Annotated in this window: 65 protein-coding genes and 3 pseudogenes; 27 read left to right on the top strand and 41 right to left on the bottom strand. The window is 73.0% G+C overall.

What is annotated here, in order from left to right:
• Positions 1-229 precede the first annotated feature (229 nt).
• The 3 genes from ABEA81_RS28070 to ABEA81_RS28080 are packed head-to-tail and all read right to left on the bottom strand — an operon-like array spanning position 230 to position 2,857.
• A complete protein-coding gene (locus ABEA81_RS28070; RefSeq protein WP_345608851.1) occupies positions 230-622 on the bottom strand; it encodes a hypothetical protein in 393 nt (130 codons plus the stop codon).
• 10 nt (positions 623-632) lie between these two features.
• Positions 633-1,685 (bottom strand): SDR family oxidoreductase, encoded by a 1,053-nt coding sequence (locus ABEA81_RS28075; RefSeq protein ID WP_345608853.1) that lies wholly within the window; start codon positions 1,683-1,685, stop codon positions 633-635.
• 11 nt (positions 1,686-1,696) lie between these two features.
• Positions 1,697-2,857 (bottom strand): MFS transporter, encoded by a 1,161-nt coding sequence (locus ABEA81_RS28080; protein WP_345608855.1) that lies wholly within the window; start codon positions 2,855-2,857, stop codon positions 1,697-1,699.
• Positions 2,858-2,968: 111 nt separating this feature from the next.
• Here ABEA81_RS28080 and ABEA81_RS28085 point away from each other — a divergent pair, with 111 nt between their 5' ends.
• Complete coding sequence (locus tag ABEA81_RS28085; protein WP_345608858.1) at positions 2,969-3,442, top strand: MarR family winged helix-turn-helix transcriptional regulator; 474 nt, start codon at positions 2,969-2,971, stop codon at positions 3,440-3,442.
• Positions 3,443-3,451: 9 nt separating this feature from the next.
• The gene (locus tag ABEA81_RS28090; RefSeq protein ID WP_345608860.1) at positions 3,452-3,817 is read left to right on the top strand and encodes a VOC family protein; all 366 of its coding nucleotides are present in this window, start codon (positions 3,452-3,454) and stop codon (positions 3,815-3,817) included.
• Here ABEA81_RS28090 and ABEA81_RS28095 read toward each other — a convergent pair.
• The 4 genes from ABEA81_RS28095 to ABEA81_RS28110 all read right to left on the bottom strand — a co-directional run bounded on the left by ABEA81_RS28095 (position 3,814) and on the right by ABEA81_RS28110 (position 7,867).
• Positions 3,814-4,179: a rhodanese-like domain-containing protein gene (locus tag ABEA81_RS28095; protein ID WP_345608862.1), complete on the bottom strand. Its 366-nt coding sequence runs from the start codon at positions 4,177-4,179 to the stop codon at positions 3,814-3,816. The genes ABEA81_RS28090 and ABEA81_RS28095 overlap by 4 nt on opposite strands.
• Positions 4,176-4,793 (bottom strand): cysteine dioxygenase, encoded by a 618-nt coding sequence (locus tag ABEA81_RS28100; protein ID WP_345608864.1) that lies wholly within the window; start codon positions 4,791-4,793, stop codon positions 4,176-4,178. Before ABEA81_RS28100 ends, ABEA81_RS28095 begins: the two co-directional genes overlap by 4 nt.
• Positions 4,794-5,153: 360 nt before the next feature.
• On the bottom strand, positions 5,154-5,990 hold the full coding sequence (locus ABEA81_RS28105; RefSeq protein WP_345608866.1) for an alpha/beta hydrolase: 837 nt from the start codon (positions 5,988-5,990) through the stop codon (positions 5,154-5,156).
• Positions 5,991-6,001: 11 nt separating this feature from the next.
• Positions 6,002-7,867, bottom strand: coding sequence for a carboxypeptidase regulatory-like domain-containing protein (locus tag ABEA81_RS28110; RefSeq protein WP_345608868.1), 1,866 nt, complete (start codon positions 7,865-7,867; stop codon positions 6,002-6,004).
• Positions 7,868-8,123: 256 nt separating this feature from the next.
• Here ABEA81_RS28110 and malQ point away from each other — a divergent pair, with 256 nt between their 5' ends.
• From malQ to ABEA81_RS28125, 3 genes are all read left to right on the top strand, one after another.
• Complete coding sequence (gene malQ, locus ABEA81_RS28115; protein ID WP_345608870.1) at positions 8,124-10,091, top strand: 4-alpha-glucanotransferase; 1,968 nt, start codon at positions 8,124-8,126, stop codon at positions 10,089-10,091.
• On the top strand, positions 10,084-10,860 hold the full coding sequence (locus ABEA81_RS28120) for a 2-keto-4-pentenoate hydratase (RefSeq protein WP_345608872.1): 777 nt from the start codon (positions 10,084-10,086) through the stop codon (positions 10,858-10,860). The genes malQ and ABEA81_RS28120 overlap by 8 nt, the downstream gene beginning before the upstream one ends.
• Before the next feature lie 255 nt (positions 10,861-11,115).
• Entirely contained in the window at positions 11,116-11,481 is a 366-nt protein-coding gene (locus ABEA81_RS28125) for an RNA-binding S4 domain-containing protein (protein WP_345608874.1), read from the top strand.
• Positions 11,482-11,503: 22 nt separating this feature from the next.
• Here ABEA81_RS28125 and ABEA81_RS28130 read toward each other — a convergent pair whose 3' ends face one another.
• Positions 11,504-12,460, bottom strand: a complete 957-nt coding sequence (locus tag ABEA81_RS28130; protein ID WP_345608876.1) for a DMT family transporter — start codon at positions 12,458-12,460, stop codon at positions 11,504-11,506.
• A 118-nt stretch (positions 12,461-12,578) separates the two neighbouring features.
• Here ABEA81_RS28130 and ABEA81_RS28135 point away from each other — a divergent pair, with 118 nt between their 5' ends.
• The gene (locus ABEA81_RS28135; protein ID WP_345608878.1) at positions 12,579-13,013 is read left to right on the top strand and encodes an ATP-binding protein; all 435 of its coding nucleotides are present in this window, start codon (positions 12,579-12,581) and stop codon (positions 13,011-13,013) included.
• Positions 13,014-13,052: 39 nt separating this feature from the next.
• Here the strand turns inward: ABEA81_RS28135 and ABEA81_RS28140 are convergent, their stop codons facing one another.
• Positions 13,053-13,991: a hypothetical protein gene (locus tag ABEA81_RS28140; protein ID WP_345608880.1), complete on the bottom strand. Its 939-nt coding sequence runs from the start codon at positions 13,989-13,991 to the stop codon at positions 13,053-13,055.
• A gap of 15 nt (positions 13,992-14,006) precedes the next feature.
• The gene (locus tag ABEA81_RS28145) at positions 14,007-14,852 is read right to left on the bottom strand and encodes a L,D-transpeptidase (RefSeq protein WP_345608882.1); all 846 of its coding nucleotides are present in this window, start codon (positions 14,850-14,852) and stop codon (positions 14,007-14,009) included.
• A 240-nt stretch (positions 14,853-15,092) separates the two neighbouring features.
• On the opposite strand from ABEA81_RS28145, the gene ABEA81_RS28150 reads away from it, so the two are divergent.
• Genes ABEA81_RS28150 through ABEA81_RS28160 form a run of 3 tightly spaced genes read left to right on the top strand, consistent with a single transcriptional unit; the run spans position 15,093 to position 18,048 of the window.
• Positions 15,093-16,154 (top strand): Gfo/Idh/MocA family protein, encoded by a 1,062-nt coding sequence (locus ABEA81_RS28150; protein WP_345608884.1) that lies wholly within the window; start codon positions 15,093-15,095, stop codon positions 16,152-16,154.
• Positions 16,154-17,278, top strand: coding sequence for a zinc-binding dehydrogenase (locus ABEA81_RS28155; RefSeq protein ID WP_345608886.1), 1,125 nt, complete (start codon positions 16,154-16,156; stop codon positions 17,276-17,278). The genes ABEA81_RS28150 and ABEA81_RS28155 overlap by 1 nt, the downstream gene beginning before the upstream one ends.
• Positions 17,275-18,048, top strand: a complete 774-nt coding sequence (locus ABEA81_RS28160) for an SDR family NAD(P)-dependent oxidoreductase (RefSeq protein WP_345608888.1) — start codon at positions 17,275-17,277, stop codon at positions 18,046-18,048. The genes ABEA81_RS28155 and ABEA81_RS28160 overlap by 4 nt, the downstream gene beginning before the upstream one ends.
• A 55-nt stretch (positions 18,049-18,103) precedes the next feature.
• Here ABEA81_RS28160 and ABEA81_RS28165 read toward each other — a convergent pair whose 3' ends face one another.
• From ABEA81_RS28165 to ABEA81_RS28180, 4 genes and pseudogenes are all read right to left on the bottom strand, one after another.
• On the bottom strand, positions 18,104-19,069 hold the full coding sequence (locus ABEA81_RS28165; protein WP_345608890.1) for a hypothetical protein: 966 nt from the start codon (positions 19,067-19,069) through the stop codon (positions 18,104-18,106).
• Between the two features lie 205 nt (positions 19,070-19,274).
• Entirely contained in the window at positions 19,275-19,568 is a 294-nt protein-coding gene (locus ABEA81_RS28170; RefSeq protein WP_345608892.1) for a hypothetical protein, read from the bottom strand.
• 106 nt (positions 19,569-19,674) lie between these two features.
• Positions 19,675-19,908: a hypothetical protein gene (locus tag ABEA81_RS28175; RefSeq protein WP_345609138.1), complete on the bottom strand. Its 234-nt coding sequence runs from the start codon at positions 19,906-19,908 to the stop codon at positions 19,675-19,677.
• Positions 19,909-19,990: 82 nt separating this feature from the next.
• A pseudogene (locus ABEA81_RS28180) lies at positions 19,991-20,503 on the bottom strand (LLM class flavin-dependent oxidoreductase); the annotation flags it as partial.
• Positions 20,504-20,715: 212 nt separating this feature from the next.
• Between ABEA81_RS28180 and ABEA81_RS28185 the strand changes: the two are divergent.
• Positions 20,716-20,916 carry a hypothetical protein gene (locus ABEA81_RS28185; protein WP_345608894.1) on the top strand — a complete coding sequence of 67 codons (201 nt, stop codon included), beginning with the start codon at positions 20,716-20,718 and terminating at the stop codon, positions 20,914-20,916.
• A gap of 203 nt (positions 20,917-21,119) precedes the next feature.
• A complete protein-coding gene (locus tag ABEA81_RS28190; RefSeq protein WP_345608896.1) occupies positions 21,120-22,349 on the top strand; it encodes an acyl-CoA thioesterase/BAAT N-terminal domain-containing protein in 1,230 nt (409 codons plus the stop codon).
• 6 nt (positions 22,350-22,355) lie between these two features.
• On the opposite strand, the gene ABEA81_RS28195 is transcribed toward ABEA81_RS28190, so the two are convergent.
• From ABEA81_RS28195 to ABEA81_RS28210, 4 genes are read right to left on the bottom strand one after another with little or no spacing between them, the layout of a single operon-like run.
• Complete coding sequence (locus ABEA81_RS28195) at positions 22,356-22,814, bottom strand: DUF6194 family protein (RefSeq protein ID WP_345608898.1); 459 nt, start codon at positions 22,812-22,814, stop codon at positions 22,356-22,358.
• Positions 22,815-22,838: 24 nt separating this feature from the next.
• Entirely contained in the window at positions 22,839-24,008 is a 1,170-nt protein-coding gene (locus tag ABEA81_RS28200) for a pyridoxal phosphate-dependent aminotransferase (protein ID WP_345608900.1), read from the bottom strand.
• Complete coding sequence (locus ABEA81_RS28205; protein ID WP_345608902.1) at positions 24,005-26,728, bottom strand: ATP-binding protein; 2,724 nt, start codon at positions 26,726-26,728, stop codon at positions 24,005-24,007. Before ABEA81_RS28205 ends, ABEA81_RS28200 begins: the two co-directional genes overlap by 4 nt.
• An 18-nt stretch (positions 26,729-26,746) precedes the next feature.
• Positions 26,747-26,944 carry a MerR family transcriptional regulator gene (locus tag ABEA81_RS28210; protein ID WP_345608904.1) on the bottom strand — a complete coding sequence of 66 codons (198 nt, stop codon included), beginning with the start codon at positions 26,942-26,944 and terminating at the stop codon, positions 26,747-26,749.
• Between the two features lie 140 nt (positions 26,945-27,084).
• On the opposite strand from ABEA81_RS28210, the gene ABEA81_RS28215 reads away from it, so the two are divergent.
• The 6 genes and pseudogenes from ABEA81_RS28215 (at position 27,085) to ABEA81_RS28240 (ending at position 31,186) form a co-directional block, all read left to right on the top strand.
• Positions 27,085-27,525, top strand: coding sequence for a hypothetical protein (locus ABEA81_RS28215; RefSeq protein WP_345608906.1), 441 nt, complete (start codon positions 27,085-27,087; stop codon positions 27,523-27,525).
• A 79-nt stretch (positions 27,526-27,604) separates the two neighbouring features.
• A complete protein-coding gene (locus ABEA81_RS28220) occupies positions 27,605-28,393 on the top strand; it encodes an SDR family NAD(P)-dependent oxidoreductase (protein ID WP_345608908.1) in 789 nt (262 codons plus the stop codon).
• 36 nt (positions 28,394-28,429) lie between these two features.
• A pseudogene (locus ABEA81_RS28225) lies at positions 28,430-29,029 on the top strand (dihydrofolate reductase family protein).
• Between the two features lie 223 nt (positions 29,030-29,252).
• Positions 29,253-30,143 (top strand): aminoglycoside phosphotransferase family protein, encoded by an 891-nt coding sequence (locus ABEA81_RS28230; RefSeq protein ID WP_345608910.1) that lies wholly within the window; start codon positions 29,253-29,255, stop codon positions 30,141-30,143.
• A 40-nt stretch (positions 30,144-30,183) separates the two neighbouring features.
• Positions 30,184-30,501, top strand: a complete 318-nt coding sequence (locus tag ABEA81_RS28235) for a TfoX/Sxy family protein (protein WP_345608912.1) — start codon at positions 30,184-30,186, stop codon at positions 30,499-30,501.
• A 49-nt stretch (positions 30,502-30,550) separates the two neighbouring features.
• Positions 30,551-31,186 (top strand): LysE family translocator, encoded by a 636-nt coding sequence (locus ABEA81_RS28240; RefSeq protein ID WP_345608914.1) that lies wholly within the window; start codon positions 30,551-30,553, stop codon positions 31,184-31,186.
• Between the two features lie 66 nt (positions 31,187-31,252).
• On the opposite strand, the pseudogene ABEA81_RS28245 reads toward ABEA81_RS28240, so the two are convergent.
• A pseudogene (locus ABEA81_RS28245) lies at positions 31,253-32,122 on the bottom strand (alpha/beta fold hydrolase); the annotation flags it as partial.
• The gene (locus ABEA81_RS28250) at positions 32,086-32,379 is read right to left on the bottom strand and encodes a hypothetical protein (RefSeq protein WP_345608916.1); all 294 of its coding nucleotides are present in this window, start codon (positions 32,377-32,379) and stop codon (positions 32,086-32,088) included. The pseudogene ABEA81_RS28245 and the gene ABEA81_RS28250, both read right to left, overlap by 37 nt.
• A gap of 122 nt (positions 32,380-32,501) precedes the next feature.
• Between ABEA81_RS28250 and ABEA81_RS28255 the strand changes: the two genes are divergently transcribed.
• Entirely contained in the window at positions 32,502-33,176 is a 675-nt protein-coding gene (locus ABEA81_RS28255; protein WP_345608918.1) for a TetR/AcrR family transcriptional regulator, read from the top strand.
• Here ABEA81_RS28255 and ABEA81_RS28260 read toward each other — a convergent pair.
• Positions 33,112-33,306 (bottom strand): DUF397 domain-containing protein, encoded by a 195-nt coding sequence (locus ABEA81_RS28260; protein WP_345608920.1) that lies wholly within the window; start codon positions 33,304-33,306, stop codon positions 33,112-33,114. The two genes, ABEA81_RS28255 and ABEA81_RS28260, sit on opposite strands and share 65 nt — an antisense overlap.
• A complete protein-coding gene (locus tag ABEA81_RS28265; protein WP_345608922.1) occupies positions 33,303-34,163 on the bottom strand; it encodes a helix-turn-helix domain-containing protein in 861 nt (286 codons plus the stop codon). The genes ABEA81_RS28260 and ABEA81_RS28265 overlap by 4 nt, the downstream gene beginning before the upstream one ends.
• A 246-nt stretch (positions 34,164-34,409) precedes the next feature.
• Here ABEA81_RS28265 and ABEA81_RS28270 point away from each other — a divergent pair, with 246 nt between their 5' ends.
• From ABEA81_RS28270 to ABEA81_RS28280, 3 genes are all read left to right on the top strand, one after another.
• Complete coding sequence (locus tag ABEA81_RS28270; RefSeq protein ID WP_345608924.1) at positions 34,410-34,592, top strand: hypothetical protein; 183 nt, start codon at positions 34,410-34,412, stop codon at positions 34,590-34,592.
• 590 nt (positions 34,593-35,182) lie between these two features.
• Entirely contained in the window at positions 35,183-35,593 is a 411-nt protein-coding gene (locus tag ABEA81_RS28275) for a VOC family protein (protein ID WP_345608926.1), read from the top strand.
• A gap of 109 nt (positions 35,594-35,702) precedes the next feature.
• Entirely contained in the window at positions 35,703-36,293 is a 591-nt protein-coding gene (locus tag ABEA81_RS28280; protein ID WP_425570693.1) for a dienelactone hydrolase family protein, read from the top strand.
• Positions 36,294-38,138: 1,845 nt separating this feature from the next.
• On the opposite strand, the gene ABEA81_RS28285 is transcribed toward ABEA81_RS28280, so the two are convergent.
• Positions 38,139-38,705 carry a hypothetical protein gene (locus ABEA81_RS28285; protein ID WP_345608930.1) on the bottom strand — a complete coding sequence of 189 codons (567 nt, stop codon included), beginning with the start codon at positions 38,703-38,705 and terminating at the stop codon, positions 38,139-38,141.
• A 349-nt stretch (positions 38,706-39,054) separates the two neighbouring features.
• Positions 39,055-39,273 (bottom strand): hypothetical protein, encoded by a 219-nt coding sequence (locus ABEA81_RS28290; RefSeq protein WP_345608932.1) that lies wholly within the window; start codon positions 39,271-39,273, stop codon positions 39,055-39,057.
• A gap of 113 nt (positions 39,274-39,386) precedes the next feature.
• Here ABEA81_RS28290 and ABEA81_RS28295 point away from each other — a divergent pair, with 113 nt between their 5' ends.
• The 6 genes from ABEA81_RS28295 to ABEA81_RS28320 all read left to right on the top strand — a co-directional run bounded on the left by ABEA81_RS28295 (position 39,387) and on the right by ABEA81_RS28320 (position 43,335).
• Positions 39,387-39,581 (top strand): helix-turn-helix domain-containing protein, encoded by a 195-nt coding sequence (locus tag ABEA81_RS28295; protein ID WP_345608934.1) that lies wholly within the window; start codon positions 39,387-39,389, stop codon positions 39,579-39,581.
• Between the two features lie 500 nt (positions 39,582-40,081).
• Positions 40,082-40,456: a hypothetical protein gene (locus ABEA81_RS28300; RefSeq protein ID WP_345608936.1), complete on the top strand. Its 375-nt coding sequence runs from the start codon at positions 40,082-40,084 to the stop codon at positions 40,454-40,456.
• A gap of 62 nt (positions 40,457-40,518) precedes the next feature.
• A complete protein-coding gene (locus ABEA81_RS28305; RefSeq protein WP_345608938.1) occupies positions 40,519-40,833 on the top strand; it encodes a hypothetical protein in 315 nt (104 codons plus the stop codon).
• The gene (locus tag ABEA81_RS28310) at positions 40,830-41,168 is read left to right on the top strand and encodes a hypothetical protein (protein ID WP_345608939.1); all 339 of its coding nucleotides are present in this window, start codon (positions 40,830-40,832) and stop codon (positions 41,166-41,168) included. The genes ABEA81_RS28305 and ABEA81_RS28310 overlap by 4 nt, the downstream gene beginning before the upstream one ends.
• Positions 41,165-41,497, top strand: coding sequence for a hypothetical protein (locus ABEA81_RS28315; protein WP_345608941.1), 333 nt, complete (start codon positions 41,165-41,167; stop codon positions 41,495-41,497). Before ABEA81_RS28310 ends, ABEA81_RS28315 begins: the two co-directional genes overlap by 4 nt.
• Positions 41,498-43,170: 1,673 nt before the next feature.
• Complete coding sequence (locus tag ABEA81_RS28320; protein ID WP_345608943.1) at positions 43,171-43,335, top strand: hypothetical protein; 165 nt, start codon at positions 43,171-43,173, stop codon at positions 43,333-43,335.
• A 40-nt stretch (positions 43,336-43,375) separates the two neighbouring features.
• On the opposite strand, the gene ABEA81_RS28325 is transcribed toward ABEA81_RS28320, so the two are convergent.
• From ABEA81_RS28325 to ABEA81_RS28405, 17 genes are all read right to left on the bottom strand, one after another.
• Positions 43,376-43,813, bottom strand: coding sequence for a RusA family crossover junction endodeoxyribonuclease (locus ABEA81_RS28325; RefSeq protein WP_345608945.1), 438 nt, complete (start codon positions 43,811-43,813; stop codon positions 43,376-43,378).
• 6 nt (positions 43,814-43,819) lie between these two features.
• Positions 43,820-44,053 (bottom strand): hypothetical protein, encoded by a 234-nt coding sequence (locus ABEA81_RS28330; protein ID WP_345608947.1) that lies wholly within the window; start codon positions 44,051-44,053, stop codon positions 43,820-43,822.
• Positions 44,050-44,280 (bottom strand): hypothetical protein, encoded by a 231-nt coding sequence (locus ABEA81_RS28335; RefSeq protein WP_345608949.1) that lies wholly within the window; start codon positions 44,278-44,280, stop codon positions 44,050-44,052. Before ABEA81_RS28335 ends, ABEA81_RS28330 begins: the two co-directional genes overlap by 4 nt.
• Before the next feature lie 2 nt (positions 44,281-44,282).
• Complete coding sequence (locus tag ABEA81_RS28340; protein WP_345608951.1) at positions 44,283-44,999, bottom strand: hypothetical protein; 717 nt, start codon at positions 44,997-44,999, stop codon at positions 44,283-44,285.
• Positions 45,000-45,063: 64 nt separating this feature from the next.
• On the bottom strand, positions 45,064-47,193 hold the full coding sequence (locus ABEA81_RS28345) for a phage tail family protein (RefSeq protein WP_345608953.1): 2,130 nt from the start codon (positions 47,191-47,193) through the stop codon (positions 45,064-45,066).
• A 6-nt stretch (positions 47,194-47,199) separates the two neighbouring features.
• A complete protein-coding gene (locus tag ABEA81_RS28350; protein WP_345608955.1) occupies positions 47,200-47,667 on the bottom strand; it encodes a hypothetical protein in 468 nt (155 codons plus the stop codon).
• Positions 47,664-47,999: a hypothetical protein gene (locus ABEA81_RS28355; RefSeq protein WP_345608957.1), complete on the bottom strand. Its 336-nt coding sequence runs from the start codon at positions 47,997-47,999 to the stop codon at positions 47,664-47,666. Before ABEA81_RS28355 ends, ABEA81_RS28350 begins: the two co-directional genes overlap by 4 nt.
• Before the next feature lie 73 nt (positions 48,000-48,072).
• Positions 48,073-48,615 carry a helix-turn-helix domain-containing protein gene (locus ABEA81_RS28360; protein WP_345608959.1) on the bottom strand — a complete coding sequence of 181 codons (543 nt, stop codon included), beginning with the start codon at positions 48,613-48,615 and terminating at the stop codon, positions 48,073-48,075.
• Between the two features lie 112 nt (positions 48,616-48,727).
• Positions 48,728-49,144, bottom strand: a complete 417-nt coding sequence (locus tag ABEA81_RS28365) for a hypothetical protein (RefSeq protein WP_345608961.1) — start codon at positions 49,142-49,144, stop codon at positions 48,728-48,730.
• Complete coding sequence (locus ABEA81_RS28370; protein WP_345608963.1) at positions 49,141-49,485, bottom strand: hypothetical protein; 345 nt, start codon at positions 49,483-49,485, stop codon at positions 49,141-49,143. The genes ABEA81_RS28365 and ABEA81_RS28370 overlap by 4 nt, the downstream gene beginning before the upstream one ends.
• The gene (locus tag ABEA81_RS28375) at positions 49,482-49,796 is read right to left on the bottom strand and encodes a hypothetical protein (RefSeq protein WP_345608965.1); all 315 of its coding nucleotides are present in this window, start codon (positions 49,794-49,796) and stop codon (positions 49,482-49,484) included. Before ABEA81_RS28375 ends, ABEA81_RS28370 begins: the two co-directional genes overlap by 4 nt.
• The gene (locus ABEA81_RS28380; protein WP_345608967.1) at positions 49,793-50,191 is read right to left on the bottom strand and encodes a hypothetical protein; all 399 of its coding nucleotides are present in this window, start codon (positions 50,189-50,191) and stop codon (positions 49,793-49,795) included. The genes ABEA81_RS28375 and ABEA81_RS28380 overlap by 4 nt, the downstream gene beginning before the upstream one ends.
• Positions 50,188-50,481 (bottom strand): hypothetical protein, encoded by a 294-nt coding sequence (locus tag ABEA81_RS28385; protein WP_345608968.1) that lies wholly within the window; start codon positions 50,479-50,481, stop codon positions 50,188-50,190. The genes ABEA81_RS28380 and ABEA81_RS28385 overlap by 4 nt, the downstream gene beginning before the upstream one ends.
• A gap of 166 nt (positions 50,482-50,647) precedes the next feature.
• Entirely contained in the window at positions 50,648-51,799 is a 1,152-nt protein-coding gene (locus ABEA81_RS28390; protein WP_345608969.1) for a DUF3631 domain-containing protein, read from the bottom strand.
• Positions 51,796-52,128 (bottom strand): hypothetical protein, encoded by a 333-nt coding sequence (locus ABEA81_RS28395; protein ID WP_345608970.1) that lies wholly within the window; start codon positions 52,126-52,128, stop codon positions 51,796-51,798. The genes ABEA81_RS28390 and ABEA81_RS28395 overlap by 4 nt, the downstream gene beginning before the upstream one ends.
• A 271-nt stretch (positions 52,129-52,399) precedes the next feature.
• Complete coding sequence (locus ABEA81_RS28400) at positions 52,400-52,621, bottom strand: DNA-binding protein (RefSeq protein ID WP_345608972.1); 222 nt, start codon at positions 52,619-52,621, stop codon at positions 52,400-52,402.
• Between the two features lie 8 nt (positions 52,622-52,629).
• Complete coding sequence (locus ABEA81_RS28405; RefSeq protein ID WP_345608974.1) at positions 52,630-52,893, bottom strand: helix-turn-helix transcriptional regulator; 264 nt, start codon at positions 52,891-52,893, stop codon at positions 52,630-52,632.
• Positions 52,894-52,911 lie beyond the last annotated feature (18 nt).

Here is a 52,911-nt window from a genome sequence, read left to right on the forward strand (position 1 = left end):
ACGGATCAGAACAAGATCACACAACGGGCAGGATCAGCGGGAACGACACACCTAACAAAGTACTACTAGTGTCCCGAGTCGAAAGTCCACCACGTATCTCGACGGCCCAGCTCCACGCTGAGCGCACCGGCGAACCGGCCGAGTACGCCCGGTACGAGGCCGGCTCGCCGGCGCACTCAGCGAGAAGCTGGATCCGCCGATATACACACCGAACTTCCGACTCGGGACACTAGTGCCCCCCGCCTCGGACGCCGACCAGACCGACCGCCCCGCGCAGCCCTACGCAGCCCACGCAGCCGACGCAGCCCACGCAGTCGACGCACCCGACACAGGCCACGCAGCGGCGGCAGCCCACGCAGCCCAGGCAGGCGATGCACGCCACGAGGGCCACGCTGAGCAGGGTCAGCACCGAGCCGATGATCCCGACGCTGCCCGCCGTGGCGACGCTGCCCGCCACCGCCGCGCTCCCGGACGTCGCCACGCTCCCGGCCACCGCGACGCTGCCCGCCGTGGCCACGCTCCCGGCGACGGCGGCGCTGCCCCCGGTGGCCACGCTCCCGGCCACGGCCACGCTGTTGTCCGTCGCGATGCTCCCGCTGACCGAGAGTTCCTGGGCACCCATCCGCCGGAGGTTACCCGGGGATGATCCGCCGCTTGCGCAGATCGTCGAACAGGCCGAGCAGCATGGCCTCGGTGTCGACGTAGCGGTGGAAGCCGAACCGGCGCGACTTCGAGGTGTCGGCGAACATGTCGTAGTCCCAGGACAGGACGAAGTCGCCGAACGCCCACGACGAGACGTCCGCGTACGGGGTCGGGGCGAGCCCGTGCCGCGCGACCATCGCATCCCACACCGGTTCCTTGTCCGCCATGACGTCCTGCAGCGACATCGGCAGGGGCGGCGCGAGCTCCAGCCCGAACGCGTCGGCGACGACCGGCCACATCCGGTTCCAGCGGAACAGGTCGCCGTTGGCGATGTTGAACGCCTCGTTGGCGCAGCGCGGGTCGGTGGCCGCCCAGACCGTGGCCTCGGCGAGCAGACTGGCGTCGGTCAGCTCCAGCAGCGCGTCGTAGGCACCCGGCTTGCCCGGGAACCGCAGCGGCACGCCCAGCTCCTTGCTGATCGACGCGTACACCGCGAGCACCACGCCGACGTTCATCGGGTTGCCGAGCCCGAACCCCGCCACCACCGACGGCCGGATCGCCGACCAGGTCCAGCCGCCTGCGGCCGCTCGCTCCTCCACGAGGTGCTGCTGGTCGACGTTGAACTCCGGCGGCATGTGCGGCGGGTCGCTCTCCTTGGCCGGCGTGGCGAACGGGCCGAGGTGCGCGCCGTAGACCTTGTAGCCCTGCATGAGACCGACGTGCTGGAGGTCGGGGGCCACCTCGCCGGCCACGTCGAGCACGGTGCGCAGCATCGTGACGTTCGGTGCGACGAGCTCCGACCACGTCGGCCGGTCCTGGTAGGCGGCGTAGAACACGTGCGTGATGCCGGGTTGGGCGCGCAGGGCCTCCCGCACGGAGGCGGGGTCGAACAGGTCGGCGGCCAGGTGGCGCACCGGGCCGTCGGTGGGCCCGCCGCGGCGCGACAGGCCGACGACCTCCCAGTCGGGCAGGCCGGCGAGGTGTTCGGCGAGCGTGCCGCCGATGACGCCGCGGGCGCCGACCACGAGCGCGGTTCTGGTCATGGGTGTCCTCCTCAGACCGTGACGGGGACGCGGCGCCGGTCGAGCGCCACGGAGACGACGGCGACCGCGACCCCGGCCGCGGCCATGGCCGCCCCGACGAGGTTGGCGGCGGGGAACCCGAGCCCGGCGTCGATCACGAGGCCGCCGAGCGCGGCGCCGATGGCGTTGCCGAGGTTGAAGGCGCCGATGTTGGCGGCGGCGGCCATCGTGCCTGCGCTGCCCGCGGCGTCGATCACCCTGGTCTGCAGGCCGGGCGCGGTGGCGAACGCGGCGGCGCCCACGAGGAACAGCGTGATCGCGGCCGGTACCGCCGAGTGCACCGTGACCGTGAATAGCGCGAGGGCGACCGCGAGCGCCCCGATCGTCCCGATGATCGCGGGCATCAGGGCGCGGTCGGCGATCCGGGCCCCGACGAGGTTCCCGACGACCAGCCCCACCCCGAACAGCAGCACCAGCCAGGTGAGCGCGCTCGACGGGAAGCCTGCGACGTCGACCATGAGCGGCGCGACGTAGGTGAACGACGCGAACACGCCGCCGAAGCCGAGCGCGGTCATCCCCAGAGCCAGCCACACCTGGGGACGGCGGAACGCCGCCAGCTCGGCACGCAGGTTGGCGGCCGGGTCGGCGGGGCGGTCGGGCACGAGGGCCAGCACGCCGATGGCGCCGACCACGCCGAGCGCGGCCACCACCCAGAACGTGCTGCGCCAGCCGAACGCCTGGCCGAAGAGCGTGCCGAGCGGCACGCCGACGACGTTGGCCAGGGTGATCCCCGTGAACATCATCGCGATCGCGGCGGCCCGGCGCTGCGGCGCGACGAGCCCGGCGGCGACGACCGACCCCACGCCGAAGAACGCGCCGTGGCACAGCGAGGCGACGATGCGGCTGACCATCATCAGCGCGTAGTCGGGCGCGAGCGCAGACCCGATGTTGCCGATGATGAACAGCCCCAGCAGCCCGATCAGGACGGGCTTGCGCCGCAGCCGCGTGGCTGCCGCGGTGAGCAGTGGTGCCCCGACGAACACGCCCAGCGCGTAGCCGGAGACGAGCAGGCCCGCGGCGGGGATGTCCACGTGGAAGTCGGCGGCGATCTCGGGGAGCAGGCCGGTCGGCACGAACTCCGTGGTGCCGATGGCGAAGGCGCTGATGGCGAGGGCCAGCAGGGCGAGCGGCATGAGAGGACGACCTCCAGACGAAGCGGACGCGGGTACCGCGCGTCTGCAACAGTTGCACACGCGGGCTATTAGCGCCAAGCGGGTATGGTGGTCCCCACAGGGGAGGTGGGCATGGCGATCGCCGACGACGCCGTCGAGGTGCGGGCTCAGGGCTGGCGCACGCTCGCCGCGCTGCACAGCCGGCTGGAGGAGTCGCTCGAGAAGGCGCTGCAGTCGGAGTTCGGCCTGTCCGTCGTCGAGTACACGGTGCTCGACACCCTCGCCCGGCAGGACGGCTGGCACATGCGCATGCAGCAGGTCGCCCGGGCCGCCGCGCTCTCGCAGAGCGCCACCACCCGGCTCGTCACCCGCCTGGAGAACCGCGGCCTGCTCAGCCGGTACCTGTGCCCCGACGACCGGCGCGGCATCTACAGCCAGATCACCGACCAGGGCCGCGACCTGCTCGAACGCGCCAGGCCGGTGCACGACGCCACGCTCAAGGAGGCGCTCGACGCCGCGGCGGCCCTGCCGGAGCTCGGCCGGCTCGTCGACGCGCTGCACGGGGCAGCAAGCCAGGAGAAGCCACGGCAGGACGCGGGCTCGTAGCCTCGGCGGATGGTCAGCGTGCGCTACATCGTCGACGACGTGGACGCGGCCGTCGACTTCTACACCACCCACGTCGGGTTCGAGGTGAAGATGCGCCCGGCACCCGGCTTCGCGATGCTCTCCCGCGGGGACCTCACGCTCCTGCTGAACGCACCGGGTGCGGGCGGCGGCGGGCAGCCGATGGCCGATGGCACCCCGCAGGAACCGGGGGGATGGAGCAGGTTCCAGATCGAGGTCGACGACCTCGACGCCACCGTCGCCCGGCTACGGGAGGCGGGCGCCACCTTCCGCGGCGACGTCATCACCGGTCGGGGCGGGCGGCAGGCCCTGGTGCAGGATCCCGCCGGCAACGTCGTCGAGCTGTTCCAGGGCTAACCGAACGTGGCCCTCCAGGCGCGGTAGCCGCCGTCGAGGTCCGTGGCGTTGCGCAACCCGAGGTCCTGCAGCGACGCGGCCGCGAGACTCGAGCTGTACCCCTCCGAGCAGACGACGATCCAGGTGACGTCGTGGTCGACGGCCTCCGGGATGCGCGCGTCGGAGGCCGGGTCGAGCCGCCACTCGATGTGGTTGCGCTCGATCACCAGCGCACCGGGCAGCTCGCCCTCCTCGGCGCGCTGCCACGCCGGGCGGGTGTCCACGAGGTACGCGCCCTGGCGCACGAGCTCGGCGGCGCGGCGCGGATCCGGCCGGTCGAGCCGGACGCGGGCGGCCGCGAGCAGGTCGTTCACGGTGGTCATCCCACTCCCTTCAACGGGCCGGCCTCCGACGAACCGGACTCGACGAGCACACTGCGGGTCCTGCGCAGCCGCGCGCCCGGCTCCACGGCGTAGTACGACATCGCGGTGAGCGGCGGGGAGTACGCGTGCACCGACACGGCAGGCGTCGCGTCGGTGTTCCGGACGTCGTGCACGTGCCCCAGCGGGAAGCCGAGGCTGCGTCCGGCGCGCACCCGCCGCTCGCGCAGGCCGTGGCCCACCCAGCGCTGCTCGACGAGGCTGCCGGACACGACCGTGAGCGCCCCGAGCGAGCCCGCGTGGTCGTGCAGCTCGGCGGTCTGCTCGGTGGCCCAGCTGATCAGCCAGACGTCCCAATGCACTTCTGATGGATCAACGCCGCCAGGCGGAGATCCATCAGGGAAGGCGACGTACTCGTCGCTGCGCAGCAGGCGGTACCAGCGCCGCTCCGGGTCGACCCGTACCTCGTGGCGGCCGGCGCGCACCTCGGCGGCGACGTCGCGGGTCAGGGCGGTGAGATCGGCGAGGGCGAGGGGCGTGGGGGCGTGCGGCAGCACGGAGGGCTCCAGCGGTGACGGTTCGAGCGGACGGGGGAAGGTCAGCTCGGGCGACAGCACTGGTCGAAAGCGTCCGCGCGACGAGAACCCCAGATCTCTCCGAGGACGGCGGCGGGCGACATGTGCGTATACGACCACACCCCGCCGCGGGATTTCCACCCGCTCCCACGGCCCGGGATCAGCGCCGTAATGTCCGGGCAAGCCGAGACCCCTGCCCGCTGATCACACCGCCCGGAGCCGGCGCTCCTGCGCGGCGCGGCGGAGCGTGTCACGCACCGTCGCGGCGATCCACGACGGCCGGCCGAGCACGACTGCCGCCCGGAACCGGAGCAGGATCCATCCGCAGCGGCCCAGGCAGGTGGCCCGGTTCAGGCCGCGCACGGCCCCGCCCCGAGGCCCTGCGCGGCGATCTCGGAACGATCATGAGTGGGCGGCGAGCCACTCGCGCAGGTCACCGAGCGGGGCGTCCCGCTCCGGCTCGTTGTAGATCTCGTGCCAGAGCCCCTCGTACCAGCGGACGGTGAGGTCGGGCGAGCCGCAGCCGGCCTCCAGGCGGCGGAACCCGGACGCGTCGACGATCGCGTCCAGCGTGCCGTGCTGCATGAGGACGGGCAGCCGCAGCTCCCGCGCCCGCTCCGGGAGTACCTCGAACTGCCCGACGACCGCCGTGGACAGGCCGAGGGTGGGGCGACCGTGGTGCACGAGCGGATCGGCCCGGTAGGCCGCGTACACCGCCGGGTCCTTGCTGATCTTCGAGGCGTCGATGCCCGCCGGGCGCAGCGTCGGCGCGACCTTCCCGACGGCCCGCAGCACGCGTACCGCCGCCTTCGGCACCGTGTTGTTGGCGAGCGCCGGGGCGGAGAGCACGAGCCCGGCGAGGTCGGCCTGGTGGTCGAGCGCGTACGCCAGCGCGATCTGGCCGCCCATGCTGTGGCCGAGCAGGAACACCGGGAGGCCGGGGTGCCGCGCCGCGACCGTGCGCCGGAACGCGTCGAGGTCGGCCAGCCAGTCGGCGTAGCGGCGCAGGTGCGCGCGCCGCCCGCCGGAACGCCCGTGACCGCGGTGGTCGACGCCGTACACGGCCCAGCCCGCCGGGACGAGCGCGTCGACCACGTTGCCGTAGCGCCCGGCGTGCTCACCGAGCCCGTGGCAGATCAGCACCACCCCGCGCGGGTCGCCCGCTGGGAGCCGGCCCTGCCAGAACAGCTCCACGCCACCGACCCCGGGAAGCCGACCCTCGATCCGCTGGTGTTCCACGGGCGGCTTCGTCAGCGCAGACCACTCATGGCGTCGTCCTCCACCAGGTCGCCGTCCGCCACCGGGCTCGCCGGCTTGAGCTCGACGTCGTGCCGCACCTCGGCCTCCTCCGCCACCTCGAGCAGCGCCGCCACCGGCTCGCGGCCCGGGGCCGCCACGGACAGCCCGTACTCGCCTGCGCCGATGTCGCCGATCCGGTACGCGCCCTGCGCATCGGTGTCGACCGCGTCGACGGCCTCCCCGTCCTGCACGAGCGTGACGCGGGCACCTGCGATCGGGCCGTCCTGGCCGTGGACGGACCCCGACACGGACGCGGAGCGCGCGATCAGCACGTCGGTCTCGGTGGCCGAGCCGGTGACCGTGATCGCGACGGCGCCCGGCTGGTGGCCCGCGGCGGTCGAGACGAGCACGTACCCGCCCGGCGCCGGGGCGGACACCTCGCCCCGCCCCTCCGCGTCGGCGGCACCGGCGGCCACGTCTCCACCGCGGTCGTCGAGCAGGGTGACGGTGGCGCCGCCCACCACCGTGCCGTCGCGGCGGACCACGCGGTAGCGCACCGGCTGCGCGGCGCCGGCCTCGACGGGCGCATCCTGTTCCTCGGGATGTTCCATCGCGACCACGGGGGCGCTGTCCTGGTGCAGCCCCGCGTCGGCGAACCCGAAGGTCCGCAGGAGGGCGAGATCGGCCGCGGCCTGCTCGGCGGCCTTCTCGTCGGGCGTCTGCCGGCCGCGACGGCGCTCCGGCTCCGGATCCGGTGCGGCGGGTGGCTCCTCCTCGGCGAACCGGCTCGGCACGGCCGCCGGGACGTGCTCGGCCTCCGTCTCGTCCCGCTCGGTCGGGAGCGGCGCCTCCGCCGCCGGTACCGCCGGACGTGGGCGGCCGGCGAGCGCTTCGGGCTCGACCCAGACCCCCTGGGGCTGGGGTGCCGGCTCCGCCGCGACCGGCTCGGGCGCCGCCGTCACCGGGACGTCCTCGGCCTCCGTCTCGTCCCGCTCGGTCGGGAGCGGCGCCTCCGCCGCCGGTACCGCGGGACGTGGGCGGCCGGCGAGCGCTTCGGGCTCGACCCAGACCCCCTGGGGCTGGGGTGCCGGCTCCGCCGCGACCGGCTCGCGCGCCGCCGTCGCGTCGTCCTCGACCGTGTCCGCGGACGCCTCCGGTGCCACCCCGGGCTCGATCCAGGCGGGCCGCGCCGGGGTGGCGGGCTCCGCCGCTACCACCTCGGCCGGGGTCTCCTGCTCCTCACGCGCATCCGCGCGCGACTCGGGCTCGGCCGGGGCGACCGGCGCAGGCACCTCCGGTTCGGCGGGCGTCTCGACCGCCGGCGTGGTGGCCTCCTCCGGAGCGGACGCGTCAGCGGCCGGGACGATCCGCAGCGGTGCCGGCGGGGCGGGCGGCTCGCGCCACGGCTGCCCGCCGCCCAGCCCGACGGCCATGCGGGCGCCGCGCTGCCACGGGGCGTTGTCACCGTCGAGAGCGTGCGATGGAGGCTCCGCCGACTCCCGCTGCACCCGCCCGGCAACGGGCGTCGGGCGCGGCGAGGGCGGCACGAACACCGGTGCGGGCGGCTCCGGGGCGGGCGGTGCGGCTTCCGGGGCCGCAGGGGCCGCCGCGGCGACGGTCGCGGTGACCGGCGTGGGGCGGGGCTGCGCCGGCTCGGGGCGGGCGGCGGGCGGCGCGGCGACACGCGGGGTGGCGACCCGCGGAGCGGCCTGCGCCATCGAGCCCGCCTGCTGCCGGAGCCGGACGAGGTCGGCCACGGTGCGCGGTTGGGCGGCGGTCGCGGCGAACTGGCGGCGCACCCGGGGTACGAACCGCACGGCCAGCAGGACGAATCCCGCGACGACCAGCGCCAGCCCGATCAGAACGAGCGTGTTCATCGGACTTCTCCGCCCGCCCGCTCTGTCATGTCCCGACGCTCTCCGCTCCGCATCCGCCTTCGCCCGCGGCGGGCGTCCGGTGGCCGGGGACGGCGGTGGACCGCCGTGCCCCGCGGGAGCCCGCCGCAGGGAACCTAGCACCTGTTCCTGATCTGGGCAGGGAGCGACGGAGAGCGTGTTGGCGCAGGTCACGGGCCGAAGCGTGATCGCTTGCCGATCCCGGCATGCTTGCCGGGACTGCGGGGAAGGGAAACGTGTGGACAGCGAGCTGATCGAACTGGCGGCCGCGCACGGCGTCGCCACGAGCTATCGGGACGGGGACCGGCGCCCGGTCCAGGTGGATCCCGAGGTGGTGGTCCGGGTGCTGGGCCTGCTCGACGTCGACGCCGGGAGCCCGGGAGCGCGGCGCGGGGCGCTGGCCGCGGCCCGCGAGCGTGCGGCGAAGGGGCGGCTGCCGGGCACGATCGCCGCCCGCGCGGACCGGTCGCGCGAGCTCCCCGAACCGGGCGTGCTGGTCGACGAGGCGGGCGCGCGGCGCGAGGTCACCGAGATCCCGGCCGGGCTGGAGCCGGGGTGGTACCGGTTGGAGCTGGCGGAGCAGGAGGTCACGGTGGCCGTGGCGCCGCCCGCGTTGCCGGAGCCGGCGCGGGGCTGGGGATGGATGCTGCAGCTCTACGCGCTGCGGTCGGCGGGCTCGTGGGGCATCGGGGACCTCGGCGACCTGCGGGCGTTCACGGAGTGGACCGGCGCGGAGCACGGCGCGGACGCGGTGCTGCTCAACCCGCTGCACGCGATCACGCCCGTACCCCCGGTGCAGCCGTCGCCCTACACCCCGTCGAGCCGGCGCTTCGGCACACCGCTCGCGCTGCGGATCCCCGACCTCACCGCGTACGCCCGCGCCGACGGGGCGACCCGCGCGGAGGTCGACGCGCTGCGCCCGGAGCTCGCGGGTGGCCGGATCGAGCACGACCGGGTGTGGGCCGCGAAGCGGGCGGCGCTGGAGCTGCTCTGGCGCGGGGAGGGCCGGCCGGAGCCGCGAGGGGTGGGCGCCGACCTCGAGGAGTTCGCCACCTACTGCGCACTGGCCGAGCGGTACGGCGCACGCTGGAGCCGGTGGCCACAGGGCCTGCGCCGGCCCGACGGCCCGGACGTCGCGGCCGCGAGGGCGGAGCTGGCCCCGCGGGTCGCGTTCCACGCGTGGGTTCAGCTGCAGGTGCAGGACCAGCTCGCAGCGGTGCGGGACGCGGCCAGGGCGGTCGGCGTACGGGTCGTGCACGACCTCGCCGTCGGCTGCGACCCGGAGGGTGCCGACGGCTGGGCGCTGCAGGACGTGCTCGCGCAGGGCGTCCGGGTGGGGGCCCCGCCGGACGCGTTCAGCCAGCAGGGCCAGGACTGGGGGCTGCCGCCGTGGCGCCCGGACCGGCTCGACGCCACCGGCTACGCGGCGTACCGCGACCTCCTGCGCGCCCTGCTCCGCCAGGCCGACGGGCTGCGCATCGACCACGTCGCCGGGCTGTGGCGGCTGTGGTGGGTGCCGCCCGGCGAGGGGCCGGACCGCGGCACGTACGTGCACTACGACGCGGACGTCATGCTCGCCGTGCTCGCGCTCGAAGCGCACCGGGCCGGGGCGCTCGTGATCGGGGAGGACCTGGGCACGGTCGAGCCGGAGGTCACGCAGGGCCTGGCCGAGCGGAACATGCTGGGCTCGTCGGTGCTGTGGTTCACCCGCGATCTCGACGCCCCGGGCCGCCCGCTGCTGCCCCCGCGGGAGTGGCCGGAGGCGTCGGTGGCGACCATCTCGACCCACGACCTCCCGACGGCCACCGGGTTCCTACGCGGCGAGCACGTGCGGGTGCGCGCCGAGCTCGGGCTGCTCGACGACGTGCCGGCCGAGGAGGCCAAGGCGACCGTCGACCGGCTGGAGCTGGTCGAGCTGCTCCGCGAGGAGGGCCTGGTGACCGGGCCGGAGCCCGGGGAGGACCAGCTCGTCGTCGCGATGCACGCGCTGCTGGCGCGCAGCCGCTCGCGGCTGGTGCTCGTCTCGCCGTACGACGTGGTGGGAGAGGTGCGCCAGCCCAACCTTCCCGGCACGGTCGACGAGTACCCGAACTGGCGGCTCCCCCTGCCCGTCACGGTGGAGGAGCTGCGCGACGACCCGCGGGTGCGGGTCGTGGTCGACGAGCTGCGCCTGTACCGCGGCGGGCAGGATGACGGACATGTCTGACGAGAGCCGCGCAGGCGCCGCAGCCGACCTCCTGTGGACAGCCTGGACCTCCGGCGAGCGGATCGGCGCCCTCCCCGACGATGTCCGGCCGCGCGACGACGCGGAGGGGTTCGCCACGCAGCTCGCGATCGGCGGCCACGCCGGGCGGACCTACGGCTGGAAGATCGCGGCGACCACCACGGCGGGGCAGGCCCACATCGGCGTGACCGGCCCGCTGCCCGGCCCCCTGTTCGAGCGGTTCCGCCACGATCCCGGCGACGTCCTGCCCAGCGACGACATGCACATGCGCGTGGTCGAGGCCGAGTTCGCCTACCTGGTGGGCGCCGACGTCGCCCCGGACGCGGCACCGGACGAGATCGTCGCCGCGGTCGACGGCCTGCACCTGGCCGTCGAGGTGCCCGACTCGCGGTTCGCGCGCTACGAGACGGCCGGCGGGCCCCAGCTCCTCGCCGACTGCGCCTGCGCCGGCCGGTTCGTGCTCGGCCCGCAGGTGTCCGGGTGGGCAGAGCACGACCTGTCCACATGGGGAACGGAGGTGTGGATCAATGGGGAACGGGCCGCCACCGGGAGCGGCGGCAACGTGCTGGGCGACCCGCGGAACGCGCTCGTCTGGGTCGCCGAGGACCTGCGCCGCTACGGCCGCGGACTGCGCGCCGGCGAGCTCGTCACCACCGGCACGACGACCGCCCCCGTGCCCGTCGGTCCCGGTGACGAGGTGCGCGCCGCCTTCGGCGAGCTCGGCGAGGTGTCCTTCTGCTTCGCGGGCTGAGCGCCGTGCGGCTCCGGCTCACCGGTCAGGGCGCTGTGCCGACGAGCTGGTGGGGACCGCCACAGCAGGCGCGCCGACGCAGGTGGCCGTGCAGAGCCGCATCCCGAGCATCGCCCGCATCCCCTCGTCTGCGACCGCTCGTCCCCGGCTACGGCGGTTGCCGGGTCGGCGCAGGAGCCACGAGGCCCGCGAGCGGGCTCCACGCCGGCCGGATCCCGCTGGCCACCCCGGCGCGCCAGCGGCCATCATCGGGGAGTGGAGTCGACCCGACTGGACCGCTGGCTGTGGGCGGTCCGGCTGACCAAGACCCGACCGGATGCCGCGGCCGCCTGCCGCGGCGGGCACGTGCGCGTGAATGACCGCCCCGCCAAGCCGGCCACGCCGGTGCAGCCGGGCGACGAGGTGCGGGCCCGGGTGCACGACCGGACGCGGGTGGTCGAGGTCGTGCGGGTCATCCAGAAGCGGGTGGGCGCCGCCGACGCGGCCACGTGCTACATCGACCGCACGCCCGCTCCGCCGCCCGAGGCGCTCGTGCCGGTGGCGCGCCGGGAGCGCGGTGCCGGGCGCCCGACGAAGCGGGAGCGCCGCGTCCTCGACGCCTTCCGCTCCGGACGGGTTTAGGCCGTGTCCCAGCGGGCCCCGCTCAAGCCGCCGCAGCCTCCTCCGCGCGCACGACCGGCCGCCGGGAGCGCTCACGCAGGCCCAGCGCCGTGACCGAGGCCACCACGACGAGCAGCCCGGCCCACTGGCTGGGCTCCAGGTGGGTGCCGAGCAGCCCCACGCCGATCAGCGCGGCCGTCACCGGGAACGCCAGCTCGGCGAGGGTGGCACGGGCGGCGGCCGTGGAACGCAGGCCGATGTAGTACAGGGTGAGGCCGAGCAGGCCGGGCACCAGCGCGAGCAGCACCAGCGGGCCGAGCTGGGCGCCCGTCACCGCGACCGGAGCACCCTGCGCGAGCAGCACGACGGCGCTGGCCGGGAGCCCGATGGCGAACCTCAGCACGGTGACGTCGCGGCTGGCGATGCGCACGCTGACCATGCGCCCCAACACGGTGCCGACGGCCCACAGCGCCGCGGCGGCCACGGCGAGCAGCGCGGCGGTGACAGCCTGCGGCGCCGCCGAGAGCGGGTCCGGGAAGGCCATCAGCCACGCCCCGCCCAGCGCGGGCACGGCGAACAGCCAGTAGCCCCGGCGCAGGCGTTCTCCCAGCAGCAGCGCGGCCGCGACCACGGCGATGACCGGCTGGAGCTTCTGCAGGACGAGCGGGGTGACCGGGTCCCCGTAGCGGAACGCCTGCGTGAACAGCGCCGTGGCCACCGCGGACGCGCCTGCGCCGATCAGCACCAGCGCCACCCGCTCCGCCCGGCTCGCCGCGCCGAACGCCCGTACCGCCGACGGGACGAACGGCAGCAGGACCACGACGATCAGCAGGTGCTCCCAGAACACCACGGTGGCGGCCGGGAGCTGGCCGGCGAGGGGTTGTCGCAGCAACCCGTCGGTTCCCCACATGGCGGCCGCGACGGCGATCAGCCAGGTCCGGTCGGGGGCGCTGCCACGTCGATCCACGCCACCGAACAACGCCGCGGGCTGCGGATCCATACCCGGCCCCGGGAACCACGGCGCTGATCGGTTCACCCCCCGCGGTACGGGGTACACCGCCACGCGTGGCCCCAGCCCCTGGCCGACCGCTCGACAGTCGCCAGACCAGGAGTGAGAGATGAGTGCGCTCGCCCGCGGAGCGGGCCGGCTGAGAATGCGGCTCGCGGCACCGTCGCTTCCGGAGCGCTTGAAAGACATCCGTGCCCAGGTGGCGAGGTGGGCGAACCGCCTCGGCCTGTCGGCGGATGCCGTCGACGACATCGTGCTGGCCACGCACGAGGCGCTGTCGAACGTCGCCGACCACGCCTACCCCGATGGTGAAGGTGACGCCGAGCTCGACGCGGCCTGCGAGGACGGCGAGGTCCGGGTGGTGGTGCGCGACAACGGCCGCTGGCGGACGCCGTCGCACGACCCGGGCTGGCGCGGACACGGCCTGGTCCTCATCGAGGGGTTGGCCGAGCACGTCGACGTGCACCACGCCGCTGCCGGCACGAGCATCGCGATGCGCTGGCACCTCCCCGACGCCGGGAAAGCGCGACGGGCGGGAGCCTGATCGGCTCCCGCCCGTCGCGGGTGGTGTTCCAGGTGGGCGTCAGCCGGTGACCGGCAGGGCCGCCTTCACGACCGAGGGGGCCGGAGCGGTGTCGGCCTTGACGTCGGAGTCGTTGCCGCCGTCGCCCTTGCCGCCGTCGTCGTCACCGTCGTCGTGGTTGCTCTTGCCGTCGTCGTCGTTCGAGGACTTGCCGTCGCTGTCGTTGTCGGCGTCCTCGTTGCTGCCGGAGGCGGCACCACCCTCCTGGCAGGTGGCGTTGCCGATGGTGATCGTCTGGACGTCACCGCCGGCGGTGAGGCCACCGAGCTGGCCGACGAGGTCACCGACGGTGCCGTTGGAGACTCCGGTCAGGTCCTTGCCCAGCAGGTCACCGAGGACCGGCAGGGCGGCCTTGGTCGACTCGTCGATCTTCTCGTTCTTGTCCGCGGCCTCCGGGCCGGGGAGCACCTTCAGCTCGATGCCGGTGACCTCGAGGGAGCCGTCGGTGTTGCGCTTCTGGTCGTTCAGCGACAGCTTCAGCAGAGGCGAGATGTCGAGCGTCTTGCCCGGCACCGCGGTCTCCGGCAGCTTGTGCCCGAGGACCGTGCCGTTGATGATCTGCAGCCCGCCCTCACCGTTGTCGCACCAGGTGCGGATCAGGTCGGCACGCAGGATGTTGAGGAGGTTGACCTCCTTGACGGCGGTCTCGGCCCGGTTGGCCTCCGCCTCCGAGGTCAGCAGCCCGAACGAGATGTCGTCCTCGTACTTGCCGGCCACGTCACCGATCGACAGGAGCTCGTCGTGGACCAGCTTGCCGTCCGCGGACTTCACCGGGGAAATCGGGTTGATGTCGAGGACGCCGGACGCCGAGAGGGCGAAGGCGCTGTCGCCGTTCGAGTCGTCGTCCGCCGCGAGCGCGGGAGTGGCGCCGAGCAGCAGGGTCGTCACCGCGGTGACGGCCCCGACCGCTGCCGCACCGGCGAGCTTCTTCGTCTTCACTGTGGTGCTAACCCCTCATTCCTCATCGATGATCACGAGCGTGCCGAGCGGGACCTCGGCGAGTTGTTGCAGGGCGTCTTGCGGGACCCGGATGCAGCCGTTGCTGACGGCGGTGCCGAAGACGCTCGCATCGGGCCATGTGTGGATCGCGACGGTTCCCGGACCGCCACCGAAGGTGTCCAGCGTCGGGCTGTGCGTGCCGAGCGGGAGGATCACCGGGGAGTGCGCCTGGTTCTCGTCGGCGAACGCCCCGAGCAGGAAGGTGCGGCCCGTCGGCGTGGGCGTCTCGGGCAGGCCGACGCCTGCCGACCACGTGTCGACGACCTTGCCCTCCCGCACCAGCTCGAGCTTCTTCGCGCCGAGGTGCACCTTGATGACGTAGGGCGTGATCGCCCGCTCCACGTCGTCGGCGCGCATCCACCCGGTGGAGCTGGATGGCTTGGACGGCAGGAGCACCTGCACCCAGCCGGGCTGCTCGGCGATCACGGGGAGCCAGGTGTCGCCGAACTGCGTGGTCTCCATGCGAGCGATCGGGCGGCCGTCGGGTGCATCGCGTACCGGCGTCTCTCGGACCGGGTGCACGACCAGACCGTTGGTGGTCCCCGTCGGGTCGGGGTCGGCCGGTGCGCCGGCCAGCTCGGTGTACGTGGTGCTCGCGGGCAGGTCGCCGGTCGGGACCTCACCCTCGGCCACCGAGGACGGGTCGGTACCCCCGCCACCGCTGAAGAAGGTGAAGCCCAGCGCGACGGCGATCGCGACGACCACCCCGGCGATCGCCCCGAAGACGATGCCCCGCCGGGACGGGCCGGGGCCCGTGCCCCGGGACGGCGCCGCTTCGGGCGGCGCGATGTGCTGTGACATGTCACCCAAACAGAGCTGATCGGACAGGAACGGTCCTGACCGGAGGACGACGGGGTCGACCGATCACGGTCCGCGTAATTGATCAAACGAGGCTGTCCCGTCCGGGTTACTCCGAGTTGTCCGACTACCTTCTGTTGTGCAGATCACAACGGAAGGTGAGCGCCGGCTCCCCACGGTCGTGACGCACGCGATCACGAACGGGCCTTGCGCACGTGTCGGATCATGAACAACGGTGGACCGATGGCGCCGACGACGTTCGCAGTGGTGGGAAGCGGGAAGAGATGTCGGTTCTTCCTCCGGCTGGCCGCGGCGGCGCCGGACCGCCTGCGCGCGATCGGCGTCGTCAGCCGCAGCCCAGAACGGGTGAACGAGGGGGTTCCCGCGGTCCGCACCCTGGACGAGCTGCTCGCGCGCGAGCGCCCCGACTTCGTCGCCGCGGCGGTGCCGTGGCCCCAGATGCCCGACGTGGCCCGCGCGGCCGTCGCGCTGGGCGTGCCGGTGCTCGTGGAGACCCCACCCGCCCCCGACCTCGACGGCCTGCGGGCGCTGTGGGCGGACGTGGGTGGTAGCGGTCTCGTGCAGGTGGCCGAGCAGTACTTGCTGATGCCCGGGCACGCCGCCCGGCTGGCGGCCGTCCGCTCCGGGGTCGTCGGGGAGCCGACCGCGGTGCACGTCGGCTCCACGCACCTGTACCACGCGGTCTCGCTCGTGCGTGGCCTGCTGGGCCTGGACATGGAGGACGTCGCGGTGTCCGCGCGCGCCTTCACGGCACCGCTGACCGACCCGCTCGGGTTCGACGGCTGGCGGCCGGACGCCACCCCCGAGCCGCGCACCAGGACGATCGCCACCCTCGACTTCGGCGACGGCCGCCACGGCCTCTACGACTTCACCGAGAACCAGTGGTGGAACCCGCTGCTCGCCCGCCGGATCGCGGTGCGCGGGACCACGGGCGAGCTGGTGGACGACCGCGTCGTCCGGCTGGTCGAGCCAGCGACGCCCGTCGAGTCGCACCTGCTGTACCGGCGCCTCGGGATCGACCTCAACCTCGAGGGCAACGAGCTCGACCACGTCTCCCTCGACGGCCGCGTGCTGTACCGCAACCCGTTCCGGGGAACGCGCCTCTCCGAGGACGACATCGGCGTCGCCGCCATCCTCGATGCCACCGGCGCGTGGGCCCGTGACGAGGCCCCGCCCCCGTACCCGCTCGCGCAGGGCTGCCAGGACCACGCGATCTCGCTCGCGATCGGCGAGAGCGCCCGCACCGGGCAGGACGTGCGCGTCGCCAAGGAGGTGTGGGTCTGATGGGAGTGGTACGGGCCGCCGTGCTCCGGGCGCCCGGCGAGCCGCTCCGGGTGGAGGACGTCGAGCTGGACGCCCCGCACGAGGGCGACGTCCTGGTCCGCGTCGAGGCCGCCGGGGTCTGCCACACCGAGCTGCACTACATGGACGGGGCCATCCCCTGCCCGTTGCCGATCGTGCTCGGCCACGAGGGCAGCGGCGTGGTCGAGGAGGTCGGGGCCGGGGTCGGGGCTGATCCCGGGGCCGTCGCGGTGGGCGACCGGGTGGCGTTCACCTGGCGCCCGCGCTGCGGGCACTGCGAGTACTGCGTGACCGGACGCCCGGTGATGTGCGTGTACGGCCGGGTGCAGGCGCGCAGCGGCGGGTTGCTCGACGGCACCTCGAGGCTGCACCTCGACGGCGGCCCGCTGCACCACTTCCTCGGTGTCTCCTGCTTCGCCGAGCGCGCGGTCGTGTCGCAGCGCGCCGTCGTGAAGGTGCCGGACGGGGTCCCGCCCGCGGTGGCCGCCGTCACCGGATGCGCGGTGATCACCGGGGTCGGTGCGGTCGTCAACGTCGCCGGGCAGGTGGCGGGCAAGCCGCTCGTCGTGATCGGCGCGGGCGGGGTGGGCCTGTCCGCGCTGATGGGCGCCGTGCTCGTCGGGGCGGTCCCGGTGGTGGTCGACGTCGCCGCCGACAAGCTGGAGCTCGCCCGCCGCCTCGGCGCCGCCGACACGCTCGACGCCTCCGGCATGTCGGCCGACGAGGCGGTCGCGGCCGTCCAGGAGCTGACCGGCGGCGGGGCCGAGGTGGCCGTCGACGCGGTGGGGCTGCCGCAGACCCTGCGCCAGGCGTTCGCCGTGTTGCGCCCCGGCGGCACCGCGATCGCCGTCGGCCTCGGCGCGGTGGACGCCACGGCCCCGGTCCCGATCAACGAGCTGGTGCAGCAGCAGAAACGCCTGGTCGGCAGCCTGTACGGCTCGGCGAACCCGCCCGTGGACCTGCCCCGCATCCTCGGCCTGTACCTGGCGGGGCGGCTGCCGCTCGACCTCCTGCTCGGCGAGCGGTACCCGCTCGACCGCGTCGACGACGCGTACCAGGCCCTGCGCGCGGGCGCAGGCGGTCGCGCGGTGGTGCTGCCCTCGTGAGCGACTTCGCCACCTACCCCAGCCTGCGCGACGCCGTGGTGCTGATCAGCGGCGGCGCGAGCGGCCTCGGCGCGGAGTTCGTCGCCCAGTTCGCCGCCCAGGGCGCGCGGGTCGGGCTCGTCGACGTGGCGGCCGATGCGGGCGAGAAGCTCGCCGCAGCCGTGGCCGAGCGCGGCCACGCCCGGCCCCTCTTCCGCGAGTGCGACATCCGCGATCTCGACGCCTACCGGCGGGTGATCGCGGACATCGCGGCCGAGCTGGGCGACGTGCAGGTGCTCGTGAACAACGCCGGCAGCGACACCCGCCACCCCGTCGGGGGCATCGAGCCCTCGTACTGGGACGAGCGCATGCGCGTGAACCTCGACCACCAGTTCTTCGCGGCACAGGCGGTGGCCCCCGCGATGCGGGCAGCGGGCCGCGGCTCGATCATCAACATGGGCTCGATCAGCGCCCACGTGGACCTGCTCGACCTCACCGCCTACATGACCGCGAAGGCCGGCATCGAAGGGCTCACCCGGTCGCTGTCGCGCGAGTTCGGGCCGGACGGCGTGCGCGTCAACTGCGTGCTGCCCGGCTGGATCATGACGCCCCGGCAGCTGGAGAACTGGGTGACCCCGGAGGCCGACGCCCACCGCGCCGCCGCCCAGGCCCTGCCGCAACGGCTCGAGCCCGCCGACGTCGCGCGGCTGGTGCTCTGGCTCGCGGCCGAGGACAGCCGTGCGTGCACCGGCCAGCACTGGGTGGTGGACGGCGGCTGGATGCACTCCTGACGCCGCAGGTCGGTCGGCACCCGGCCGCCCCGTGAGCCACGCTCCGCGAAGGTGATCAAGGGGAAATGGCCGCCAAACGATCTTCGCGGGCCACCATCTGCCCTTGATCGGCGCCGAGTCCACGTGTTCGGCGCTTGATCGCCGTCCCGACCTTCCGCATCAGCTCCGCGAAGTCGCGGTACACGTCGAGGTCGGTCGCGTAGAACATCGCCCAGCCGTCGTCCTGCAGGAAGTTGTGCCGACGGCGGTCGGAGCGCAGGTTCGCCCGTCCGGTGTGCCCTTCCTCGCCGTCATAGTCGAGGCCGACCTTGACGTCCTCCCAAGCCAGGTCGAGCCAGCGGCACGGGCGGCCACGCGAGTCGAGAACCGGGAACTGCGCAGTGGGCGTCGGCAAACCGGCGTCGTGGCACCGCAGGCGCAGCCTGGACTCCTGCGGCGACTCCGGCTCAGGACGCGCCAGCGGCATCAGCTCCCGCGCCTGCCGGATGCCCTTGAACCCGGTGTGCCGCTTCAGCTCGGCGGCCAGCGACCCCGGCGTGCAGACGCCCGCGGCGAGCGCGGCGTCGAGCACGGGCAGGACGTCGAGGCGGGGAAGGATCCGGGCGAGGTCGATGGCGGTCCGGTCGGCGTTCGTCGCGAGCGCCCCGCACCGCAGCCGAACGACGTCGTCGGCCGTGAGGGCGAGCTGGTGGGGCCAGAGCTCGGCTCGACGCGCGCACGGCTCGTCGGGCCGGACGGCGACGTGCGTGACCACGTCGTCGAGCACGCCGAACCCGTGCAGCTCGGCGGCCGTGTGCAGGCAGGCGGGCACCTCGCGCCCGATGCTGAGCCCGGCCGCAGAGAGCCGGAGCCTCGGCCCCGGCTCGGCCGAGCTCAGGCGATAGCTGCCCGTGAACATCCCGGACCAGCCGCCGGAGCTGACCAATGCGCGCAACTCCCCCCGGCTGTAGCAGCTCATGGCCTGTGCGGTGCTGAACGCACCGTGCTGCGCCGCGGCGATGTCGCGGAGAGGCTGGCGCATGCATCGAGCCTGCGCCCCGGACCGGCCGCCGTCATCGGTCCTCTGAGATCTGTGGACAACCGGCTCCCGATGTGGACAACCCCCGCCTCTTCGCGCCGATCAAGGGAGATGGCTGCTCCCCAAGATCGAACCACGACCATCTCCCCTTGATCACCCCACGGGCCGCCGGGCGCGGCCGCACCCCACCGGCTGACGGGGCGGGGGCTCACCGCCTCGGCTCCTCGTCCCTCGGCGTGAGGGCCGAGGCGGGGACGAGTACGGCCAGGTGCTCCGCCACCACGGCCCCGTAGGCGTCGCAGACGGCGAAGTTGACGCGGCCGAACCAGCGGCCGTCGACGGCGCGGGCCCACCGCTTGAGCAGCCCCGGCACCCGCGTGGTGGCGACGAGGAGGCCACCCGGCACGGGGTCGGCGATCGGGCCCGGCGAGTCGGGAGGGCCGTAGAGGCGGTCGAGGTGGACCCACACGGGCCGGTCCAGCGGCGGGGGCGGCGTGCTCACGCTCGACGACCACGGCTTGTACACGGCTTCCCCTTCCAGCGACCACTGACCGGCGGTCGGGGGAAGCGACCACGTGCACGTCAAGGATCGCATGCCGCGTCGGCGCTCAGAACACCAGATCCGCCATCCGGTCGACCTGCACGACGTCGGTGGCCCAGCAGTAGAGGACGACCTCGTCGGCCCCGAGGTCCGCGTAGGCGGCCACCGCGTCCCGCACCCGGTGCGAGGTGGTCAGCAGGCCGCCCACCATCCGCTCGGTGCTCCCGGTGAAGCCGTAGTAGGTGCCCATGGCGGTACGCGCGGCGTCGGCCACTTCGTCCGGGCCCAGCGCGATGTTCACCTGGCCGACGAGCCGCGGCCCGGCCGGGCCGGCCCTGTGAAGCCCAGTCGCGTTCGACCGCGCGGAACAGGTCACCGGCCCAGGACGGTGGTGCCGCGCAGAGCAGGCCGTCGCCGAACCGGGCCACCCGGGCGAGCGCGGCCGGGCGGAACGCACCGAACAGCAGCTCCGGGCCGCCGGGCGAGGCGAGGGCCGGGCCGATGGGCGTCCCCCCGCCCCACAGCTCCCGCATCCGCACGAGCTGCTCGTCGAGCCGGCGGCCCCGGGTTCGCAGCTCGACGCCGGCGGCGGCGTCGTCCGCACGACCGCCGACGCCGAGGCCGAGGGTGAAGCGGCCGCCGCAGAGGCGGTCGAGCGTGGCCACCTGCTTCGCGAGGAGCGCGGTGCCGCGCAGCGGGGCGAGCAGCACCTCGGTCTGCAGCCGGATGCGGCTGGTGACGCCGGCGAGGGCGGCCAGCGTGACGAGCGGCTCGGGGTTGTGCCAGACCAGCCGGTCGAGCAGGCCGAGCGTGCTGAACGGGCCTGCGTCGGCGCGGAGGGCCCATTCGCGCAGCACGTCCGGGTCGTCGACGGGCAAGCCGATACCGATCTTCACGGGGACTCCTGGGGGTAGACGTGATCGTCAGCCGCCCCCTCCTCGCCTGGCGGCGGGCGGTCCCGATCCTGCGGCGTCGTTCCCCGGGACCACCGGCGGAGTCGTCGGCGACGCTAGCAGCACCCCGACGGACGCACGATCGTGATAGCGGCGAGATCCGGGTCACATAGGGTCCGGATCACGCGACGGGCGGCACGGCCTGGAGGGCCACCATGCGGATCGGTTCCGTCATCATCGTCATCTGGCTCGTCATCGGCGCGTTCGCCGCGTACCAGCGGGGTTACTTCTCCGGGGACGACCAGGTGAACTGCGCCGAGCTCGGCACGGTGCTCGGCACGATCGTCGTGGGGCCGCTGAACTACGCGGGCCTGAACCCGCGGATCGAGTGCACGATCCCCCAGCCCTCGCCGTAGGGCGCAGAAAGGGATGTCCCTCGACCGGGGGAGCTTCCGGGTGGAACCCGATCTTCGCTCTTAGCATCCGAAGCATGCGGACATGGATCGGCATCGCCTGCGCTGTGGCGCTGCTGACTGCCGGCTGCTCCGCGCAAGTTACCGAAGCGGGCCCGCGGATCACCGCACGACCCGACGGCGTCAGCGTAGCTGTACCCGTCCAGGTGACGGTCGACGGGCTTCCCGCAGGCGATCAGGTCCGCGTCTGGGCCCGCACGTACGACCGTCGGGGTCAGGTGTGGGAGTCGTCCGGCGAGTTCGTCACCGACGGCGTGGGCCAGGTGGACCTCTCGACCGATGCGTCCACGGGCGGCACGTACACCGGGGTGGACCCGCACGGGCTGTTCTGGTCGATGCGCCTGCCCGAGGACGAGCAGGCGCCGTACCCGCTGCTGGACGCCGACGACATGGTGGTCCTGCTGGGCGTGGACCTGGGGGGCGCCACCGTGGCGCGGACGACGCTGCGCCGCGTCGTCCGCGAGCCTGCGGGCCAGGTGCTGCCCGTCGCCGAGGCCGGCCTGGTGGGTGATCTCTACCTGCCGCCGGGCACGGGCGTGTGGCCGGGCGTGCTGCTGCTCGGCGGGGCGGAGGGGGGACGCCCCGACCCGGCGTACGCCGCGTTGCTCGCGTCGGAGGGCTACGTGGTGTTCGGGCTCGCCTACTTCGGCCTGCCCGGCCTCCCGAAGACGCTCACCCGCATCCCGCTCGAGTACGGGCTCGACGCCGCGCGGTGGCTCGCCGACCGGCCGGAGGTGGCAGGCGACCGCGTCGGCCTGGTCGGCACGGACAAGGGCGCCGAGTATGCGCTGATGCTCGCGTCGTCGGAGCCGTCCCGGTTCGCCGCGGTGGTGGCGCACGTGCCGTCGGACCTCGTGTGGCCCGGGTTCAGCGTCTCCACCGCCACGCAGGTGTCGTCGTGGACGCGGGCAGGTGCCGACGTTCCGTTCCTGCGCTGGCCCTCCAGCCGTGGGGCGCTGTCCGCGGCCGCCGGCCCGGCCGTGCAGTCGGCGGACGCCTACGAGGGGGCCGTCGCCTCGGCCTCGCGCTGGAGGCTGGGGGTCGCCCGCATCCCCGTCGAGCAGATCACCTCGCCGGTGCTCCTCACCGCAGGCGACGCCGACGGCGTGTGGCCGTCCACGGCGCAGGCGCAGCGGGCACTCGCCTCGATCGAGGGTGCCGGCAACTCCTCGGGCACGCAGCTGCTCAACTTCTCCGGAGCCGGCCACCTCGTCGGCGGCGTGCCCGACCTCCCGACCACCCGCACCGCGGTCACCTACGGGCAGGTCACGGTCGAGACGGGCGGGGATCCCGCGACCACCGCGGCTGCCGTGCGCAACACGTTCTCCGCCACCGTCGAGCTGCTGCGCAAGGCGATGCCGCGCGGGCGCGGGTAGCCCGGCCTACTGCCGGCTCTCCCGCCGCTCCGCCTTGCGGACGGCACGGCCGTGCGCCTCGGCGAGCAGCGGCTTGATCTCCTCGAACGTCGCCGCTCCCGGGTTCACGACGCACACCCAGTACTGCGCCCCGTAGTGGGGATGCGGCATCAACCGGTCCTCCGTGGCGTAGTCGAAGCCGGAGTCGAGCACCCAGTCGTCGTCCCGCTCCCGCGGCGGGGCGCCGAACAGGCCGGTGTAGGTCGACTTCGTGAGCCCGATGTTCAGCCGGTAGGCCCCGTCGCGGTCCAGGTTCGAGACCCGGTCGTGGCGGTCGTTCGTCACGACCGTCGCGAACGGCTGCCACGCCCCCTCGGGCGGACGGCCGCTCGGGTCGTGGGTGAAGAAGGTGTCGCCCTCGCTCTCGACGGCGACGACGTGCTCGAACTCCTCGGCGATGTAGCGGATCACGGCACGGGCATCCATGCCGTCGATCGTGTCATCGACCGGCTATCCGAGACCCTTCAGGCGCTCGACCGCGGCGTGCAGCGTCTCCGGCCGCTTCGGGAAGGCGAAGCGGATCATGCTGCGCCCGGCCGCCGCGTTCTCCGGCTTCCAGAACGACACCGCGGGCACGCACGAGACGCCGATCTCGGTGATCAGGCGATGGGCGAACGCGACGCCGTCGCCTGCCGGGTCCACCGGCGACATGTCACAGAGCACGTAGTACGAGCCGTCCGGGCGGCGCAGCCCGAACCCGATGTCCTCCAGCGCGGCGCAGAGCAGGTCCCGCCGCTCCAGGTAGCGGGCGGCGACGTCGGCGTAGTAGCCGTCGGGCAACCCCATCGCCGCGACGCCCGCGGCCTGCATCGGCGCCGGCGCTGCGATCGTGAGGAAGTCGTGCACCTTGCGGATCGCTGCGGTGAGGTCGGGCGGCGCCACCGTCCAGCCGACGCGCCACCCCGTGACGGCGTAGGTCTTGGACAGCGCGTTGACGGTGACCGTCCGGTCCTCGAGCCCCGGCACCAGCGCGGGCGGCAGGTACCGGCCCGCGCCGAGGTAGTGGATGTGCTCGTAGATCGAGTCGACGACGAGCACGGCGTCCCAGCGCTGGCACAGCTCGGCCAGGAGGGCGAGCTCCTCGGCCGTGTAGACCTTGCCGGTCGGGTTGTTGGGGTGGCAGAGGAAGACCGCCTTCGTGCGCGGGCCGAACGCCGCGCGCAGCTCGGCCTCGTCGAAGGTCCAGTCCGGCGCGTGCATCCGCACGGTGCGGGGCACGGCACCGGCGAGGATCGCGTCCGGCCGGTAGTTCTCGTACCACGGCTCGAACAGCACGACCTCGTCCCCGGGATCGAGCAGCGCGAACGCAACGGCCACCAGCGCCTCGGTGGCCCCGCAGGTGACGCACAGCTCGGCATCCGGGTCGATCGTCCAGCCCGGGTAGGTCCGCGCGGTCTTCTCGGCGATGGCCGCGCGCAGCGGCGGCGTGCCGAACGTCATCGGGTACTGGTTGTCGTCGGCCTGGATCGCGGCGCACGCCGCGTCCTTGATCTCCTGCGGGCACGGGAAGTCCGGGTAGCCCTGCCCCAGGTTGATCGCGCCGTGCTGGGCCGCCAGCCGGAACGTCTCCCGGATCACCGACTCGGTGAAGAGCCCCGCCTTCGCGCTGGTGCGGTTCATCGCGCCCCTCCCGAGAGTGTGATCAGCTCGGCGCGGGAGCTGATCCCGAGCTTCGGATAGGCCTTGTACAGGTGGTACGCGACCGTCCGTGAGCTGAGGATGAGCTGGGCGGCGATGTCCCGGTTCGACAGCCCCTGAGCGGCGAGCTGGGCGATCTGCAGCTCCTGGGGGGTGAGCCCGCCGAACACCGGCGACGGTGCGGGCTGCGGCGTCCGCGCGCCGGACGCGCCCAGCTCGGCCCGCGCCCGCGCCGCCCACGGCGTGGACCCGATCTCCTCGAAGGTCGCGAGCGCCGCGGAGAGCTGCACCCGGGCGTCGCTCTTGCGCCTGGCCCGCCGCAGCCACTCGCCGTAGAGCAACGCGGTGCGCGCGTGCTCGAACGGGCGGCTCGCGGTGGCGTGCAGGGCCAGTGCCCGCTCGAAGTGCCGGTCCGCGTCGGCGTCCGGCGCCGTCAGCGCCTCGCAGCGGGCGAGCAGCGCGTCGATCCACGGCTGCCGCATGACGGCGGCCCAGCGCGTGAGCAGGGCCAGCGGCCCCGCGGTGTCCGCCGGGCGGCCCAGCCGGACGGCCGCCTCGATCTCGGTCGGCACGCTCCGGACGACGGCCGCGAGGTGCCGGCCCGGGCCGTGCGCCATCGCCTGCAGCCGGTCGAGGCAGCCCTGGACGCGCCCGTCCCCGAGGTCGAGCAGCGCCAGCCCCGCCTGCGCCCACGACGCTCCGGACAGCGCGCTCGCGGGCGCGCGGCCGTCGAGGGCGGCGAGCTCGGCGTGCTCGCGGCACCGGTCCCCGTCGCCCTCGACGGCGGCGAGGTAGGCCAGCGCACCGGCGGCGTAGCTCACCCAGATCGGCTGGCCGGTGTCCCGCGCGATCTCCATGGCCTCGCTGCCGCTGATCCACGCCTCGCGGTGCCGGCCGAGCACGACCTGCGCGAGCGTGGCGAGGCCGAGCCCGCCCGGCAGCGCGTGCACCGTGCCGCGCTCGCGCGCATCCGCGACGAGCGCGGACGCGATGTCGACGCACTCCTCGTCGCGCGCGGCCACGAACGCCCGGCTGGCCACCTCGAGGAGGGCCCGGGGACCGGCGGCCGCACCCGCCTCCCCGGCGCGGGACAGCACGGTGTCCAGCGCGGGGAAGCCGGCCGGGTCGCGGTCCAGCACGAGCGCGGTGGCCCACCGCGCGAGCCAGGCCACCCCCATCAGCGGCCCGTCCGGGTCGAGCCCCAGTGCGTCGAACCGGTCGACGGTGGCGGCGATCAGCTGCTCGTCGGTGGGCGCCGCCCAGGCCGCGTGCAGGCTCTGCATGAGCATCCAGAAGGCCCGCTCCGGGTCGTCGCCCGCGACGCGCAACGCGGCGTCGGTGAGCAGGGCGTGCGCGCGGGTCAGCTCGCCCTGCGCGAAGTCGGCGCCCGCCCGCACCGCGGCGAGCCGGGCGAGGAGGACCGGGTCGGTGACGTCGCGGGCGATCCGCTCGGCATGACCCCGCGCCCATTCCAGCCTGCCCCCGTGCACCCCGGCCTCGCAGGCGAGCACGGTCCGGCGCACGGCGGCCGCCCGGTCGGCGCTCAGCGCCGCCGCGCGCTCGTAGGTGGCCGCTGCGGCGCCGTGCCCACCGCGGGCCCGTGCCCGGTCGGCGGCGTGTTCGAGGTCGGCCGCCACCCGTTCGTCGGCGCCGGTGGCGGCCAGCGCGAGGTGCCAGGCCCGCCGGTCGGCGTCGTCGGCGTGCGCCTCGGCGAGCACGGCGTGCACCGCGACCCGCTGCCCCAGCGGCGCGCCGTGGTACACGGCGGCGCGGATCAGCGGGTGCCGGAACGCGAGCCCGCCCGCCGTGACGGACACGAGCCCGCTCGCCTCGGCGGGCTGCAGGTCCGCGGCGCCGAGGCCGAGGGCGCCTGCCGCCCGCAGGAGGACCGGCACGCTCCCGGTGTCGTCGGCCGCGGCCACGAGCAGCATCCGCCCGCTCGCCTGCGGGAGCGCCCTGACCTGGTGGTGGAAGGCGTCGAGCACGCGGCTCGTCAGCGGGATCACGCCGAGGTGGGCGCCCTGCGTCGCGATCAGCGGGGGGAGCTCGCGCAGTGCGAGCGGGTTGCCGTGGGTCTCGGCGATGAGCCGCTCCCGCTGGTCGGCGGGCAGCGCGGCGCCGAGGTCGTCGAGCATCGCCCCTGCGCTGTCCGGGTCGAGCCCGGCGAGGGGGAGCTCGGGAACGCCGGCCGCCGCGAGCCCGCCGGCGTGCTCGCGCACCGCGAACAGCACCACCACGCCCTCGCGGTCGAGCCGCCGCGCGGCGAACAGCAGCGCCTCCGCGGAGGGCCGGTCCAGCCACTGCGCGTCGTCGACGAGGCAGAGCAGCGGCCGCGTCTCGGCCAGCTGGGCCAGCACCGACAGCACGGCGGCACCCACCAGGAACCGGTCGCCCCCGTCGCCGTCGCCGAGACCGAACGCGCTCGCGAGAGCCCGCCGCTGCGGGCCGGGGAGGGCCTCGAGCGCGTCCGCGGCGGGACGCAGGAGCAGGTGCAGGCCCGCGAAGGGCAGCTCCGCCTCGGACTCGATCCCGGCCCCGCGCAGCACCCGCATGCCGTCGGCCCGCTGCCCCGCGTACTCCAGCAGCGCCGTCTTGCCGATCCCGGGCTCGCCGCGGACGACCAGCGCCCCGCTGATCCCGTCCCGCCCCGCGGCGAGGAGGGCGTCGATGCGCTCCTGCTCGGCGCGCCGACCCCGCAGCATGCCGTCACCCTATCCGGGTCAGGCGTCGTCCCGATCCTGCTCGGCGAGCTCCCGCAGCTCTGCCTTGACCCGGTCGACGTCCCAGCGTGCGTGCTTGCCCTTGGTGATGACCTCGGGCGTGATCAGGCCTTCGTTCCGATACCGCTGGATCGTCCGCACGCTGAGTCCCAGGGCGCGGGCGAGATCGCCCGTGCTGACGAGGCGCGCTGACGGCATGAGACCACCGTATGCGCTGGTTAACAGCCTCTGAGGACATCTGGCGCGTGAGACCATCGATAGGCATCTATGACGGTCATTGTGTATCTCTGTCGCGTTTTCGGTTAGCATCGTGCCCTCGACGTCGACGTGGAGATGAGGTGGGCCCGTTGCAGTGCGAGTTCTGCGGGGAGTCGATCAGGTACGACAGGGAGCGGCCGAAGCCCGCGTGGGTGCACACCGGCAGCGCCGAGCCGCCGTGCGCCGATCCCCCGGGCGCCACCGCGTGGCCCCGCTACCTCGGCATCGACCGCCGCCGCGGCCCCCGAACCCCGTGGGGCGGCGACGGTGTGTTCTGGCAGGCCGAGGTCCCGGGTGGCGGCTTCGCGTACGGGCAGGCCCTCGACGAGCAGAGTGCCCGGCGGGTGATCGGGATCCTGCAGGCGGGCCGGACCGTCTGCCCGGGCTGCTCCGGCCACGGCGCCACCTGCTGCGGGCGCGCGTACCTGGGCGTGGCCGGCGCGGGCACGCTCACCCAGCTGCGCAGGTGCGAGACGTGCGACGGCCAGGGCTGGCTCCCGGGCACCCAGCCGCCGGCATGACAAGTACTGATACCGATACGGATTCCCGCCGGCGCGCACGCCCATAGCGTTCTGATCACCACGAGCTGAGGGGAACACCATGCTGCTGGAGAACCGCAACGCCGTCGTCTACGGAGCGGGCGGGTCGATCGGCTCGGCCGTCGCCACCACGTTCGCCCGCGAGGGCGCCCGGGTCTTCCTCGTCGGGCGCACCGAGGAGGGCCTGGAGCGGGTTGCGAAGGAGATCATCGCGGCCGGCGGGCGGGCCGACATCGCCGTGCTCGACGCACTCGACGAGCAAGCCGTCGACGACCACGCCAGGTCGGTGGTCGAGACGGCGGGGAGCATCGACATCTCGTTCAACCTGATCGGCGCCGGTGACGTGCAGGGCATCCCGCTGATCGACATGACCACGGCCGACTTCACCCGGCCGGTCGTCACGCGGGCCACCGCGAACTTCATCTCGGCGCGCGCCGCCGCCCGGCACATGGTGAAGCAGGGTTCGGGGGTCATCCTCGCGCTGGACAGCGGCTCCGCGGTCGGCAGCGCGATGATGGGCGGCACCGGCCCGGCCGACGCGGCCACGGACACGCTCGTCCGCAACCTGGCGGCGGAGATCGGGCCGAGCGGCGTCCGCGTCCTCGGGATCTGGACGGCGGGGCTCCCCGAGACGCTCTCCCCGGAGAAGCTCGCCGCCGTCACCGGTGGCCCCGCCATGGACGACGCGGCGTTCCAGGGCCTCCTCCAGCACCTCGACGGGATGCGGATGACCCGCCGCTCCCCCACCCTCGCCCAGGTCGCCGCCACGGCGGCGTTCCTCGCGTCCGACGGCGCCGGGGCCATCACCGGCACGTTCGTGAACGTCACGAGCGGCATGTTCCCGAGCTAGGAAACCGACGCTCCCCGTAGGAAAGGAATGACAGACATGACCAGCTCGACCGACCGCAAGGTCACCGCGAACCTCGCCCTCACCCTCGACGGGCACTACAACGGCCCGGGTGGCCCCGCAGACTTCGGCGCCTTCGTCCCGTACGTCACCACCGACGTGGCGCGGGACCACATGACCCGCATGGTGGAGACCGCGACGACGGCGCTGCTCGGCCGGGTCAACGCCGAGGGCTTCATGGGCTTCTGGCCGTCGGTGGCCGGAGACGAGAACGCCGACCCACGGGATCGGGGCTACGCGAAGTGGCTGGTGAACACGGACAAGGTGGTCCTGTCGACCACCTTGACCGAGGCGCCGTAGGAACGCACCCGCGTGGTGAACGCCCCCACCGCGGACGTCGTCACCGACCTCAAGACCACCGGTGAGGGCGACATCCTCGTCAACAGCTCCCCCACCGTCATCAAGGCGCTCCTGTCGGCGGACCTGATCGACCGGCTGTACCTCCTGGTCCTCCCCGAGATCGTCGGGGGTGGGGGCCGCCTGTTCGAGGACGGCCTGCCGGCGTCGAGGTGGACGCTCAGCCGCCAGGAGACCGGCGCACTGGGCGAGATCGCCGTGGTCTACGACCGCGCACGGTGATCACCCCCGCAGGGACCCGCCGGTGCCCCCGACGCTGCCGGCGGGTCCCTTCCGGGCCGCGTCCGGGCCCCCCAGCCCCGGACGCGACGTGTCCTCGGCAACCCGGCACCGACGACCCTGCTCGGCGTACCTGTCGGCCGCCTCTCGCCCGGCTGTGCACGACCTGTGCGGGAACCCGAAATCCCGTCGCAACGCGGACCACGGCCGGTCAGGATGGCCCGCGATGCACCGCGACGAGATCGACGCCGCCCTTGCGGCACGGCTGGTGGCCGCGCAGTTCCCGGAATGGGCCGATCTCCCGGTCGTCCCCGTGGACCAGCCGGGTTGGGACAACCGCACGTTCCGCCTCGGCGAGGCGATGTCCGTGCGGCTGCCGAGCGCGGCGGCGTACGTGGCGAGCGTGGAGAAGGAGCACACCTGGTTGCCCCGGCTGGCGCCGCGGCTCCCGCTCCCGGTTCCCGTTCCGCTGGCGCTGGGGGCGCCGGGCGGTGGGTACCCGTGGCCGTGGTCGGTGCGGCGCTGGATCGACGGGCGGGTGAGCTCACGCGAGCGGATCCGCGACCTCGCCGCGTTCGCCCGCGACCTCGCCGGTTTCCTCGTCGCGTTGCAGGGGGCCGACGCGACCGGTGGCCCGGCGGCCGGCGCGCACTGCTTCCACCGCGGCGGATCACTGAGCGTCTACGACGCCGAGACGCACGAGGCGATCGCCGCACTGGGCTCGCGCATCGACGGCGCCGCCGCCACCGAGGTATGGCAGGCCGCGCTGAAGGCCACGCGGACCGGCCCACCGGTGTGGTTCCACGGCGACGTCGCGGCCGGCAACCTCCTCCTCGACGACGAGGGAGACCTGGCCGCCGTGATCGACTTCGGCACGTCCGGCGTCGGCGACCCGGCCTGCGACCTCGTGATCGCCTGGACCCTGCTCGACGGCGAGAGCCGCGCCGAGTTCCGGCGGCTGATGCCGGCCGACGACGCGATGTGGGCCCGTGCCCGGGGCTGGGCGCTGTGGAAGTCTCTGATCACGATCGACAACCCGTACGCGGGGCAGTGGGTCGCCGAGGAGTCCGCCCGCGTGGCGGAGGAGGTCCTGGCCGAACACCGCGGGACCCGGTGAGACCGCGTACCCGGTCGAGGTAGCGACGCAGGAGGACCCGGTGAGCCGTCGGACCGCACGCGAGTGCTTCGAGGAGCTGGCCGCGGAGCACCTGACCCGACCGGACGCGGGGCGGCGATCCATGTTCGGGCGCGACTGCCTGATGGCGAACGGGCGCAACGTCGCCTTCTTCCACGACGACCACCTCGCCCTCCGGCTGCGTCCGGACCTGGCCGCGAGGCTGCTCGCGTCCGGCGAGGCGAGCACCCCGCTCATGGGGACGCGCGCGATGCGCAACTGGGTCGCGGTGCCACCGACCGGGGTGGAGCGCTGGCGCGAGCTCCTCGATGACGCCGTGGCGGCGGCCACGGAGGATTGACCCGCCTCGCGGGGTGCCGCTGCAGCCCGGAACGTGCTCACATGGGGGCATGGTGTCCGCCGACCGTCTGCTCGCCTTCGCGGCGATGTCGTTCCTGCTCATCGTGGTGCCCGGCCCCAGTGTGCTGTTCACCGTCGGACGGGCCCTCGCCCACGGGAGGCGGGCCGCCCTCAGCTCGGTCGTGGGCAACGCGATCGGGGCCTACGTGCTCGTCACAGCCGTGGCGCTGGGGGTCGGGGCCGTCGTGGAACGCTCGGCCGTCGCCTTCACCGTGCTGAAGCTGGCCGGAGCCGCCTACCTCGTGTACCTCGGCATCAAGGCGTGGCGGCAGCGCGGATCGCTCCCGGTCGCGATCAGCGGCGAGCCGCCGCGGGGCGGCCTCCACACCCTGTGGGATGGCTTCGCGGTCGGCGTCGCCAACCCGAAGACGATCGTGTTCTTCGCGGCGGTGCTGCCGCAGTTCGCCGACCCGGGCCTCGGCCACGTCGTGGGGCAGATGATGCTGCTCGGCCTGATCTTCGTCGGTATCGCCCTCGCCTCGGACAGCGCGTGGGGCCTCGGCGCGTCCGTGGCCCGCGACTGGTTCGCCCGCTCCCCCCGCCGTCTCGCCGCTGTCGGCAGGGTCGGCGGGCTCTCGATGATCGGGCTCGGCGTCACGGTGGCGGTGACGGGGCGGAAGGACTGAGCCAGCATCGAGCAGTTCGGCCGTGCGCCCCGGTTGGTCCTCGGCCGTGTAGGTGTACGCGTCGGCGATCGTCCGCAGCTCGGCGCCGAGCGCGGTCGCGTACCGCTCGGCGTGCTCGAGCGGGAAGACGCGGTCCTGCCCGGCCCAGGCGAGGAGCACCGGTTTGCCGAACGACCGCCGCAGCTCCGCGGCCGCGGCCCGCGTGAAATGCGGCGAGACGGCGCAGATCGCCTTGCGCCCGTCGTCGCGGATCGCCGGACGGGTGAGCACCGGCCGCACGTAAATGCGCATCACCTGCGCGTCGATCGGCCGCTTGGCGAGCCAGCCGTAGGTGTTCGGCAGCCGCCACGTCACAGGCAGCCGCAAGGGCTGGTAGAGCGCGCGGTGCGTGGCCGACCGCCGGGCGGCCACGCACCGCGCGGCCGACCGCCGGGCGGCCGCCTTGAGCAGCCCGAAGCCGCCCGGCCCCGGCGGCCACGAGCAGTCGGGCGTCTCGCAGGAGTTCAGCACCAGCCGCGCGATCCGCTCGGGTCGCTCCGTGGCGGCGATCTGGGCGTACGCCCCGCCGGAGTCGTTGCCGACCAGCGTGACGTCGTGCAGGTCGAGCGCGTCGAGGAAGTCCCCGACGAGCCGGGCGACGCCCGGCGGCGACAGGTAGGCCCCGGGTGCCATCGGCACCGGGTGCGAGCCCAGCGGCCAGTCCACCGCGATGCAGCGGTACCCGCCCGCCAGCAGCGGGACCAGCTTGCGCCAGATGTTGGCGTTCACCAGGTAGCCGTGGACGAAGACGAGGACCGGGCCGCGCCCGGCGTCGTGGTAGCGGATCGGCCCGGCCGGCAGCCGCACCTCGTGTGCCGGGCCCAGCCGCGGGTCGCGCCATGTCTCGGCGTCCGCCGCGGTCACCGGCCCAGGAGCAGCCGGGCCGCCGGCAGCCACGCCGCCGGGCGCAGGAGCAGCGCGAGCGCCACCGGCGTGGGGTCGAAGAAGGCCTCGCGGCGCAGGACGCGCCCCTCCGGGCTGATCAGCAGCTGGTCGAAGCTGCGGAAGACCAGCGGCTTGCCGCCCACCGTGGCGCGCAGGCGCACGTCGATGAACACGACGTCGTCGTGCCCGGCCCACGTGACCACGTCGCCCCGCAGGTCGGGGGCGAGCCGGAGGAGCCTGCGGGCGCCGTCCTGCCAGACGGCAGGCATGCGGACCGGGGCGGTCCCATCCCTTCGCGAAGAGATCGACCACCTGCTGGTGCACGCTCGGCCAGTCGGCCATGATCGGACGGTAGCCAGTTTTTACAACGGTTGCAAGAAGGGTGGGGCGCGTGGCCGATCAGCGGAAGGAACGGACCACGACCGCGCTGCTGCAGGCGGCGGAGGCGCTCTTCCGGGACCGCTCCGTCGACGATGTGACCGTGGAGCAGATCGCCGAGTCGGCGGGCGTGGCCGTCGGGTCGATCTACAACCACTTCGGGTCCAAGGCCGGGCTGCACGCCGCCCTCGTCGAGCGTGCGCTCCAGGCCGACCGCGACTTCATGGACCTGACGTACGGGTCCGCCGGCTCACCGGTCGAGCAGATCCAGGCCGCGGCCGAGCAGTACCTCGCGTTCTACCTGGCACACCCCGACCACTTCAGGATGCTCGCCTTCCCCGACCCACCGGGCCGGTACGCCGCGGGCCGGGAGCTGTCCGAGCGGCTGGCCCGCTCGGTCGACGAGCAGAACCAGCGGCTCGTCGATGCGATCCGGCGCGGCATCGCGGCGGGCGAACTGCGCGCCGTCGACCCGGACCACGTCGCCACCGTCCTGTGGGCGGCGTGGAACGGCATCATCAGCCTCGCCTGGCGACCTGACGCGTTGCGCCGCGACCACGCACAGCTGCGCGAGCTGCTGGAGACCGCCACCGACGTCATCGCCGACGGCCTCCGCACGCGGGCTACTCCCGGTCGAACTCGCCGGCCCGGACGCCCGCCAGGAAGGCCTTCCAGGCCGTCGGCGTGAAGTGGTGGGGGGTGCACCCCGGGTGCTTGCTGTCGCGCTCGGCGATCCGGCCGTCGGGGAGGAGGCGCACCTCCACGCAGCCGGTGGCGCCGGAGAAGCTGCTCTTGCGGAAACGGTCGTGCGAGATCACGGCATGCCTTTCGGGGAATTGATGTCGGCGATGAGCGCACGGGACTCGTCGTGGTCGAGTGCCTTGCGGGTGATCGCGTCGAAGATCCGGAGGTACTGGAGCACGTTCGACGGCTGCTCGAGGAACCGCTCGCCGGTGTGCGACTCGGCGGCGACGACGTCGCGGTCGCGGTCGTCCGCGTAGTGGAGGATCGTGAACAACCCCAGCATCCCGGGGTGCGGGCCGCTGGCGAAGGGCACGACCCGCAGCGAGACGTTGCGTTGCCGGGAGACGACCTGCAGGTGGTCGAGCTGCTCGCGGAAGGCGTCCGGCGGGCCGACCGGCCGCCGCAGCACCGCCTCGTCGAGCAAGAAGATCAGCTGTGGGGCGTCGTCGGACTTCACGAGCAACTGCTGGCGGCGGGCCCGCACCTCCAACAGCCGTCGCGCGGAGTCATCGGACTTGACGGCCGGCAGCACCTTGTAGAGCTCGAGGGCGTAGGCCTCGGTCTGCAGCAGCGGCGGCACGACCGCCGCGGCGAAGCTGCGGATCGTCGAGGCGCCGGATTCGTAGTCGACGTAGGTGTCGGCACCGGCAGGGAGTGCGTCCGTGTACTCCCGCCACCACGCCTGGCTGCGCCCGGCACTCGCCCACCGGCGCAGGCGATCGGCCGACGGCGGGTCGAGCTCGTAGAAGGTGACGAGGTCGCGGATGTCCCGCGGGAGCGGCACACCCTGCCCGTTCTCGAGCCGGCTCAGCTTCGAGGTGCTGATCAGCGTGGCCTCGGCGACCTCCTCCAGCGTCCGGTCGCCCCGCAGGCGCCGCAGCTCGGCCCCGAGCCTGCGGCGGTGCAGCAGCGGTCCCTCAGAGGACGCCACGGGGGTCTCCCGGCCAGCGAGGACGGCCATGGTCCTCGTGGCCGTCCCGGGGTAGAAGCGGCCGAACGGGGGTGCTCGTGTGCAAGATGCGTCGAGTTCCTCTTCAGGGATGGGCTGCCCGGGTGTTCTATGTGGGAATCCCAGCCGCCATATTGCAGCGGCAAGGCGCATAGCGCAAGCTACACCTTGCGGTGCCCACGCCCGCCAACCGGTCGGCGTGTCGCCCGAACCCGAACGGGGGCAGCAATGAACCTTGCAATCGTCCTCGGTGGCCCGACCATCCTCGTCGGCCTGGCAGTTCTGATCGCCTACCTCGACGCCCAGGCCCGCAAGTCGGCATGGCGGCGCATCGCCGCCGCCCGACGCGACGTGCAGGAGCGCGAGCGCGCCCTCATGCGACTGGACCGCTTCCACGACGACTGGTCCTGACCCGCCGCACGCCGGCCGCTCGACGACCTGGGAGAGCGTTGCGAGGTGGGGCTCGGCGCCCCGGGAAGGGCGCGCCGGGCGCATGCCGGATCGATCGCCGCGGTGGTGATCAGCGCGAGATCACCCGGAGGGACCGCGGGAGGGCGCTCGTGGCGCCCCCGTATCGATCAGGAGCGCTGATGGGGCGAGGGGCTTTCATCGATCAAGGCGAGATGGTCGTCAAACGATCTCCGGGGGCGACCATTTCCCCTTGATCGCCGCCGCAGGAGCCCGATGACCTCCCGGTTTCGGTTGCGCATTCTCGGTCAGAGCAACCGCACCCACGTATCCGGCGCCTGGAGTGGCTGCCGACGGCGGACCTTCGCAGTCACCGCCACCGTCATCTCTCGTGGCGATCAGCACCTGCATCATCCCTCGGGCCAGGCAGTGCTGCCCGCCGCGCTAACCTCCGACGGCCCGGCGGCGCAGGTGTCGCACGTCGGTGGACGCGGACCACGCCACCACACCGGCGTCCTCGACGACCGATGAGGATCGACGCTGAGCGCGGTCTCCACATCATCCTGTTGGATACGACGACGAGGAGGCACGCGATGGGTGGGCCGCTCGACTCCGCGCACGCCATCACCAAGCTCCCGGCGCAGGACCTGGACCGAGCACGGCGGTTCTACCGCGACCGTCTTGGCCTCGAGGCCGTGGAGGAGCGCGAGGGCGGGCTCCGCTACGTGTGCGGGACGACGGAGTTCCACCTCTTCCGTTCGTCCGGGACAGCCTCGGGCACCTCGACGCAGATCGGCTTCGAGGTGGCGGACATCGACGAGGTCGTGGCCCAGTTGCGCGCCCGCGGGGTGCAGTTCGAGGCTTTCGACATCGCCGGCTTCGACGTCGAGAACGACATCGTCACTGTTCCTGACAACTATGCCAGCAAGGGCAGGGGCGAGCGTGGCGCGTTCTTCCGCGACAGCGAGGGCAACCTCCTGGGGCTCGGGCAGGCGATCCGCTGACAGCCATGGTCTACCTCCGCTTCATGCCTCGTCCTCTTCGCTCACGATCACGTGAGCGGGCGGCCGCAGGGAGCCTCGAATGAATGTCGGCGCGCGAGGACCTGTCACGGTGGTCCTGTTCCACTCGATGTTCGGTCTGCGACAGGTGGAGCTGCTCGCGGCCGATCGCCTCCGAGCCGCCGGTCACCGAGTCGTCACACCCGACCTGTTCGCCGGCGCCGCGGCGGCCGAGCAGGGTTCAGCGCCGACGTTGGAAGATGGGTTCGCGCTCATGGCCCGCATCGGCTGGGAAACGATCGTGGCGCGTGCGCGCGCTGCCGTCCGCGACCTGCCCCCCAGCAGTGTTCTCGGAGGCTTCTCGATGGGAGTGGGCGTCGTGGGCAGCCTGTGGCCGGAAAGGCTGGCGGCGTCCGGCGTCTTCCTGCTCCACGCGACCACCCCCGTGCCCGGCGGCGTCGGCGCCGGCAAGCCTGTCCAAGCTCACGTTGCCGACGGCGATCGATTTGCCCCGCCCGACCAGCTGGCTGCCTTCCGCGCCAGCGCGGTAGACGCCGGCGCTGAGGCGACGCTCCACACCTATCCCGGCGCCGGACACTTCTACAGCGACCCGTCTCTGCCTGACTACGACGCCATCGCCACCGACCGCACCTGGCGCCACGTGCACGCACTGCTCGACGAAGTACGTCACATGCCGCTGTGAATAGGCCCGCGTACTGGCGACCCGTGCCGCCACCTGCAGGTCCCCGACTGCCGGCTTCCCAGCCCTCCGTTGCGGACATCGCGAACGTCCCCGACAAGGGCGGTTAAGCAGCGCTGGACCTGGAGATCACGAACGGTGGACGAACATCACGAACACCCGAAGCCGAGGTTGGAAAACTACGGAGCTGTCCAGGCGCGCCACAAGCGGTCCTCGTGCCATCCGCTGCGCTGACCCCGCACGAGATCGAGCCTCATCGGTGAGGATCCGCGCTCGATCCGCCGTCATGCCTTCCCGATGAGCCGTTCCCAGATGCTGCGCCGCGGGCTCGACCCGCCCCGCTGAGCGCCGTCCGGCCGCCGCGCAGCTGTGCGTGCCGGCGGGGTCTGGCGCTGCTGCGGGGCGGGTGGCTCGACAGCTGCCCGCTGGCTAGGGATCGGGTCCGGTCGCCGGGTCTGCTCGCGGTGCAGGGCGCGCGCGGCTGCGGCAGGGCGGTCAGCGGCCCGCTCTGGTCGGCGCACCGTGCGTCGGGCCACTGCTCAACGCAGCCACCGTGATCGCAACCCTCGACGTCGCCACCGAAGCCGGACGCCTCGACACCAACGATCGTGAATGTAGGCCAGCACCAGTGGCCGGGGAACCCGTCGTTCCACCTCCGCAACCCGCGACGGCGAGCACAAGGAGCAGGAAGCCGATCCCGCCGAGGACTCTCACCCCGACAAGATCGCTGCTGGTTTCCCGGCGTTGCTGGTCGCTGCTCGAGATGCTCTGGCCTGCAGCGACGTGGGGCCGGTGGGACTCGAACCCACGACCTGACGGATCTTGGACACGCTACTGACCGCTGATCCGGCAAGGTCATTCCTGCTGCTCAGATCCCGTTCACCTGGTCGACGGTGATGAGTGAGGCCATGCACTGATCGGCGGTAAGCGTGGACATAGCCGTGGGCGTGATCATGCGCTGCGGACCTCTGTCCGCTCGCGGTGCCAATGACGCTGATCCGTGTTGCCCGGGAACCACCCTGCAGGCACCCCTGCCGCAGGCGCGACCTGACACTGCGACTTCGCCCGGCGAGGAGTCCGACTCGACTGCCGCACCAGGCATCATCTGGTCGGGCCCAGGCTGATCCGGTCCGGCGAGCTGCCCGCCGCGGAGGTGATGGGAGGCGGCGGCCGCGATCCGAGCCACCGCGGTCGTGGTCGAGCCTCGCAAGCGCGCGGCGACCGGTTCGGCTCACCTACGACCTCTTCGGTGTGAACTCGTGGCGATCAAGCATCGGATGGGTTCGTACGAGTTCAGGCAGCATGTCGAGATCGGCTCAGCGGTCCTCGGCAGCTGGCGTTGCTGTACTTCACTGCGGTACGCGCATGCCTTGGCCCCATGCTGCCACCCGGGTCCTCCATTCGTTGACAACTGAAGTAGTAGTGCTCAGGAAGTAGCCCCGACGCCGGCGCGGCCCGTTGAGGGTCGTCGAAACGACAAGGCACCGACCACGCCCGGATGCCCGGCCTCAGCCGACGCTCCCCCGACTTGCCGCCCCACCGGCGCCGGCGACCGCGAGGAGGCCGGCGATGACGGAAGCCTCGTTGTCAGCGGCGTGTGCCCCCTCTGCAATTCGGACCAGCAGGAGATACCCAGCACCAACCACGCACAGCACCCCGCCCAGGACCGTGAGCAGCAACGGCTTCAGCTGGCCCCTGGTATCGGACACCCGGCAGGTCGCTCCTGGATCAGCGGGGCTGGAAGGGCGGCTCCACCCGCCAGAACCCGAGCCACACCGCCGCGCCGGAATTGGTCGACCGGGGCTTCCGGGCCACCGCGCCGATCTGCTCTTGGTCGCCGCGCTGCCGTTAGGCGGCGCCGAAGAGTCGGGCGGGCTTGGCCAGGATGCCGGGCAGCTGCTGGCTCGGGCGCTGCAGTTCACCGTGCACGGCGTTGAGCACCGCGATGCCGCCGGTGAGCGCGGGGATCAGCCACTGGCAGACGTTGAGCTGCTGTTGGGCCTTGGCGACCTCGGCCGGCGTGTCGGGCGACGGGTCGGTCCCGCCCTCGACCGGCACATCCCCGGCCTGCTCGAGCTTCTTGCCCAGCGCCCGGCTGTAGGCGGTGACACCGAGCGCGGCCGCGGTCAGCGCGGTTTTCGCGATCGTCGAGGCACCGACACCTCGCTGGGTGGCGACCCGGCCCTTGTTCGCCAGCAACAGGCCGGTGCCCCCGATCAGGTGCACCCCGATCGCGGCCAGGTTCACCGGCGTCCAGCGCGCCCATCCGGCGTTGGCCACGCGCAGCCGCTGCGCGGTGTCGCTGACGTCGGCGGCGGCGCCGTTGATCCCGACCGCGCCGGCGAGCGAGCCCCCGAACCAGGCGGCCAGACCCAGATCGTGCAGGCTACGGATGAACGTGTTGCGCTCGGTCATCTCGACACACCCCTTCGTTGGCGGACGCCCTCGTCAGCGCTACGAGCGGTGACGTACCCGCCGCGCCGGGACGCCACCCACCGGGAAGCTACGGATTCCACCGGGCGACGTGCCCGGAGCGCTCACCGCGACTCGCCGGCGCGTTGCCCGCAAGACGGCGCATGCGGCCGGCGAGCCGCCCGGTGGTCGCGGTCGCAGATATCACCCGCTGCCCGATCCACGCGTGATCGAATCGCCAACATCAGGATCGCCCGTACCGGCATGCGCTGATCACCCAATGCGGTGAGGTGGCTACATGCTGCGATCAATGGTCGGCGAGTGGCCCGATCGGGGTATCCGTGCCAGGCGGCTACGGCCGGAGCTTCTGCTGCACGCGGATCTGGCGCGCTGCGTCGGCGAGCGTCCACAGCGGGCACGGCCAAGACTCCCGCGGCGTCCCGCGGCCCGGGGTCGTGCACTCGACGCACAACCCGGCGGCGTTCGAGCGGTGGTCCGCCATCAACCGCTCAATCACGTCCCACCGCCTCGCCAGCTCCGCGACGAACTCCACCCATGTCCGCTGCGCCACGGTGCGGACGCTACTCCGAAACGGACAACTGAGCCAACACGTCCGAATGGGCAAAACGTACTGAACGTGCTGGCAGGGCCGTTCGTGCTGGTTGGTGCACCTACCGTCGAGGAGTGGACCGCCCGGAGAAGCTGCTCACCACCGCGCAGGCGGCGGAGCACCTCGGCATCTCCCGCGGGACGCTCGCCCGCTACGCGCGCGACGGCCTGTTGAAGCCGACGCTGAAGCTGCCCACGGGGCACCTGCGCTGGAGCCTGGAAGACCTCCGGCGCCAGATGCGCGAGCTACGGGAACAGGGCGGCGAGTAACACTGGTGCCCCCGATTGGCGAGTAAGCGCTTACACGCCGTTGTGCCCACCGCGTGTGTGCGGCCCGCTGCCGAACCCCCTCCTCGCGCAGCGGGCCGCTTCTTGCGCCCTTCCCGCCCCCGCCAATGGAGGGGATTCGAGGGGGAAACGATCTTCGATGATCCACTGGTGACCTGGGAAAGTGGGTCTGACCGGCTGGTACGTGGTGGGCCCCCAGGGGATCGAACCCTGAACCCGCGGATTAAAAGCTCCCGCGAGTCCGTGACGGGCGAGTCCGAGTGATGACGCCCGCGACTGTTGCCCCAGCTCAGCGGCCTGATCGGCTGTCGGCCTGTGACGCCCGGATCCGGGCCTGTCCGGTCCGTTCGCGCACACACCGCGCACACACCGGCCGCGGCCCGCCCTGCTAGGCGAAGGTCCTCATCCTCCCGTCAGACGCCCCCGGGCGGTGCGACCAACACCGGCCCCGGGGACTTGATCAGCTACCAAGGAGCTGACCCATGACCATCCTTCCCGACTCCGCTGTGCCGGCACACCCCGTCCCTGCGGGTGTGGCGCACCCGACCTGGTGCGACCCGCGCCACTGCCACGTCCGCGTCCGCGGCGACGGCCTCGAGCCGGTGCTCGTCCACGAGGGTGACCACTACCGCGACCCGTGGCGTGCCGTCGTGCTCATGCAGGTCGAGATCCTCGACGCCAGCCTGACCCGCGTCCTGGGCACCCGGCAGCCGATGGTGCGCCCGGAGGGCTCGTTCGACGGCACCCCGTTGGAGGCCGACCGGGCCGGCGTCCTCGGCCGCGCGTTGGCCACTGCCGCCGTGGCCGCGGTGGCCGGCGCGCTGCCGCACGCTGTCGTGAGGGGTGGTGCCCGATGAGCTGCAACGACGTTGCCACCGTGGCAACCAGCCGGCCGGTGCCGAGCGGACGCTCGGACACCATGAACGCCGTCACGATCGCCGCCCTCGACGTCGTCCTCGCCGTCGAGAATCAGGTCAACGCGCTGCGCTGGCCGCCGGTGCTCGACGCCCTGCGCTTCGGGGCCACGCTCGACCAGGTCATCGAGGTGATGCTCAACGTCGAGACCACCGAGGAGCTCGCCGCGGGGCTCATCGACTGGTCGGTCGGGCAGGAGATCGCCGGCCGTATGTCCGATGATGAGGTCGACGAGCTGATGGAGCTGGTGCACGCCGCTGGCGGGCCGGCACCGGTGCCCGCCTACGCCACCTTCCGCGCCGAGGCGGTGGCCCGATGACGCTCACGTACGGCGCGCCGCCCGTGCTCGGGGAGCGCTGCGTCCCCGGCTGCATTGACCCGCTGTTCGACCACGACGGGGCGCACTACTGCCACGTCCAGGTCGGCACGGTCGAGCTGTCCCAGAACCGTGACGTCCGCTTCGAGGCCGACGAGGCGCGCGTCGAGGTGTGCCAGGAGCACCGCAGCGACGGCGCCTTGAGGCGCCGGGTGTGGATCGCCCCGTACAACGGCGGGGCGATGGACATGCCGATCGTGCTCACCCGCGCCGAGGCCGCGCAGCTCGTCGGGCTGCTCGTCGAGGCGTTCGCCCTCACCGAGGAAGTGACCCAGTGATCACCGAGCAGACCACCGCCCTGGTCCGCATCCCCGCGGGCGACAGCCGACCGGCTGGTGACCAGTTCTGGCAGGGGTACGTGCCGCAGACGCGCACCTACCTCCGCGGGTGGGACAACCCGGCCGCGCTGGCCGCGTCCCTGTTGGAGGGCACGGCACCGGTCAGCCACCCGGCGTGGTGCAGCCCGTCATCGTGCGACGTCTGGGACGGCGGCATCGTGACCCACGTCGCCGACGACGCCAACCCGTGGACCGTGCAGCAGGTCCGCTGCGACTACTGGGAAGACGGCGCCTGGCATCAGGAGGCGTCGGACGTCGTCCCCCGCTGACGGCCGGGCGGCAGCACGCCGCCCACAGCCGCCCGTGTCCGCCCGCTGGTCAACGGCCAGCGGGCGGACGCATGTTCAGGCCCGGTCGGACCCCAGGGCCGACCGCGGCCGACCGCCCTCTGACCTGCGGGCGGCTGTCTGTCGCCCGGTCCGCCCGGCCGCGCCGCCCGCTCCCCGGTCGGGAACGGGTCGGCAACGGTCGGACGCGGTCCCAGACGCACCCGGAGCGCACCCGCAGGCGGCAGGGACCAGGCGCACCCGACGCGCACGCAGAGCGCGTTTCAGAGGCCGCCGAGGTTGCCGGACACGGGCTGGTCAGCGATGCCGCAGGTGCAGTGTCACCGGCGGCGTAGCGCCTCGTCGGCGCACTCGGCGGTCCAGCAGATCCCGCACGGGCGCGGCCGGCGAGGCCGACTGCCATCAGGCGCACCGGCGGCAATGCCCCCGCCACGGCTCGCGGTGGTTCAACGAGCCGACCGGCCGGGGCACCTAACCTGACCGCGCGCTGGACGCGCGCCGCGAGGGGTCGACCTGGGGAAACACGCTCCGGAGGGCCTCTCAGGGCGAGGCCGGGTCAGGTTTGGCGCATTTCCGCAGGTCAGGAGGCCTATCGACTACCTGACCGGGCCCTGAGCGGCACCTGACCGACCTGAGACGGATTCGCGTTTCCGCAGGTCAACGCGCCGCGGCCGACCTGACTCACGAGTCAGGTTTCACGGGCCCTCGGTCAGGTGCCGGCCGGCCCTTCGCCGCGCCTCACCTCACCCGCCGAGGAGGGCACCGGCGCGTCCCCGCGGGTCAGTTCAGGGGGGTGTCCGCCGGACGGTTCTCGGTGAGGTTCGAGCGCGGTTCGAGCGTTTCCGCTGGTCAACTACCTTATCGATCACCTCACTCCGGGGTGAGGTTCCTTACCGGCCTCGGTGAGGTCGATCCGGCGCCGATCGGCGACCTCAGCTCAGCGACAGCCGACCCCATCGCCCCCCGGATTCCGGCGCTCTGGCCCGGTTGCTGGGTTGGCCGATCTCGCTGATGTTGGACGGGTCTTCGCAGATCAGGCGCATCAGCAGGCAGGGGTCAGCAGCTGCTGATCTATCAGCGGCCCTCGCTGAGGTTCCGGGCCCTCGGTAGGTGAGATGCGCGGCCCGCGCCCTCGACGAGTCCCTGTCCCGGGATCCGGGCTCCGCGCCGGTGGGCTCGTCGTCGCCTACCTGGATGCGTCTACGCAGGTCAGACCGGTAGGCGCACGGGTAGGTGACCGCCTACCTTCCGCGGTGCCCGCCTACCCTCGCGCGCCTCACACGACGACCGGCCTGCGATCGAGCGCACGCACACATCGCGCGCACACACCCACCGTGACCAGGACAGACCGGGCGAACAGCGGACAGTCAATCCGCTCGGCCGCAGCCAGCGATAGCGTCCCGCCAGCTTCGACCGACAGGAGATCGACTGTGATCGTGCTCGTCGACCGCAACGGCCCGCCGACAGCTATGACCTGCCCGGTGTTCCTCTGCGACGCGTGTCTGGAGCCCATTCAGGGTGACCGGCGCGGGATCGTGATCTGGCGGTCAGCGCCTCACGGGCCGGACTTCCGACCGGCCGCCCAGGAGCACGCCCACACCCACAAGGGAGCGTGCAACCGGCGCTACGAGGCCGCTCACCCTGGGGACCGCTGGATGTGGCGCGACCTTGACGAGTTCCTCATGCAGCTCACGAACAACACCGCGGAGCCGTTCGAGGAGGAGCCGAACGTCGAGTACATCGCGCCTGCGCCGTCGACCTGGCGACAGGGCCGGTACAAGCGGCGGCGGACTGCTCAGCTCGACGATGAGCTGCCCTGACGGCAGGCCCTTGCCGCCGCCGGACGCTCCTGCGGGTGACTCAGCCTGATGGCCGACGTCGCGCCCAGCTCGAGCCGATCCTCGCCGCCTGGCCGGAGACGTCCGAGAACTGAACGAGCGCCTCGACGACGAGGACGAGCGGGGCCGCGACTCGACCCGGTGCGGTGATCGTCGGCATGAGGCGCTCGACGTGGGCGTCGTCGTCATCCGGGACCACACCGGCGTCGACGAGGCCGTCGACGAGCGCCTTGAAGGTGGGCACGAGGTTGTCGGCGTCCCGGCGGCAGCGCGTCCGCGGGGTATAGCGCAGCTCGACGCGCACCCGCTCGGCGCGGGGGATGCGCGCGGCCTGGGCCAGCCACCCGGCGGTCTCGCGAACCTCGCGGACGAGCCGGGCTCGGGCCATGTGGTGCATCCGGCCGTTCAGGGACAGCGGCGGCGTCCGCCAGGGCAGCTGCAGCTCGTATCGGTCGCTCACGCGCCCTCAGTTCGTCGTGGTGGGCGGCGGGGGAACGTACGGGCCGAGGGTGCGCCGCTCGACCTGCGCTGCCTTCTCGATGCGCTGCACGAGCGGCAGCAGCTGCTCGACGACGCGCTTGGCGCACCTCTGCGCGATCTCGTCGGCGTCGGTGTGCGGGGCCAGCAGCGGCGCGACGAGCCCGGCCAGCGCGACCAGGTCGACGCCGGGCGGCGGCCGGTCGGGCTCGTCCCCGTTCATCCGGACGTCGCCACCGCAGCGGCGACCGCGGCCCGGTAGGTGCCGATCGCCGCGACCAGGTTGGTGTGCGCGGCGTTGACCGCCTGCTCCGCGGCCGGCAGGTCGAACCCCTGGCCCTGCCGGTCCTGCCGCAGCCCGGACAGCACGCTGTTCGTGGCCTCGTCCGCGTGCCGGACGAGGTTCGTCGCGGGGTCGTTGTTGCTGGGAACGTCGGTGTAAGTGGGCATGATCAGATACCTCCGCTGTACGAGAAGCCGCGGTTAACCGGGTCCGGCATCGACCCTGCGGCCACCGCGCCGAGCGCCTCCGCCGTGGCGCGGGGGTTCTTCTCGGCCGCGTGGAAGATCCGGTCCCGGCTCGGCGGGAGAGTGACCCGGCTGAGGTAGCCGCGAACCGGGTCCACGGGGGTGGCCACTTGCTGTCCTCCCGCCCAGTGGTAGGTGACAGGGCCGGTCTCCACCGGCTCGCCGAGCGCCTTCGCGAGCACGTTCGCCGCGGTGGACAGCCGTTCCTGCTCGGTGGCGGCGGCCCGGATGCGGCGGTGCCGCTCGACGAGATCGACCGCAGCGGCCTTGAGCGCCTCCACGGCGGCTTCCGCGGCCGTGGGGAATCCGTCGGCCGCCTCCTGCGCCTCGCGCGCCTTCTCGGACGCCTGAGCGCGCAGCTGCGCCAGCCTGGCGAGGTCCCGCTCACGCGCGATCGCGGCGTCGATCTGGTCGAGCTGCCCGCGCACCGCCGCGGCGGCCCGCTGGTCGATCTGCAGGGCGTCGACCCGGGCGGCCTTCGCGGTCGCCAGCGCCGGATCGGGCTCCTCCCCCGCGGTCGCCGCGGCGAGCTGCCGGCGCTCGATGTCGGCGATCTCGCCGGTGCGCGTCTCGATGCGCGCGGTGATCTGGTCGAGCCGGCCCTGCACCTCGGCCCGCTCGTCAGTCGTCTTCGTGGTCATGATTCTCCGCTCTGGAATGTGCTCGTCTGGCCGTCGAGGGCGGCGATCGTCACGGCGGCGGCGTTCACCGACGGCCGCCCACCACTGCATTGGCTGTGATCTTGAGCTTGCCCTGTTGGGCGAGGCGGGCGATGAACGTGCCCGCGGCCGAGTCCGCGCCGCCCATGACCTGGATCGTGAGCGCGCCCTGGCCGCCGCGACCGGCCGCCGCACCGGACAGCGCCCCGCTGCGACCGGCGCCGATCGCGCCCGCGGCTGTGCGGCGCATCGCGGCGGTGACCAGGCCGGCGTTCGCGATGATGCCGTCGGCCATACCGGCGGACATCATCGCGCCGACCTCGTTGCGCATCACGATCGACGGCGAGGCGATCCCCAACGTGGACTTGATCGCGTTGAGTGCCTTCTGAGCGAGCGCGGTCGCTGCGGCAACGCACTTGTCGACGGCCGCCTGCAGCCCCTTGGCGAGCCCCTCGCCCATGTCCTCGCCGGCCTGGAAGAACTGCCGGACGCCGTCCTTGAGGGCCTGCCAGGCCTTGTTCACGAAGTCCTTGCAGAGCTGGACCGTCTTCTCGACACCCTCGCTGACGGCCTCCTTGGTGTTGTCCCACCACTCCTGGACGGTGGGACCCCACTCCTTCTGGAGGTTGTCCATCTCCTTCGGGGCGTCGGAAGCGAACTTCTTGACTTCCTTGACGGCGTCGTCGACGCCCTTCTTGACGACCTTGGTGGTGTCGTCCCACCACTTCTTGCAGGTCTTACCCCAGTCGTCGACGAGCTTCTTGATCGCCTTGCCCGGGTCGTCGACGAACTTCTTGACCTCCTTGATTGCCTTGTCGACGCCGCCCTTCACTTCCTTGACGGTGTCGTCCCACCACTTCTTCACGGCCGCGACGGCCTGGTCGATCCCCTTCTTCAGGCCCACGCCGATGGCGACCGCGAACGCACCGACGGCCTTCGCCGCTTCGCCGATCTTGGCCAGGTCGAGGTTCTTGATGAACTCCGAGACGGCCGAGCCGGCGGCCTGGAACACCCTCCCCAGCGGCTCCATCGCCTTGAACAACTTCCCGATCAGCTCGGCGACCTTGCCGAGGATCTGCATCAGGATCGCCAGGTTCTGGAAGACCGTGCCGATGTACGGGGCGGCGTCCTGCAGCGCTTTGCCGAAGCTCTTGATGGCCTCGGCGGCCGGCTTGCCCGCCGACCCGGCAATCTCGATCAGGATGTCGATGATCCCGGCGAGCACCTCCCCGAACGCCGAGATGGCGTCGGCTCCGGCCTCGAACGCCTTCGTGAGCTGCCCGGTCTCCTTCGACTTCTGGATGACCTTGTTCAGGTTCTCGAACACGGACGAGATGGCCTTGCCGATCTCGTCCAGGGCAGGAGCGGCGGCGGCGCCGAACGCGGTGAACGCCTGCGCGAGCGCCTTCGCCCCAGGCGCCAACGACTTGATCATGTTGTCGACGCCGCCGAGGAGCTGGCGGATCTCCTCCATGCCCTGGGCGGAGCGGATCCAGCCGGTGAACTCCTTCACCACACCCGAGATGGAGCGGGCGATGCTGGTGAGCGGGCCGTCCATCGACGAGATCGCCGCGCCCAGCTTCTGGAACTCCTGCGACAGCTCGGACCGGAACACGGATTCGAGCTGCTTCTGCAGCCCGCCCAGGGACGCCTTGAGCCGCTCCCCGGCCTGCTCGATGCCGCGCCAGCCGCCCATGACCACGCCAGCGGCCACACCGAGCCCCTGCAGCGCGGCAGCGGCGGCTAACGCTGCGGCTGAGGTCGCCGCGATGACTGTCGCAACGACCGCGGCGGCGGCGGCCATCGCGTACCCGTTGCCGGCGGCCAGCCTGAGGCCACCCGCCAGGCCGCTGGCACCGCTGGCAGCCCCGCCGCCGAGCGCCTCACCGGCCCTCTTCGCGGCCTGCCCGAGCGCGTCGGTGTCCTTGCCGGACTGCTTCGCGCCGGTGCCGAAGCGGCGCAGACTCTCATTCGCCGAGCGTGCGGCAGCACCGGCCTTGTCGATCTCCTCGCGGTATCTGCTGATCCCGCCGGTGTCGATGTCCCCGGACGCGGCCGCCGTCGCAGCCTTGATCTGCGCGGCCGCCCGGGTAGCCGCCTGCGCGGCTTCGTTCCAGGTCCGGATGAACTGGCTGGCGTCCGCGGTGAGCTTCGCGGTGACCTCTGGCAATGCCACGGGAGCTCACCCCCGTCCGATCGGGAAGTCGCCGAAGTCGCGGGCGTGTTCGGCGTGTAGCTGGGTGCTGACCGCGTCGCCGAGCTCGTGCGCGACGTCGCCCGGGGTCTTCAGGGCGGCGTCGAACACCCGCAGCCGGTGCAGGTCCGCGTCGGGGTAGGCGCGGCGGATCTCCTCGAGCGGATCGGGGACCTGGACCGGCCCGGCTTCGATGCCGAGCTGCCCGGCGAGCGTGTGGGCTTCGCGGGCCCGCTCGTCCATCTCCGCTGTCAGCTGCCGGATGCGCCTGACCCGGCCGCACAGGTCCACCCCGGACGCCTTGAGAGTCGCCAGGGCGGCGTCGACAGCCTCGGTGAGGCCTTCCATCTCGCCCTGCAGCTCACGCCCCTTGGAGGCGATCTCACTGCCGAACTCGGCGAGGGTGTCGGCATCCCGGGCGCGTGCTGCCAACGCGGCCCGCTCGCGGCGCTTCACGCCCCTCTGCCCTTGTAGAGCATGTCGGGCGTCGAGGTCGCGGCACGGTTGATCTTCGGGGCCTCGCGGGTCAACCTGATGCGCGTGCCCGGGTTCGTGAAGTGGGCGCGGGTCGGGCCGTACGCGGCCACGGCCTTCGCAGCGCGCGCCAGGTGCTCGTCGGTGGGCTGCGGGTTGTCCGCCTTCAGCTGCGCCAGGGCGCCGACATAGCCGCCGCCGAGACCCGGCGGGGCCACCGCGAGGCCCTTGTTCAGGACGGCGAGGTCGGCGTCCAGTTGCCGCGGCGTCATCGCCTTCAGCACCTGGTCGGCCTTCGTCAGGTAGCCGTACATGAGGGTGCGGTCATTGCTGGCCGCGAAACCCTTCGCTGTCAGCTCGGCGGCCAGCTCGCAGCGGGCGAGCAGCTCAGCCGGCCGCAGCTCGGCTCTGATCGCTGCCGGGATGCGATCCGCGGTCGCGCGGTGGTGTTCGGGGAGCTTCCACGCCATCGTGAGGCGCCTTCCGTGTGGTCCTCCGCGCTTCCCAGACCGTCACGGACGTCGGATCGATCGCCCACGTCCCTCTACCGTCCACCGCCGCCCCGTCGAGCAGCCCCTGGCGGACCAGTCTTCGAACGTGGCCCGTCGACAACCCGAGGTGCTCCGCAACCTCGCTGGTGCTGGGCCAGCGCGCCGGGCGGGTGCCCGACGCCGCCGACCGTGCGCCGACCACACGCGACGGCACGTCCGAATGTCCGCATCGGGGCCGTGACCTGCCGGGCCGGATGTCCGCATCACGGTCCGCAAGATCGGTCGCGGCCCGCTGCATCCGCTCGATGACCCCGCCGAGCGTCGCCGGGCGCACCCCGTTCTGCCGCGCCTGCCGCTGCGCCTCCCGGCTGACCGCTTGCAGCGTGACGAGCAGCTCGGCCGGCGTGAACACGAACGGCACGACATCCAGGTCGCGCACCCGCTGCACGGTCACCGGAGGCCCGCCGACCCGCGGATTACGTATCCGCTCCCCCGCCTGTCCTCGCAGGTCAGACCGGGTGTGTGATGGGTGTGTGCGCACACGGTGCAGCTCATGACGCCGCCCGCGGCCGCCGGCCGTACCGGCGATCCACCCGCAGCCGCGGCTCGTCCTCGGCGCGGAGACCGGGCGGCCACTCGTCGATGTCGAACGGCGGCAGCACGCCGCCCGCGATCCACGGCCGCGCCTCTCGCGCCAGCCTGCGCGGGTCCTCTCCAAGCTGTTCGGCCGCGAACACGATCCGGGCCGCCAGCCACGCGAGCCGCTCACGTTCGAGCCTCGCCTGCGCAGCCCTGAACTGCCGCCGCAGCGAGTCCTCGGCGAGCCGGACCGCAGCTGCACGACGGACGGCCGGCGAGGAGCCCCCGTGCGAGGTGCAGACGAAGCCCCCGCTGATGGACCAACCCCCGCACGGCTCCCCGTCGGTGCGCTTCGCGTGGCACCGGTGCCGCCACCTACGCCGGCTCACGCGACCCACCTGAACGGGGACGGTTCCATGGGTCCTGGCAACGGGCGCTCGTCCATGAGGTGCACGTCTGCGAGGAGGGTGTCGAGGTCGATCGGCTCGGCCGTGGGGAGCGGTTCGCGATGCTCGGCGTCGAGTCGACGGCGGGCTCTGGTGATGAGGGCGTCGGCGAGCGTGTAGGGGTCGACGTCGTGGCGGCCGATGGCGTCGATGACGGCGGCGTGTCGGCGGTGGAGGTCGGCGGCGGTGTCGTCGCGTTCGTTGTGGCCGAGGACGCCGTGGGGGTCGAGGTGGCGGGCGAACCAGGCGGCGCCGGTGTATGCGGGCCCAGTGCGGGCGTTCACCGGCGCCGCCGTTCGTGCAGGACCTGTGCGGCCCATACGCCGCTCGTGCCGGGCGGGAGGTCGCCGAGGAGCGCAGCGCAGGCGGGGAGCGCGTCGCAGCGCTGGCAGAGGGCGATGGCGCGGGCGTGGCGGGCGTCGCGCTGGGTGGTGGTCTCGCGCGGGAGCTCGGCATCGAAGTCCGGTGCGCGGCCGGCGCAGGCTGGGCGGGTGGGGAGCCGGGGCCCGACCATGGCCTCGAGCAGCTCGCCGAGGCGGCGCTCGCGGACGATCGTGTGGGCGCGCGGTGTGCGGACCGGTTCGCCGCGGATCACGGCATGTAGTCCGGGGCGGTGACGGCGTAGCCGCACGTCCACACGGCTCCGCAGCGCGGGCACCGGTAGGCGCCCTTGAGCCACCCGCGGGCGTCGACCACGGCGGCGATGGGTGGCGGCGCCGGGGTGTCGTCCGCGGCCCGGCATGCGCGGCTCTGGCACATGTCGGCGTAGGGCAGGGCGGCGGCCAGGTCGACGAGGGCGTCGAGCCACTCGGCCTGGCTGATCTCGACGCCGGCGCGCTGCATGGCGTGGACGAGCTTGTCGATCGCGTCGGACGCGGCGAGGTATTCGGGGAGCTGGGCGAGCCGGGTGTTGTCGAAGGTGCGGATCCCGGTCGGGTTGCTGTCGCCGACGCGGCGGGCGGTGGTCTTGCGGGCTCGGTTGGTGCTCATGCGTGGCTCCGCTCTGCACGGTTGGCGACACCGCTGGCGAGGTGGCTGCGCAGTTCGCCTGCATCCTCCCGATCGGTGAACAGGTGCACGAGCAAGCGGTCGTCGCCGCTGGCCACGCCGGCGGTGACGCCGATGCCGGCGCAGTCGGCGAGCACGGCCTTGTAGGTGCCGGGCTGGTCGGGGTCCGATGCCCATCCGATGACGAGGCACCAGCCGGGGAACGCCTCGCCGTGGATGTCTTCGATGACGGCCCACATCGGGTAGGGCTGCGGGACGTAGTGCTCGGTCATGTGGGGGCTCCTTGCGATTGGAGGGTTCACGATGTGTGATCGCCAGTCGGTCTTACCCGTCGGTTTCGAGGGGGTGCCGGGGTAAACCGACGGAACCGACGAGACCGACGGAACCGACGGGCCGCAGGTCAGAGCGGATGCCGTCGGTTCCGTCGGTTCCGTCGGTTCAGCCGGTTCCGTCGGTTCGGACGCCCATGCGCCCCCATACCGGCAGGAGATGTGACCGAAAGTAGCCGCGGGCCGAGTCCCCTTGACGGTCACTGTGGATCTTGTAGTGGCCCGCGAGCATTCGCCCGAGCCGCTGAGCCGTCAGCGCCTTCCCGAACGGCGACGACGTTCCCCATCGGTCCGGGTGGCCCGCGACGAGGGCGGCAAGGAGATCCTCTGTCGGCCAGAACTCACCCGCCGGCCACCGTGCGGCGAGGTCGCGCAGCAGGGTCACATGGATCGGGACGCGTTCCATGCCGTCAGCGCGGTCAGCGCGCGCCGCTTCGAGGTCGGCCACGATGAGCCGGTCGGCAACGGCAGGCCACCGGCCCCCAGCGGCTTCGGCCACCCGCCGCAGCGGCCCCCACCGTTCGCGAGCACGGCCGACGCACCCTTCCGGCAGCGGCGGCCGCGCGCTACGGACCTGCTTCCGCACGCCGTTGGCCCACTCGGCCAGGCGCTTCCCGAGCTTCACGGCGTCGTCTTCGATGTCCTCCCACTCGGACGGCGTCACGCGGCCTTCGAGGTCGGGCAGGAGCAGGACCCGGATGACGCGAGTCTTCGTGTCGTCCGGCAGCGCAGGGTTGTTGCCTGCCAGGGCGACCGGCGCGAACGTCGACATCTCCTTTAGGGCCCACTGCCCGCCTTTCCCAGGGACGAGCACGGGGCGCTTGCCCCCGCGCTTGTAGCCGCTGTTGAGGATCGCGATCAGGTCACCGACGCCGTCCTTCTTCGGGTCGAGGGTGCGGTCCGCCTCGTCGATGAGCAGGGTGCGGGGGCCCTTCTCCAAGGCCCTGACCAGCAGCGCCGGGGAGCTGATCGCGGCCATGTTCAGGGGGTGCCTGCACAGCCGTTCGAAGTGCTCCAGGACGGTCGTCTTGCCGGACCCGGGTATCGGGGAGTCGATCTGCAGCCGCGGGGTCGAATAGGTCTCTTCGCACAGGTAGGTGTGCGCGGCCCATAGCGTCAGGATGTCGAGGTCGTCATCTCGCATGGTCAGGACGTAGATCGCGAACCATGCTCGGACCTCATCGAGGACGCCCATCCCGTACGCGGGCCGGTGCTCGCATGGTGCTCGCAGCTGGCACACCGGGCAGGGCTCGACGGTCACGCCGCCACCTCCGGCATTGCGCGCTGGCCACGGTGGTCTCCCGGCTTCGGCTTGATCCACTGGTCCCGGTCGCCGGTCGGCGGGTATCGGCGCTTCGCCAGCTCGCAGTACTCGGGGAGGGCGTTAGGCCGGTGGTACCGGCCGTCCGGGAAGGGGTAGTCGGCGACGAGTGGCACGCCGTCGCGGCTGTCGCCGATCGTGATGCCGAGGCGCGCTGCCGCGACGAGCGGGTGGTCCCGCGGCAGGGTCGACAGCAGCACGCCGAGCGCGACGGCCGGCACGGTGTCCGGGTCGAGCGCGATCCGCGCCGCGGGCTTGGGGAGCGTCATGGGCTTTCCTCTGGCCATTGGGGCAGGTGCGCGACGAGCGCGCGGTATCGGCGGGTGGACCGCAGCGCCTCTGTCTGGCGCTGCGAGGGGATGCCTGCGGGGAAGCCACATGCGGCCTCGAGGTGCAGCAGGGCGGCGATGAGGTCCGCGTACTCGGAGCCGACAGGCGCCTCGACGACCCGTAGGGTGGGGGCCTCAGCTTCTTCGCGGCAGCTGGTCTTGGTGGTGGGGCGGCGGTGGCACGCCGCCCTTCCCCACCGGTTCGGCGGGCTCATCCCGCCTCCAACTGCGGTGGCTCATCGGCGTCGACGCCGAGGAAGCGACGGAGGTCGGCGGTCGGCACGCGGTACGCGTTCCCGAGGCGCAGGACCCGCGTGGGCCACGTTCCGGCTCGCACCATCTCGTGCGCCTTGGTTCGACCGATGCCCAAGGCGCGGCCTGCCGTGACCAAGTCGACCGCGACCGGCAGCGCGAGCAGCTCGTCTCGCGTCATTGCCGGCATCACGCGCTCGCCTTCTGCGCGGCGTCGGCGACCTCCTGCAGCTGCACCAAGGCGCGGTAGAAGCGCAGCGCGTTGTCACCGCGGGGCGAGCTCTCCCCCCGTTCCCAGCGGTAGACGGTCTGTCGATCGGTGCTGGCGAGCTCGGCGACCTCGGCGAGCGTGAGGCCGGCAACCTCCCGGATCTTCCGGGCGTGGCCGTTGCGGCACCACTGCCGGACCGTGCTCGTCGCGGCGATCTCGGCTGTTCGATCACTGAGGGACATGGGCTGAGCGCTCCCGTC

Origin of the sequence: Pseudonocardia adelaidensis (genome assembly GCF_039543345.1) — a bacterium.
GTDB lineage: Bacteria > Actinomycetota > Actinomycetes > Mycobacteriales > Pseudonocardiaceae > Pseudonocardia > Pseudonocardia adelaidensis.

Bases quoted from the DNA above. Each gene is read 5' to 3' on its own strand.
- ABEA81_RS28090 (WP_345608860.1), top strand. From the start codon at position 3,452: ATGGTCAGCGTGCGCTACATCGTCGACGACGTGGACGCGGCCGTCGAC.
- ABEA81_RS28185 (WP_345608894.1), top strand. From the start codon at position 20,716: ATGCGGATCGGTTCCGTCATCATCGTCATCTGGCTCGTCATCGGCGCG.
- ABEA81_RS28405 (WP_345608974.1), bottom strand. From the start codon at position 52,893: ATGTCCCTCAGTGATCGAACAGCCGAGATCGCCGCGACGAGCACGGTC.
- ABEA81_RS28145 (WP_345608882.1), bottom strand. From the start codon at position 14,852: ATGTCACAGCACATCGCGCCGCCCGAAGCGGCGCCGTCCCGGGGCACG.
- ABEA81_RS28310 (WP_345608939.1), top strand. From the start codon at position 40,830: ATGACGCTCACGTACGGCGCGCCGCCCGTGCTCGGGGAGCGCTGCGTC.
- ABEA81_RS28270 (WP_345608924.1), top strand. From the start codon at position 34,410: ATGAACCTTGCAATCGTCCTCGGTGGCCCGACCATCCTCGTCGGCCTG.
- ABEA81_RS28395 (WP_345608970.1), bottom strand. From the start codon at position 52,128: ATGACGCTCCCCAAGCCCGCGGCGCGGATCGCGCTCGACCCGGACACC.
- ABEA81_RS28070 (WP_345608851.1), bottom strand. From the start codon at position 622: ATGGGTGCCCAGGAACTCTCGGTCAGCGGGAGCATCGCGACGGACAAC.
- ABEA81_RS28200 (WP_345608900.1), bottom strand. From the start codon at position 24,008: ATGAACCGCACCAGCGCGAAGGCGGGGCTCTTCACCGAGTCGGTGATC.
- ABEA81_RS28155 (WP_345608886.1), top strand. From the start codon at position 16,154: ATGGGAGTGGTACGGGCCGCCGTGCTCCGGGCGCCCGGCGAGCCGCTC.
- ABEA81_RS28085 (WP_345608858.1), top strand. From the start codon at position 2,969: ATGGCGATCGCCGACGACGCCGTCGAGGTGCGGGCTCAGGGCTGGCGC.
- ABEA81_RS28110 (WP_345608868.1), bottom strand. From the start codon at position 7,867: ATGAACACGCTCGTTCTGATCGGGCTGGCGCTGGTCGTCGCGGGATTC.
- ABEA81_RS28220 (WP_345608908.1), top strand. From the start codon at position 27,605: ATGCTGCTGGAGAACCGCAACGCCGTCGTCTACGGAGCGGGCGGGTCG.
- ABEA81_RS28210 (WP_345608904.1), bottom strand. From the start codon at position 26,944: ATGCCGTCAGCGCGCCTCGTCAGCACGGGCGATCTCGCCCGCGCCCTG.
- ABEA81_RS28130 (WP_345608876.1), bottom strand. From the start codon at position 12,460: ATGGATCCGCAGCCCGCGGCGTTGTTCGGTGGCGTGGATCGACGTGGC.
- ABEA81_RS28320 (WP_345608943.1), top strand. From the start codon at position 43,171: ATGTGGCGCGACCTTGACGAGTTCCTCATGCAGCTCACGAACAACACC.
- ABEA81_RS28250 (WP_345608916.1), bottom strand. From the start codon at position 32,379: ATGCCTGCCGTCTGGCAGGACGGCGCCCGCAGGCTCCTCCGGCTCGCC.
- ABEA81_RS28335 (WP_345608949.1), bottom strand. From the start codon at position 44,280: ATGCCCACTTACACCGACGTTCCCAGCAACAACGACCCCGCGACGAAC.
- ABEA81_RS28195 (WP_345608898.1), bottom strand. From the start codon at position 22,814: ATGGATGCCCGTGCCGTGATCCGCTACATCGCCGAGGAGTTCGAGCAC.
- ABEA81_RS28305 (WP_345608938.1), top strand. From the start codon at position 40,519: ATGAACGCCGTCACGATCGCCGCCCTCGACGTCGTCCTCGCCGTCGAG.
- ABEA81_RS28165 (WP_345608890.1), bottom strand. From the start codon at position 19,069: ATGCGCCAGCCTCTCCGCGACATCGCCGCGGCGCAGCACGGTGCGTTC.
- ABEA81_RS28355 (WP_345608957.1), bottom strand. From the start codon at position 47,999: ATGTACGGCTACCTGACGAAGGCCGACCAGGTGCTGAAGGCGATGACG.
- ABEA81_RS28230 (WP_345608910.1), top strand. From the start codon at position 29,253: ATGCACCGCGACGAGATCGACGCCGCCCTTGCGGCACGGCTGGTGGCC.
- ABEA81_RS28300 (WP_345608936.1), top strand. From the start codon at position 40,082: ATGACCATCCTTCCCGACTCCGCTGTGCCGGCACACCCCGTCCCTGCG.
- ABEA81_RS28075 (WP_345608853.1), bottom strand. From the start codon at position 1,685: ATGACCAGAACCGCGCTCGTGGTCGGCGCCCGCGGCGTCATCGGCGGC.
- ABEA81_RS28080 (WP_345608855.1), bottom strand. From the start codon at position 2,857: ATGCCGCTCGCCCTGCTGGCCCTCGCCATCAGCGCCTTCGCCATCGGC.
- ABEA81_RS28205 (WP_345608902.1), bottom strand. From the start codon at position 26,728: ATGCTGCGGGGTCGGCGCGCCGAGCAGGAGCGCATCGACGCCCTCCTC.
- ABEA81_RS28135 (WP_345608878.1), top strand. From the start codon at position 12,579: ATGAGTGCGCTCGCCCGCGGAGCGGGCCGGCTGAGAATGCGGCTCGCG.
- ABEA81_RS28095 (WP_345608862.1), bottom strand. From the start codon at position 4,179: ATGACCACCGTGAACGACCTGCTCGCGGCCGCCCGCGTCCGGCTCGAC.
- ABEA81_RS28400 (WP_345608972.1), bottom strand. From the start codon at position 52,621: ATGACGCGAGACGAGCTGCTCGCGCTGCCGGTCGCGGTCGACTTGGTC.
- ABEA81_RS28150 (WP_345608884.1), top strand. From the start codon at position 15,093: ATGGCGCCGACGACGTTCGCAGTGGTGGGAAGCGGGAAGAGATGTCGG.
- ABEA81_RS28120 (WP_345608872.1), top strand. From the start codon at position 10,084: ATGTCTGACGAGAGCCGCGCAGGCGCCGCAGCCGACCTCCTGTGGACA.
- ABEA81_RS28285 (WP_345608930.1), bottom strand. From the start codon at position 38,705: ATGACCGAGCGCAACACGTTCATCCGTAGCCTGCACGATCTGGGTCTG.
- ABEA81_RS28240 (WP_345608914.1), top strand. From the start codon at position 30,551: ATGGTGTCCGCCGACCGTCTGCTCGCCTTCGCGGCGATGTCGTTCCTG.
- ABEA81_RS28385 (WP_345608968.1), bottom strand. From the start codon at position 50,481: ATGACCGAGCACTACGTCCCGCAGCCCTACCCGATGTGGGCCGTCATC.
- ABEA81_RS28275 (WP_345608926.1), top strand. From the start codon at position 35,183: ATGGGTGGGCCGCTCGACTCCGCGCACGCCATCACCAAGCTCCCGGCG.
- ABEA81_RS28340 (WP_345608951.1), bottom strand. From the start codon at position 44,999: ATGACCACGAAGACGACTGACGAGCGGGCCGAGGTGCAGGGCCGGCTC.
- ABEA81_RS28380 (WP_345608967.1), bottom strand. From the start codon at position 50,191: ATGAGCACCAACCGAGCCCGCAAGACCACCGCCCGCCGCGTCGGCGAC.
- ABEA81_RS28330 (WP_345608947.1), bottom strand. From the start codon at position 44,053: ATGAACGGGGACGAGCCCGACCGGCCGCCGCCCGGCGTCGACCTGGTC.